Below are 57671 nucleotides of genomic sequence, written 5' to 3' on the forward strand. Positions count from 1 at the left end.
AAAGGCTCACGGTGCCCGGCGCGATAACAACATCGGCCGAAAAATCCGGAACGGCGTTGGAACTCCAGTTGCCGGCATCAAACCAATCGTTATTGCCCGCACCGCCCGTCCAGTCAGCCGCCGTCACCGAAACCGGTACCGCCGCGAAGGCCAGAACGAGCGGTGCGGTGGACAAAAGCAGGCGTTGATAGGACGGCAGAAGTTGGCGAAAGGCTTGACGCTTTGGCATGGCGACCCCGAGAAGAGAGGGTGTGATGATTGTCAAAGCATTAAAAAAGATGATTAATATCTACCTAATATTCCCGTCAAAGCAGCAAAAATCTTGAGGACACGCAGTTGGCAGCAGCCTCCTCACCGCCCGTCCATTTCCTGACATGCAGTCCATGATCAAGCCACTGCGCCAGTGATACAAAGGCTCCGACCTAGGTATTAGCGGCGCGCAGGGCCTGACGAGTTCGTTTTTGACTCGTCCTATACACCGGAATTGATATCCTTTAAGGTCTTTAACAGAATCGAACCGGCGACACTGCTTTTAACGGAGGCTCGGTTTCTAACGATATGCCGAGCATCCGCCATAATGGACATGCGGCGAAACAGCGATCATAGTGCCGAAAATGAGCAGCGCTCCATACCGACGCTCCACAGCATTGACGGCGAACCAGCGGACGGGGCCGAAATGCTTGTGACGGCCAAGCCTTTGCTGGAACGAAGGAGGAGTTCGTAAACCATACCTGCCGAAGTCGACACGGGTTCAAACCGCGTGCTGGCTTACATGAACTGTTATCCCTCTCTAGAGGATAAGGCTAATGAAAATGCGATTTCTCAGTGAGGCTGTTCTCGCCTTGATGCTTTCCACCGCAATCGCCTCCGCGCAGCAGGCGTCCGACACGGTGGCGCCCGAGAAAGCGACGGATATTGCGACTGCCAAACGTATCGAGTCAAAGAGCTTCATGGTGGCGGCGGCCAATCCGCTGGCGGCCGAAGCGGGGCGCAACGTGATCGCAGCGGGTGGCAACGCCATCGATGCAATGGTGGCGGTGCAGGCCATGCTCGGCCTCGTTGAACCGCAGAGTTCCGGCCTCGGAGGTGGGGCATTCCTGGTCTACTACGACACAAAAAGCGGCAAGCTGACAACGTTTGATGGCCGCGAGACGGCGCCGATGGAAGCCACGCCAAAGCTCTTCCTGGATGACAACGGCCAACCGCTTAAATTCATGGACGCAGTGGTCGGCGGCCGTTCCGTTGGCACACCGGGAACAGTGCGGCTTCTGGAGGAAGCCCACAAACGCTATGGAAAGGCGGACTGGGCAAGCCTCCTGAAGCCGGCGGAAACGCTGGCTACCGAGGGTTTTAAGGTGTCACCGCGCCTTGCCTCTCTGATCGCGTCCGAGGGCGACCGGTTGAAGAAATATAAAGAGGCCCGGTCATATTTCTTCGACACCTCCGGGGCCGCCCTGCAGACCGGTGCCCTGTTGAAGAACCCTGTCTATGCCGAAACGCTTGCGGTGCTCGCCAACGGCGGCGCCGATGCTTTTTATAAAGGGAGAATTGCCGAGGCGGTCGTCAACACCGTGCGTGAGGCAGCCGACAATCCCGGTGTGCTGTCGCTGACCGATCTGTCCAACTATCGCGTGATCGAGCGCGAACCGGTTTGCTTCAACTATCGTGCTCTTGATGTGTGCGGCATGGGGCCGCCCTCTTCGGGCGCCATCACCGTCGGCCAGATACTCGGCATGGCGGAGAACTTCGATTTAAAGAGCCTGGGGCCGAAAAATGGCGAAAGCTGGCGCATTATCGGTGATGCACAGCGCCTCGCCTTCGCCGACCGCGAGCGTTACGTCGCTGACACCGATTTCATGCCGCTGCCGATCAAGGGCCTGCTGGACAAGACCTATCTGGGCGAGAGGGCAAAGCTGCTCGACGGCGATAAGGCTTTGGCCAACAATGCCGTCAAGGCCGGCGAGCCGGAATGGGACCACGCGCTAGTTTTCGGCCGCGATACCGCGCTCGAGTTGCCTTCCACAAGCCATTTTGTCATCGTCGACAAGGACGGCAACGTGGTCTCAATGACGACAACGATCGAAAACGGGTTCGGCTCGCGTCTGATGACGAACGGCTTCCTGCTCAATAACGAGCTGACGGACTTTTCCTTCAAGACCCATGACGGTGGTCTGCCGGTCGCCAATCGTGTCGAGCCAGGCAAACGACCGCGCTCCTCTATGGCTCCGACGATCGTGATGAAGGATGGAAGACCACTGCTCGCCATTGGTTCACCAGGCGGCAGCCAGATCATCGGCTATGTGGCACAGGCGCTGATCGCCTACATTGACTGGGGCATGCCCGTTGAGGCGATCGTCGCCCAGCCACATCTCATCAACCGGTTCGGCACATACGATGTCGAGGCCGGCACCAGCGCAGAAGATCTGGTGGGATCGCTCAAGGCTTTGGGTTACGAGGCAAAACCGGGTGAAATGAATTCCGGTTTGCATGCCATTGAGATAACCGCCCAGGGTTTGGCCGGCAGCGCCGATCCAAGACGCGAGGGAATGGTTGTAGGGGAGTGAACGCTCAGCCTGCGGAAAGACGGCGGCCTCAAGAGACTGAGCATAGCATCGTGTGGAGGCTAGGTGACTACCCCGCATGGGGTGTACTGTTTTTAGCGAGGAAATCGTAAGGAACAGGACATTACGTCCAAAAACAACTCTTCCTGCGCCATTGAAGCCGTCAAAGCATCAGAGCATCAGAGTGCACGTCGGGCAACCGGTTGCAACCCACTCCGTTAGTTGTCTGCATGACCAATCGAGGAAGGCATGAAAAACCTCGCCCTTAATTACTGGCCAGTTCCTTTTCGAGGTCAGTTCATCCGCAGGATTCTGGCCCATTGTGGGTACTCCTGGATGAATACGGTGTCGATGCGATTGAAGGAATTATGTATTGTGGGGTGGAAAAGCAGCCGTTGACTTCATGGGGCACCGGTTCAGATGTTAAGCGCGGGAAAAATCTTTGGTGCGTGGCCATAAGCGAATCGCGACTTACCGCATCAAAAAAATGCAATATTCGATGTCTACGCAGTTCTGGAGCCACTTCTGGGCCGTCGGCCTTCAGAAGCTTGTCGCCAACAGCGAGAAAAGTCGCGACTGGGAGTCCGCAGATCCGACAGCATGCCGGCCGCGCGTTGATCCATCGTTATTTTCCATCCCGAGGCTTACACCAGAGAAAGCACACACGGACGGACGTACAAGCCGGCAGATGGTTGTAAAGGACAAGCCATTCGAGCGCATTGACAATCGAGCGATCGTCTCGACAATTTTCTTATTCACGTGTTCATTCCTGCCATGTTCAAAGCCGCAAACGCTATGCAGATCAGGTTACGATCGACGAACTCCCCCGAAGGTCCGGCACTGGGTAGTCCTTCCTCTACCCAATGGGACCTCTCGGAAAGCAGGCCACCTTAAGTTGGTGGAACTATCTTCGTCCGAAGTGAACCTCTTTAGCTGCATCACCCCACGTGTGGATCTCTATCGCGATACCGGCGAGAAGCCAAAACCGCGGATGTTTCAGGGGCAAGAAGTTCATGCTTTTCCGCAAACGCTGTGAACAGACCACGCGCAGTTTCTGCCTCTATCTCGCCACGAAGGGCTGCCTGACAGGCTTTAACGGCGACGGAATGGGCGGTGTCTCTGAGTGACACCGGCCACTCGGCCAGGTGTCGATAAGCATCCATCAAGGTACGAACTTCCGTCGGGAACCCCAAGCCGACAAGAATGGTAACTGGTTTACTGAACAGATCGGGTTTCATCTTTTTCTCCTTCCAACCCGTCATGTTGACGGGCGCCATCGCAATGGCGCCCTTGGACTTAGTGGACAAACTTAGAGATCAAGCCGCCCTTTGGGCTTCGATCTGTGCGGGAGCACCCGACGTCGTTGCAGGCGTGCTCTGAATCGAAATCTTCCGCGGTTTTAAAGCCTCTGGGATTTCGCGGACGAGCTCGATCGTAAGGAGACCGTTGCTGAGATCCGCCCCATTCACGCGGACATGATCAGCAAGTTCAAAACGGTGTTCAAACGGACGACCGGCGATGCCGCGATGCAGGTAGCCCTCCGTCGGAGATTCCTGCTTCTTGCCCGTGACGGTCAGCAAATTGGACTGGAAGGTGATGTCGAGCTCATCCTGAGCAAAGCCCGCTACCGCGATGGAGATCCGGTAGGTATCTTCGCCTGTTTTGAAGATGTCATAGGGCGGCCAGTCGTTGGACGTCCGGGTGCGCTGGGCGTTCTCCAGAAGATTGAATACCCGGTCGAAACCAACGCTCGAGCGGTAGAGAGGTGCGTAGTCGTAAGATGTTGCCATAGCCATATCCTCCTTGAAGCAACATGGGTACGGGAGTGCCAACAGCGGCGCTCCCGGCAATGCCAACCCTGTCTTAAGCGGCTGGCGGCAAACGATTTGGTTTTGGCGATTTTCCGATTCAAGATCTGCTGCGGAAAAAATTTATCGAATTCGCACTGTCCGGCTGTCAATGTACCGATCGACTGAGAATACGATGCGGATAAGCCGCCTTGAACTGCGAGATCATCGCGCAAGCTTGTTGCAATACCCGCTCGGTGGTTTCGGGAGTATCGCGTGCCAGTTCATCGGCGTTTAATCGGATGGCTTCCGCCATATTCGCAGACATCAATGCAAAACGCCCTTCACCGTAGACAAGGGCCTCCTGCGAGGCGGTCTCAAGCCATTGCGCGAAATCGACGATGATCTCTTCCCTCTCGGTGATGCTAGCGTCCTTGATGATCTTGATGTTTTCTTCCATTTGGTCTCACTCCATACAGACGTGGGAAAGCGACCGGACTCATCAAGCCCCGATCGCCGGGTGAGCTAGGAAGTGAAAATGTCCGATTCAAGCCTAGTGCAGCTTGAACTCACCATCGACACGCCGCATTCGTTGGGCCCGATCAGGCAGGCGCTGATGGCTGTAGTGGACAGAGTACAGAGGGCCATCGAGAGTCGCCTTCCAAAAGTTAAGGAACCTGTGCATCTCGGGAAATCAGGAGCCAGATCGTAGTCCTGCCAGACGTAGGTCTGGAGAACGGACTCAAAGTCCGGGATGCGGTAAAGGATATGCGCGGTGGTCAAGCCGTAGCCGCTCAATTGCCGTTCCAGATCCGATGAGAATTGCATGCTTCATCTCCGTTTCGTGACACGATAATGGTGATGAGAAACTTTGCCGCCATCAACATGTTTTCAAACGAAAATGTTATTTCCTGTTCCTTTACAACATGTTAGCATCAACCGTACCCGAGTGCTAATTTTTCGCATGCGCCCTCTTGAAATCGAAAAATCTCGAAAATAAATTTTGCCCGCGGACGCTCAAATGAGGTTCGCACCCGCCCGGACTGGTCATCCGGTCCGGCCTGGGTCTTCAACGTCATCATTTTTGCTCAACGGAGGAAAACATGTCGTTCCGACCGCTTCATGATCGCATTCTCGTCCGCCGGGTCGAATCCGAAGAAAAGACCAAAGGCGGTATCATCATCCCTGACACTGCCAAGGAAAAGCCCCAGGAAGGTGAAGTTGTCGCCGTCGGGCCTGGTGCGCGCAACGAGGCAGGCCAGATCCAGGCGCTGGACGTCAAGGCTGGCGACCGCATCCTGTTTGGCAAATGGTCAGGCACCGAAATCAAGATCAACGGCGAGGATCTATTGATCATGAAGGAAAGCGACGTTCTGGGCATTATCGAAGCCCAGGCCGAGCAGAAGCAGGCTGCTTAATCACGCGCCGCTCCCCCATCAGTCAAAAAAGCTGCCTATTGAAGGAGTGAACAAATGGCTGCAAAAGAAGTCAAATTCAACACCGATGCTCGCGAACGCATGCTGCGTGGGGTCGATGTTCTTGCCAATGCCGTGAAGGTCACGCTCGGCCCGAAGGGCCGCAATGTGGTCATCGACAAGTCGTTCGGCGCGCCGCGCATTACCAAAGACGGCGTTTCGGTCGCCAAGGAAATCGAACTCGAAGACAAGTTCGAAAACATGGGCGCCCAGATGCTGCGCGAAGTTGCGTCAAAGACCAACGATCTCGCCGGCGACGGTACTACCACCGCAACTGTTCTTGCCCAGGCGATCGTTAAAGAAGGCGCCAAGGCGGTTGCGTCGGGCATGAATCCGATGGATCTGAAGCGCGGCATCGATATCGCAGTGGATGCAGTCGTTAAAGAGCTGAAAGCGAACGCCCGCAAAATTACCAGCAATTCGGAAATCGCTCAGGTTGGAACGATTTCGGCCAATGGTGACGACGAGATTGGCAAGTATCTCGCTGAAGCGATGGAGAAGGTCGGCAATGAAGGTGTGATCACCGTCGAGGAAGCCAAGACTGCCGAGACCGAGCTGGAAGTCGTCGAAGGGATGCAGTTCGACCGGGGTTATCTGTCGCCCTACTTCGTTACCAATCAGGACAAGATGCGGGTCGAACTCGAGGAGCCTTACATTCTCATCCATGAGAAAAAGCTCTCCAATCTGCAGTCTTTGCTGCCGATACTCGAATCCGTGGTGAAGTCCGGCAAGCCGCTGCTGATCATCGCTGAAGACGTAGAAGGTGAAGCGCTCGCAACGCTCGTCGTCAACAAGTTGCGTGGTGGCCTGAAGATTGCCGCGGTTAAGGCTCCGGGCTTCGGCGATCGCCGCAAGGCGATGCTGGAAGACATCGCGATCCTAACCGGGGGCACCGTCATCTCCGAAGACGTCGGCATCAAGCTGGAGAACGTCACGTTGAACATACTCGGCCGCGCCAAGAAGGTCGCGATCGAGAAGGAAAACACGACCATCATCGATGGCGCCGGTTCCAAGGCCGAGATTGACGGCCGCGTGGCTCAGATCCGTGTTCAGATCGACGAGACGACATCCGACTACGACCGCGAAAAGCTGCAGGAGCGTCTTGCGAAGCTCGCAGGCGGTGTCGCCGTCATTCGCGTCGGCGGCTCGACCGAAGTCGAGGTGAAAGAGAAGAAGGACCGCGTCGATGACGCCCTTCATGCAACCCGCGCAGCCGTCGAGGAGGGTATCCTGCCCGGCGGGGGCGTGGCGCTCCTGCGGGCGGTGAAAGCGCTTGAGGGCCTGGCGACAGCGAACGACGATCAGCGCGTTGGTATCGAGATCGTTCGCCGGGCAATCGAGGCACCTGTGCGACAGATTGCTGAAAATGCCGGCGCCGAAGGTTCGATCGTCGTCGGAAAGCTCCGGGAAAAGACAGATCTGTCGTTTGGGTGGAACGCCCAAACGGGCGAATATGGTGATCTCTATGCCCAAGGTGTTATCGATCCGGCCAAGGTGGTTCGCACCGCCCTGCAGGATGCGGCCTCTGTCGCCGGCCTGCTGGTCACGACGGAAGCGATGATCGCCGAAAAGCCAAAGGATGCCGCTCCCGCCCTGCCCGCTGGTCCGGGCATGGACTTCTAGGTGAGCTTTGGCCTGCCCCAATTGTGGGGTAGGCTCATCCACTGTTGCCCACCCGCACCTAACAAGAGGCTCCGCTCGAATGCGGGGCTTCACTGTATTCACCGGTGCGGCGGCGCCTAAGCGAGCGTCGAACACATCTGGCGAAGCGCCATAACAGATGCGCACGGGTGAAGAGACACTTTAATGCCAAACGAGCTCCTACTGTGGAACCAATATGTGAGCTGTACATTATTGGGTGCTGCAAAATCAGGACTCCAAATGACAGATGATGCTCAGACCCGACAAGATGCCAGGGACGCAGGGAACCGTCTCGTTGCTGGTCACGCTTCTGAAGACCCGTTCGCGGCGGCATTCAAAGCCACGCGTATGCCGATGCTCATCACCGATCCGCGTCAACCTGACAATCCGATCATCTTCTGTAATACGGCTTTCTCCAAGCTGACTGGCTATTCCAACGAGGAGTTAATCGGAAAGAACTGCCGTCTCCTTCAGGGACCGAATACCGATCCGGAGGCTGTACAGAAGCTTCGCCAAGCCATTACAGCAGAGCAGGATCTGTCAATCGATATCCTCAATTACCGGAAGGATGGCTCGGAATTCTGGAACGCCCTTTTTGTCAGTCCGGTTCGCGATGCCTCGGGAACGGTGATCTATTTCTTTGCCTCGCAACTCGACTTCACAAATATCAAGAGCAAGGAAGCGGAACTCGCCCAAGCACGTCATACCGCCGAAGAGGAAGTAGCGTTGCGCACCGCGGATCTGACGGATGCCCTTCGCGCTAAAACGGCTCTGGTGCACGAGGTCGATCATAGGGTGAAAAACAACCTGCTGACGATTGCATCGATTGTGAAACTTCAAGCGCGTATGACTGAGAATGATGTCGTTGAGCGAACACTCATGTCAGTGCTCAATCGGGTCGAGGCTTTAAGCACGGTCCAGCGTAAGCTTCTTAACGACGAAGAGGTAGGGTATTTCGACGTCGCAGATTTCGCAAACACCCTGATGCTTGACAAGATAGGTGCGCTCAAGCGCTCGGATATTCAGCTGACGACGGATCTTCACGAAGTCGTCGTTCCAGCGACTAAGGCATCTCCCCTTGCCCTGATCATCAACGAACTCGTCGGCGACGCGATCCGCAGGGGTTTGAGCGATGGCGGTGGCGACATCCATCTCGAAATAAGGCGGCTTAACGGGCACTTTTTGATTCGGGTTGTCGACACTGTTTCGCCAGTGGAGGTGGACAAAGAGGAGGCTGCGTTCAGTCAGAAGATGCTGCAGGCCTGTCTCCTGCAACTTCGTGCCAAGATCGACCGCAAGATTACCGGTCACAAAACAGACGTCTGCGTCACCTTGTCCGTGAAGGACTGAAAGGATTTGCCTTGAATATTTTGATTGTCGAGGACGAAGTCCTGCTGGCGATGGAACTGGAAAGCGAAGTGGAGGACGCCGGTCATCATGTGGTCGGGACGGCTGCCGATAGCCGCGAAGCCATCGAACTTGCCGACGCGACCTCGCCGCAATTTGCTTTCGTCGATATCCAGTTGCTCGACGGCCCGACAGGTATCGATGTCGGCCGCTACCTTTCGGAAATAAAAATACCTTTCGTTTTTGTGTCCGGTAATCTCAAGCGTATCCCTGAAGACTTCGCCGGGGCACTCGGAGCCATCGAAAAGCCTTACACAATAAACGGGCTGCAGAATGCCATGCAATTTCTTCAAGGGGTTGTCGATGGAAGGCCGCCGTCGGCAGTTCCGCCGCCGAGCCTTGTCCTCTCACCCACCGTTCTTGCAGCACTTGCTGCATGATTATTCCGCGTTTGCGGTTAAGGAAACCCAGTGAGTACACCGTCAGAGCGCGTCGGCGCGGTTCGAGAGTCAGGTCTGCTTGAAGCTCCGGTTCAGTCGGAATTCCAGGACATCATCGAGGTCGTCAAAGCGGGGCTGAACTGTCCCGTGGCGCTTGTGTCGATCCTTGACGAAGATCGCCAGGTATTCATCGCTCACCTCGGTTTGCCGGAAAAATGGGCCGCGGCAGCTGAGACCCCCCTGACGCACTCGTTTTGCCAACATGTCGTGCGTGACAAACAACCTCTGATCATAGGTGACGCGACGATCCACGATCTTGTTCGGGATAATCTGGCGATTACGGATCTGGGCGTAATCTCTTACATGGGGGTTCCAGTCACATTGCCGGACGGAATGGTGATCGGGGCGCTGGCTGCGATCGATGGTGAGCCGCGCACGTGGACTCAGAGCGAGCTCGAACTGCTCAGTCGGATCGGAAAGGTGGTTTCGAACCAGATTGCCACTTTTCTCTCCGAGCGGCGATGGAGTTGGTTGTTTGAGCAGCTTGAGGAAGGCATTGTCGTTGGCTCAGTCGTTCGCGATACAGACGGCAAGATCGTCGACTGGCGATATGAAACGGTCAACCCCGCCTGGAGTAAACTGGTAGGCTATCCCGACCAACACGTTTCCGGCAGGACGATGCGTCAGATCTTTCCGAGTTTTGAGAAAGAGTGGATCTCCGACGTCGCCGATGTGTTCGGTACCGGCCAAAACAAGCGGTTTACCCGAAAAGTCGGTTCGCTTGGTCGCTGGTTTGATGGGTACGTGCAAGCGACAGGCCGCGACAAGTTTGTCATCATCTTTGTCGAGGTGACTGACCGCATGCGGGCACTGGAGGCACTTCAGGAAAGTGAGACAGAACTGCGGCTCATCGTCGAGGGCGCAAAAGACTATACAATTCTGACAGTCGATAACGAGCACCGCATCAGCAGCTGGTTTGGCGGGGCGCAGGAGACGTTTGGTTGGTCTGAAGCGGAGATGATCGGCCGGCCGTTCGCGGAGATCTTTACGGAGGAGGATCGAGCGGCAGACATTCCGGCTTTGGAAGTGCGCAAAGCCGCTACAGAAGGCGTCGCAGTTGATCGGCGATGGCATCAGACAGCGGACGGAGCTAAGGTGTTTCTCGACGGAACCCTTCGCCCGCTTCCAAGCCGCGGTGCCTCATCGATTTCAGGCTTTATCAAGGTCGCACGGAATGCGACGGCGCAAAAAGTTGCGGAAGACCGGCAACTGGCATTTCTGGAGCTGGGTGAGAAAATTCGCGAGCTACACGGTGTCACTGATGTGGCATTTGCCGCAGCCGAGATCATGGCGCGCAATCTGGCAGGCGCCACAAGGGCAGGCTACGGCGTTGTGGATCCGATTGCCGAGACCGTTGAAATGCTGCCAGACTGGCGGGCAGAAGGGGTTTCTACCGTCTCTGGCCTACACCAGTTTCGAAACTACGGGTCGTACATCGAGAATCTCAAGCTCGGCGAGACGGTTATTATCCCAGACGTGGCGAAAGATCCCCGAACGTCAGACTCGGCAAAGCTGTTTCATTCGATAGGAATATCCGTTCTCGTCAATGTCCCGATCATTGAGCACGGTGCGTTTGTTGGAGTGATGTTCGTTCACTACGACAGGCCCCATGACTTCACGACGGAAGAGCGCGATTTTGTCCGCACGATCGCTGATCGCACGCGCGAAGCCATCTCGAGGATCCGGGCCGAACAGGAACAGCAGGTTCTGAACCACGAGATCAGTCATCGCCTGAAGAACACGATGGCAATGGTCCAGGCGATTGCAACGCAGACCTTGCGGCCAGTGACAGATCGACGGCCAGTCGAGGCATTTACGAACCGTCTCCACGCGCTCTCCAAAGCGCATGAGGTTCTGCTGGGGCAGGATTGGTCTTCCGCGCGTATGGTGGCCGTCATTGATTCCGTTCTTCGTCAGCTGTCACTACCCGAGCGTTACTCGATGTCTGGTCCAGACCTGGAGCTTGGACCGCGCTCGGCTCTTTCGCTGGCTCTATTGATGCATGAACTTGGCACCAACGCCCTGAAATATGGGGCATGGTCGAACGATGCGGGCACGGTTACGGTTCGTTGGACAACGCAAGAGGGCAACGGAGACACTGCGCTTGTTCTTGACTGGAACGAGCACAATGGCCCCCCGCTTGTTGCTCCCTCGGGTAAAGGTTTTGGCTCAAAACTCATACGACTTGGATTGATGGGAACAGGCGGCGCAGAAATCAATTACTATCCGGATGGATTGCGAGTGACGATGCAAGCATTGGTTTCACAGCTGAGGCAATCATGATGATGGCTGAGATTACGAACAACGTTGCGATCATCCTGGTAGTCGAAGACGAACCGCTGTTGCGTCTGGCTGCCGTCGACCTCGTTGAAGCGGCAGGATATCAAACGCTTGCCGCGGCAGATGCGACAGAAGCCGTGGCCATTCTGGAGGAACGCGACGATATTCGCATTGTGTTTACTGACGTCGATATGCCGCGTGGCGTCGACGGCATGCGCCTTGCGGCCATCATTCGTGATAGGTGGCCGCCAATCAAGGTGATCGTGGTTTCGGGACATATCGAGGACCCTGGCTGGCGGATTCCTGCTGAAACGGTGTTTTTCGCCAAGCCGTACCGGGAAGATCAGATTGTCGAGGCTATCAGGCAGATGCTTCAATAAAAGGCATAATCCGATCAGAGGCAAGATTTGCCATTCACACAGGAGGCTAAGAGCATGTTCGTTAGCCACCCTGAAAGGGTTGTGCTGCGTGATGCACCGACACCCTGAACTGTTATGTTTGGCATCTCCGCCGTCGAAGCGATACAACTCATGCAGGTCATCGATCATTTCAATCTTCGTTCCTTCGACCTAAATCTTCTCGTCGCCTTCGATGCGATGATGGAAGAGATGAGTGTAACGCGCGCAGCACACACAACGATTGAAAATCCAGCAGCCCGCCATGAGCCATAACATAGGCACCCTTCGCACGCTGTTTCAGGATGCTGTTCATCCGTGTCGGGCAGCTGATGAAGCCGACGGCGCGGGCGCTCAATTTGTCTGGCCCGGTGCGGCAGGCTCTGCGACAGGCGCAAGCGGCGATGTTGATGGCGGATGCCTTCGATCCGGCGACCGAACGTCGAACATTCCGGCTGGGGCTTTCCAGCGAGGTGGAACTGCTATTGCTGCCCGATCTGACAGCGCGGTTGCGGGATGTCCCCCGGGTATTCGTATTCTGGCCCGAGATGGCGATGCGGCAGAAGTCGATGGGATGATGGATGCGGGCGTCATCGATCTGTCTGTAGGGTGCAGTTACCTGCCGGACTCACGGCACCATTGCGAACCGCTTTATCAATCCAGCGTATTGTGCTGTTTCAATCCGCAATTGCTAACGCTTACCAACCCGGTGAGCATGGATGACTATTTGGCCGCACAACTTGCGGTGATCTCGCAGACCGACAGCCTGCATGGCTGCGTCAAGGATGCTCTGAGCATGCGGGTGTAGAGCTGGAAGTGGTGGCGGCGGCTCCCGATTTCATGTCGATATTGGCCACGGCGCGCTCGTCTGCGGTGATTTCCACCGTATCTTCGCGCAACGCGCTTCGTTATGGGCCGCTGTTGGGACTTGAGGTCAGCCCGGTGCCACTGGCACTTTCTTTTCCGCCCGTGGCAATGGTTTGGCCGCTTCATATGGAAAGCGATCTTGGCTGCGCATGGTTGCGGCAACAAATCCGTCAGGCGATGCTAAGAACAAATGGGAGCAACGCCGCGGATATTACGGCGTGACGGGCGTGGCGATCAGCATGTGTCTGAAGTCCTAACGCCTTGATGGGATACGCACCTGTGACCCGCGATAGGTCTGGTGGCAATGGACCGCTCGTGAGGCGTGGATCATGGCACCAACTGGTGCTAGAATCGTATCAAAATTTGGGAGCCAACTATGCGATCGACTATCAGTCTTGACGACAAGCTCATGGAACGTGCCAAGTCTCTTACAGGCACGAAGGAAACGGCGGCGCTGGTGCGTCAAGCACTCGAGACTTTGGTACGAGTCGAATCCGGCAAACGGCTGATTGCTCTTGGCGGTACTATGCCCGAGGCCGAAGTAGCGCCTCGCCGCCGGAGCGAAGTGAGCATGTGATCCTTGTCGACAGCTCAATCTGGATTGATCATTTTCGACACGGCGGCTCGGAGTTGACCAAAATCATCGGAGATGATCAGTTGCTTTGCCACCCGTTCGTTGTCGGCGAGCTGGCTCTGGGCAGTCTGCGAGATCGGGATGCGGTACTAGCGTTTCTCGCAGCTCAGCGTGAGGCAGTCGTCGCGACACATGCAGAGGTGATGACCGTCATTGACCGCTATTCGGTATTCAGCATGGGAATCGGCTATACTGATGTCCATCTGTTGACCTCAACCCTCCTCGATCAACGATCAAGCTTGTGGACGAGGGATAACCGCCTCGCGGCTGCGGCTCAGAAGGTTGGCGCGGCGCTTTATCCTTCCGCGAATATTCCTCACTAGACTTCCGGCGAGGAGCTCTGGGGCGCTGATAGCTGAGCTCTTGATAGGAATCATATGTTCTGGCCATTCCTGTGCGCCATGAAGCACTTGAAGAATTCGAATGTCGTTTCAGTGATGTGGGGCGTCCCCTTGATAACGATTTCGCGTGTGCCAGCAATGCTGCCCACGCGCCCACTGGCAGGAAAATCGAGTAAACGACGGGTAGAAGCGACAATCCGCTCATCGATCAGAACGGCGGCGGCAGGATGATCTGCCTCAATGTACGTAAAGATGGCGTCGCGATCCGATGGGCGCTGTGTAACCAGTCCCGGCTGTGGCAGCCGGACTCGTCGAGGCAGGGTTTGCGGGCAGATCGGCGGCGCCTGTTTGTACCGGGGGATCGGTGGCCTCTCCCCACCATTCTCCACCGGGCCTAGGGAGAGCAAGGCTCCGAAGCGGAAAGAGCAGGGATGCGATTGATACCGCGGAGGCGGGTCAATTCTCGTTAGAAACGCCGGGTCTTTTCTTAATCCCGATCAACAGCATGTCGAAATGCCGAGGTGCCTTGGCGTTTGGGTATCTGCGTTAGGCAGACAATGGTTCTCCGTTGCGAAAGATTATCCTATGCTCGGTGAGTCGGCTGGCTAGCTCTCTAACTCTGAACTGGATTGGTCTAGTCGACGTTCCAGGCGAGATAACGCCAACTTCAATTGGTAAAGTTTGCTAGCGTTTTCTTGCGAAGTCCCTTGCTCTATGCGTGCAATCGCTCGCTCGAGTTCGCTTCGCTCGCGTAGTTCTAGGAGTCTCTTCGTAGTTTCATTCAGTCCTAACCCAAATAGCATATTGTCCCTCGTTCGCTCCGCGGACTTTGCACCTATTTTTACCTATGCGAGCGACAGGCGGAAGGCACATTCGACGTATTTCACCCGACTTTCTTTTGTCGCTGGATGCGGACAGGTCACGCCCGTACTGCCGAGGCCAAGGTGGAGCAAAGGAGTGACGACAGGCTTCCAGTATGTTGTGCTTATAAGTGACATAAGCTTGTTAAACTGGCTTTTCGAGCTTGCGCTGAAGCTCTGTTTTACACCTCGGAGATCCCAAACGTTTTCCTGATGCCGATATCCAATGCCTTTGCTGGAACAAACCGCCTCAGACGACTGAGGAGTGTTGCCTTGTTTCCAACCGGCCTGCGCATTTTATGAGGACCAGTGATTGCTAACATGATTTCGGCAGCCACAGTCTGAGGACTGCTTGCTGTCCTAATGGCGGCGAGAACGGCCTCATTGGATGTGGCTAATTGATGAGCGTAGTCGTCAATGCGCGTCTCCGTCTGCTTCGCATTGACATCGAGACTTGTTCTCGTGAACGTCGGCTCAACTAGGACAGAGCGAATGTTGAATTGCCGAACTTCGTGGTCAAGCGTTTCAGACAGTCCCTCCAGGGCATGCTTGCTGCTGGCATAAAGGCCCATATAAGGTGCGGGGAGGAAGCCGAGGACCGAGCTGACATTAACAATCAGGCCGGAATTCTGCTGACGCATCGCAGGCAATACCGCTCGTGCGCAGTGAGCCAAAGAGTTTGGTTTCAAAAAGGGCCTTCGCCTCATCGTCCGACGTGCCTTCGACCGGCCCGACAAGAGAGACGCCTGCATTGTTCACCACGACATCAATCCGACCTGAACGGGACAGATCCCCAATCGATGAATTGCCTCACCGACTCGTCATTGTCCACATCGAGACGTCCGTACTCGACACCAGGAACCGGTCCACTTTTGTCCGGATTGCGCGATCCTGCAAAGACCTTGAACCCATTCTGGGACAGCAACCTCACGGTCGCCTGCCCTATACCCGAGGATGCTCCGGTCACCACAACAATCTTGTCTCTCGACATCTACGCTCTCCAAAATTAGTGTTGGATTAGAAATCAATTTAGATTTCGCTTGCAATCTATAATTCCATTAGATTGCAAGCTAAATAAAACGCATTTGCAGAAATTGAGGAGGCGGATGGTCAGTCGACACGACATGTGGGTGAATCGCCTCGACGCGGGAAACAGCGGTCGAGTTAATGCGGCGGTTCTTGCCTGAGGAGTGACAGGTGTGAGGGATGCTTATGCCATCAAGTCACGCCGTTCGCCTGTCCACTGATGGATTGCCCAGCGCACGCTGGAACGCGGATCGTTGCTCGCCTCTTTCGACGTAGTCCTGCAAGCCCGGACTATCCAGCAGAATATCAGAGTGCTTGAGCGGCCGCAGTACGCTCACCATCATGAGATCACCGGCGCTGAACTGAGCCCCCCTCAAGCCACTCTTTCCCTCCAAGCGTATCGCCCAGTTGCTGGAGCCGCTGACTGAGATGACCAACGCTGCCGGAGGCGATACAGGGTTCGATCGTATTAACTGCTGCAAACATCCACATGATGGAACGCGAGCACGCATTCGCTTCATCGGGAAGGAGGCCGCCGAAACGCTGTGCTATGTGAAGCACGATCGCACCGGATTCGAAAAGAATGAGATCGCCCTCCTGGTAGATCGGCATCTGGCCGAACGGCTGCTTTTCCAGATATTCGGTGCGGCGCATCTCGGAAAAAGCCAGGTGCCGTAGAGTGTAAGGCTGGCCGACTTCCTCGAGAGCCCACCTGACGCGCATATCCCGGTGATATCCTCTACCCCCGTCCGGAGGATGTTTGAAAATGGATACGACGGGGTTCATGGAAAGGCTCCTCATTGGCAGGATTGAAGCGGGACGAAGACATGGCTTCCGAAAGGGTTCAGTGGGCACACAAAACACACGCCACTCTCGCCAAAGGAGTATGACCCCTCCGCAGCATCATCTGCTGCGGAGGCGCGGGTTGGCTATTCCGCAGCAAGCGAATGTTGAGCTGTTTCCGTATTCCCGTGCTACGTCGGATGCATTTCTGCCTTGGGCGGCTTGACGCGGAACCATGCAGCATAGAGTGCCGGCAGGAAGAGCAGGATGATGAGCGTGCCCACCGCCGTTCCGCCGATAAGCGTGTAGGCCATCGAACCCCAGAAAACCGAATGCGTGAGAGGAATGAAGGCGAGGACCGCGGCAAGCGCTGTCAGGATGACGGGCCTCGTTCGCTGCACCGTAGCCTCAATCACGGCATGATAGTCGTCCAGACCCGCAGCCTTGTTCTCCTTGATCTGCTCGGTGAGGATCAACGTGTTGCGCATGAGGATGCCCGCCAGGCCGATAAGACCCAGGATCGCGTTAAAACCGAAAGGCTGGTTGAACAGGATCAGGGTCGGCACGACGCCTGCAAGACCGAGCGGTGCCGTCAGCATCACCATCGTCATCGTCGACAGGCTGCGGACCTGAAGGATGATGACGATCAGGGTCGCTGCGATCATCAGTGGGAACACCTTCACCAGGGCAGTATTCGCCTTGAGTGATTCCTCTATATTGCCACCCATCTCGATCGTGTAGCCAGCGGGCATAGATGCAATGAGCGGCTGAAGAGAGGTCATCACCTGTAGCGAAACCTCCGGCGGTTGGGTCGCCTCGTTAATGTCGGATCGGACCGTCACCACAGGCGTTCTGTCACGACGCTTGAGGATCGGCTCTTCGAAGCGCACCTCCGTGTGGCCGATCTGATCGAGCGGGATCGCACGGCCGTCTCTTGTCACGAGCGAGAAGTCGGCTAGCCTTGCAGGATCGAGGCGGATTTCACCGGCACTTCTCGCCACGACAGGAACGTTTCGGATGTTCTCACGAACTTGCGTGACGGGAACACCACTCAGCAGGAGCTGTATCTGCTGGGCAGCCTCGGCGGACGACATGCCGATGAGGTTCAGGCGATCCTGATCAGGAACGAACCGGACGACGGGTGTGCGGTTACCCCAATCGCGGTTGGCATTTCTGACGTCAGGTACAGAGCTCATGAGAGCAAGTGCCTGCTCGGAGATTTTGTACAGCTCTTCCGCGTCCGGTCCTTTGATCCGAAACTCGACGGGGAATGGCGTGTACGGGCCAAAGACGAGTTGCGTGACGCGCACGAATGCCTCGGGCGCCAGCCCTTGCGCAATGGCTTCCCGCAGACGAAGTTTCAGCACCTCACGCTCGTGGGCGTCGGATGTCAGCACAACGATCTTCGCAAAGGCAGGATCGGGCAGTTCGGGCGCCATGGCGAAGAAGAAGCGGGGCGCACCCTGGCCGATGTAACTGGTCGCGATCTTCGTTTCGGGCTGCTGCTTCAACCAGGCCTCGAGCTTCTTGACCGTGGCTGTCGTCGTTTCGATGCTCGTGCCTTCTGGCATGCGGACTTCGACGAGAACCTCAGGGCGGTCCGATGTGGGGAAGAACTGCTGCTTCACCGCACCCATACCGACGACCGAGAGCGCCATGACGATGCCGACCACGGCACAGGTCAGGAACTTGTGCTTGACGGTGAATTCAATCGCACCGCGCAGGCGTCTGTAGTTCGGCGTATCGTAAATCGCATGATGACCGCCTGCCACCGGCTTGATATCGGGCAACAGCTTTACACCGAGATAGGGCGTAAAGATCACCGCCACGAACCAGGAAACAATCAGTGCGAAACCGACGATCCAGAAGATATTGCCGGCATATTCACCCGCCGCAGAGGCGGCGAAACCGACCGGCATCAAGCCGATAATGGTCACAAGCGTGCCCGACAGCATCGGTGCCGCTGTATGGCTCCAGGCATAGGCAGCCGCCTTGATGCGGTCCATGCCCTCTTCCATTTTCACGACCATCACCTCGATGGCGATGATGGCGTCATCGACAAGCAGGCCAAGTGCGAGGATCAATGCACCGAGCGTGATGCGGTCGAAGAACCGCCCCGTCTCGAGCATGATGATGAAGACCACAGCGAGCGTCAGCGGAACGGCCAGAGCCACAACGATGCCCACCCGCCAGCCGAGCGCAATGAGACTGACGAAGAGCACGACGCCGAGGGCCATGGCGAACTTCACCATGAATTCACCCACCGCCGCGTCAATGTTGACGGCCTGATCGCTGACCTTCGTCAGTGTTATGCCAAGGGGTAATGACTGTGCAATCTGGCCGGAGCGTTGCTCTAACGCCTTGCCAAGCTCCAGACCATTCCAGCCCTGCTGCATGACCACGCCAAGCATGATGGCCGGCTCGCCGTCATGACGGATGACATAGCTTGCCGGCTCCTGATAACCCCGGCGTACCTCAGCAATATCGGAAAGCTTGAACGCACGGCCGGAAGCGACGATGGGCGTATCAGCGATAGACTGAACACTGTCATAGGCACCGTCGAGACGAATGAAGACCTGCGGACCCTGCGTATCTATCGAGCCAGCGGGCGTAACGGTATTGCGCCGTTGAAGCGCTGCGGCAATGTCCTGAGGTGATATGCCGAGCGTGGCGAGCTTCTCATAGGAGAACTCTACGAATATCTGCTCCGGCTGTTCGCCGAGAATGTTGATCTTCTTCACGCCGGGAACATGAAGCATGTCCTGCCTGATCTTTTCCGCTTCCCGGACGAGATCGCGCATCGGCATGCCCTGCGCCTTGAGAGCGTAAAGGCCGAAGCTGACGTCGGAATATTCGTCGTTCACGAACGGTCCCAGAACACCCTGCGGCAGGTTTCTGGCTTCATCGCCGAGCTTCTTGCGCGCCTGATAAAATTCTTCGGCGACAGCGCGTGGCGGCGTATTGTCCTTGAGCGTGACGGTAAGATAGGCAAAGCCGGGGCGCGTCGTTGTCTCGACCCGGTCGTACCAGGCCAATTCCTGAATGCGCTTCTCCAGCGGCTCGGCGACGAGATCCTGCATCTCGCGCGCGGTTGCGCCCGGCCAGACAGTCGTGACCGTCAACGTCTTGATGGTAAAAGAGGGATCTTCAGCGCGTCCCAGCTTGACGAAGGCATAGACGCCAGCAAGCGACAGAAGGACGATAAAGAACAGCGTGACGGCGCGTTCGCGAACCGCAAGGGCGGACAGATTGAGGTTCATCAGTTTGCCGCCTCTTTTGTCCCAATGCTGTTGCGAACTTGCGCTCCATCCTTCAGAAGATGTGCGCCAAGCGCAACGACCTGCTCTCCCGGCTTGACGTTAGTCACGATCACATTCTCTTCGCCCACCCGCTCCACGTTCACATCACGAAACTTCACGACAGACGATTGCTGATCGATCACCCAGACGCCTGTCCGCGTCCCGTCATCCAACAGGGCGCCTATCGGCAGTTCGGCATGATTCTGCACATCCCTGTTCTCGATTTCGATGGTAACGGTCGCCCCCAGGGGCGCATTCGCAGCCCCCCCTTCAAGCACCCAACGCGTTTCATAGGTGCGGGTATGCTGATCGGCAGAATCGGAGATCTGGCGCAGCTCGGCCTTCTCCACATTATTTCTGCCGTACACCGATGCAGAAGCCTGAACCCCGATTTCAGGGCGCATGGTTTCAGGGAGCCAGACAATTGCTTCGCGCGGACCAGACTTCGCGAGCCGCACAACCGGCTGCCCGGCGGTTACCACCTGGCCCGGCTCCCCGAGCGTCTCGACAATGGTTCCATCTGCATCGGCAACAAGAACCGCATATTTTGCTTCGTTTTCCGCGACATCTGCGTCAGCCTGAGCGGCGGCCAACTGTGCCGTCGCCGTATCCAGCAGGGCCTTCGATCGTTCATATTGCTGCGTCGAGGCGGCAGAGGTCTTCACCAGCACGGCAAAGCGTTTCTCATCGGCTTTCGCTTGAACAAACGTCGCCTGTGCTGCGATGACAGCGTTTCGCTTGGCGGTCAGAGCAAGGCGAAGATCGGTCTCGTCAAGCCTCATCAATGGCTGGCCGGCGCTTACCTGCTCCCCGACGTCGACAAAACGTTCAACGATCTTTCCGGGAACGCGAAAGCCGAGATTGCTCTGGACCCTGGCACCAACGGTTCCGGTAAAGCTGCTGCTCGAATTACCAGGGAGCCTGGCCGTCGCGAGGTTGACCAGTGGCGCCAAGGTCCGGGGATCGGCAGCCTTTGCCTCGGGTGCCTGCGCCGGAAGCAGCAGTGCTGCGGCTCCGCCTGCGGCCAGCGCCAGCACTGCTGCTGCAGTGACAACAAGTTTCCGTTTCATTTCATCGTCCCTTCTTGACGGCCCGTTCAAAAATATTAGATTGCACTCTAACTCTAAAAGACATATAGATGTCAAATGAAATCTAATTGGAGGTCCACATGAGAGTGAGCCGCGTACAGGCAGAGGAAAACCGCGAGAGGGTGATAAACGTCGCCAGCCGGTTGTTTCGAGAGCATGGGTTCGACGGTATCGGCCTGAAAGACCTGATGAAGGGTGCAGGCCTCACCCAGGGTGGATTCTACAAACAGTTCGCATCGAAAGACGATCTTGCGGCGCTCGCATCACGGCGTGCTCTCGAGAGCGCCACGAGAAGGTGGTCTGATGCCGCAGCAGACACGTCAGATCCCCTGGAATCGATCATCAGCTTCTACCTCTCCAAAGATCATAGCGGCGAGAAGGCAGAAGGATGCCCGCTTGTTGCTCTCGGCTCCGACGCGGCGCGTCAAACCGCCGAAGTTCGGCGCCCGTTTGAAGATGGTATCCGGGCGCATTTCGAGGTGCTCGAACAACTCATCGGAGAGGGTGACGATAGAGCTCGAAGCGGAAAAGCCATGGCAATATTGTCCATGATGGTCGGTGCGGTGACGCTGTCGCGGATCATCGAGGATGAACTGCTGTCGACGAGCGTACTCGACGCGGCAGCGAGCGAGGTCCGGCGCATTGCTGGCCGCGATCGCAGCGACTAACAGACAGTTTTTGGATATTCGTCGCCGATAGCTGTCACGGCTCAGCCGAATCCGCACGCGTATCAAGCGATTATAGCGCAAACCGCATGTCCCAAGTTCACGACCGGTCATTCGGTCGGACGCCGAAGGCATGCCAAATTTTTGATCATAGACAGGTGGAATGCAAATGCGTCGTGTCGTTGTCACGGGAATGGGAGCCGTCAGCCCCCTTGGTGCGAATGTCGATATCTCCTGGTCTCGGCTCCTTGCTGGCAAAAGCGGGATCCGTCGGCTGGGTGACGACATCGTCGGGGATTTGCCGTCAAAAATCGGAGGCGTGGTCCCTTCTCTGGCAGAAGATCCTGAAGGAGGATTTGATCCTGATAGGACCCTGTCCTCGAAGGATCAACGCAAGGTCGACCGTTTCATCATCTTTGCGCTGGCAGCGGCGGAAGAGGCTCTTGCGCAGGCGAACTGGAAGCCAGCTTCCGAAGAAGAAAAACTGAGAACGGCGACAATCATCGCATCGGGCATCGGTGGCTTTCCCGCGATAACGGAGGCGGTGCGTACCGTCGACCAACGCGGCGTCCGCCGCCTCTCACCCTTTACCATTCCATCCTTTCTCGTGAATCTCGCTGCCGGACAAGTCTCTATCCGGCATGGCTTTAGAGGCCCGCTGGGAGCGCCGGTGACGGCATGTGCTGCCGGCGTTCAGGCGATTGGCGATGCAGCGCGACTGATCAGATCCAATGAAGCCGACATTGCGGTTTGTGGTGGCACTGAGGCCTGTATGAACGTTGTCAGCCTTGGTGGTTTCGCAGCAGCAAGATCACTATCGACAGGCTTTAACGAGACCCCGGCCAAAGCGTCACGTCCCTTCGACACCGCGCGCGACGGCTTCGTTATGGGCGAAGGCGCAGGCATCCTCGTCATTGAAGCGTTGAGCCACGCCCTTGCTCGTGGTGCGACGCCGATAGCAGAACTCGTTGGATATGGAACGACCGCCGACGCCCATCATATTACCTCCGGGCCGGAAGATGGAAGCGGCGCCCGCAGGGCAATGCAAATCGCTATCGCGCAGGCGGGTATCGCGCCGCACGAAATCGGCCATCTGAACGCACATGCGACTTCGACCCCGGTTGGAGATCTCGGAGAGCTCAGAGCAATCAAAAGCCTGTTCGGCCAAAGGAAGTCAATCGCTGTCAGCGGCACGAAGTCGGCGACGGGGCACCTGCTGGGGGCAGCCGGCGGCCTTGAGGCTATTTTTACGATCCTGGCGCTCCAGCACCAGATCGCGCCCCCGACCTTGAATCTCAGTTCACCGGACCTTGAAGCCAATGGCATCGACTTTGTCGCAAACGATGCCCGACCTCTCGATGTTGAATATGCGATATCCAATGGCTTCGGCTTCGGTGGCGTCAATGCCAGCGCAGTGTTTCGACGCTGGCCGAGGAGAGGCAATCGTACGCCATTAGCTGATTAACCCCGGCGCGTAATCCCCTTTCAACAAAGTCTCCACCAGGACGCTCCCACCATGCAACCAACGACTATCGTTTCACCGCCCGGCATAACGGTCCTCAAGCCAAGGATTGCCGTCATCGGCGTCGGCGGTGGCGGCGGCAATGCTGTCAACAACATGATCATGCACGATCTCGAGGGCGCGGAGTTTATCGTTGCGAACACCGATGCACAGGCTTTGTCCATGTCAAAAGCGCCACGGCTTATCCAGCTTGGCCCGACCGTCACGGAGGGACTTGGCGCCGGATCATTGGCCGATATTGGACAGGCGGCCGCCGAAGAGTCGATTCACGAGATCATGGATCACCTCCACGGAACCCATATGTGTTTCGTGACGGCGGGCATGGGGGGCGGAACGGGAACAGGTGCCGCACCGGTTATCGCCCATGCTGCGCGCAAGGCAGGCATACTGACGGTCGGCGTCGTCACCATGCCCTTCACATTCGAAGGTACCCAGCGAATGCGAACAGCGCGGCAGGGGATCGAGCGTCTCAGCGAATGCGCAGACACGGTGATCGTCATCCCCAATCAGAACCTGTTCCGGATTGCCGATGCGAAGACGACCTTCGCGGATGCATTCGAAATGGCAGATCATGTGCTGCATGCCGGGGTCAGTTCCGTCATCGATCTGATCGTCAAGGAAGGATTGATCAATCTCGACTTCGCCGATGTAAGGTCAGTCATGCGTGACATGGGCCGAGCGGTCATGGGCACGGGCGAGGCAACGGGAGACGCTCGCGCCCGACATGCCGCCGAGGCAGCGATTGCCAATCCACTGTTCGATGAAGCGTCCGTCAGGGGAGCAAAAGGCCTTCTCGTCTCGATCTCCGGCGGGCCGGACATGACCCTTTTTGATGTCGACGAAGCCGCAACACGCGTTCGCGAGGAAGTCGATGACGACGCCAATATCGTCGTCGGCGCGACATTCAATGACGCGCTTGAAGGGCGGCTGAGAGTTTCAGTCGTCGCCACAGGTTTGAGGCAACCGGCAGAGGTGATCCGCCTTTCGGAGCGAATGGCGTGATGCTCGCTCATACTGTGGGGCCTGCAAGCGCCGATTTGTAAAATTGATGCCATGGAGATTTGAAATGTTAAAGCGTTTTCGAGAAAAATGGCGATCGTGGGAAGATGCCGTCCTGGGTATCGACGATCCGCAGGGAGACTACCTCATCGCGCTGGAAAAACGGCTGGCCCGGCTGGAGACCGAAGTGGCTGGATTAAAGGCACAGCCCCACGAGGAGGTAGTGCGGGAAGACGGTGCCGAAAACAAGGGGTGATGGCTGTATCCTTGCAGTTGGCCCCGCGGGCTTTGTCAAGCGCAAGTTCTTGATAACTCGCTAAGCATCCGGGACAGACTAAGAGTATTCTGCGTCCCGCCAACTTTTCTCGCCAGCGGGTCCTCAAGTTGCTGAAGACGCTAAAATGCCACCGCCTTGAAGGCCTAGTCGGCCCGAAGCTGCGATTTTGGCCATCTCAAAGAACGGACAGAGAACGCCTGATTTACAAGGTTTCTGAGTTGGCACCTTGACCTGCCAGAGCACGGTATACGGTCATTCTGGAAACGTTCAGATCGCGAGCAACCGCTGCTTTAGTTGCGCCCGCAGATATTCGTTTGCGGATTTCAACTTCATCGACATTCTTTTTCCGCCCCTTGTACGTCCCCATGGCTTTTGCCGCGTCGATCCCGGCTCTTTGCCGGTCCTTGATGAACTTGAGCTCCATGTCGGCAACCATGCCGAGGATGGTAATGACCATTCGCCCCATGCTTCCCGCCGTCGTCACTTCGGGTTCAAGAACGCGCAGGAATGCGCCTTTTTCATCAAGCTTGTGAACAAGGTTGAGAACGTCGCGCGTTGATCGCCCCAACCGATCCAGCCGCAGCACCACCAACTCGTCGCCTGCGTGTAGAAACTGCATGATGGTTTCCAGCTCGGAACGACCTTTTCGAGAAGCGCCTGATCCGGTTTCCGCCCGAATGATTTCGCAACCGGCAGCCTTCAAGCGCTCGTTTTGAATGTCGAGGTCCTGATCTGTGGTGCTGACGCGGGCGTATCCGATGCGAGCCATGGCAAATCTGTCACTTTAGGGTGGTTTCGATTGTGTAACGTCACTTCTACCGAAAATCCACCCTTTTGTTACATATGGCATGCGTCACATTTGATTGTCTCTTATATGTGTACCCAAAAGCGACATTCATATTCAATGCCGTCGCAAAAGCTCGTCATATCTCAACTGTCGGGAAGATCTCAAGGTTCCAAAGATTCGGGGCTCCGCCAGCGGTGCGGCTGCGCATCCTTATATAGGTCGCGATGCCGTTGAAGATTTGCGGAAGAGACGATGGTTGCAGGCTTACCGTATAGGTCGATCGTTTCATGGTGCAGAAATGGATGGTGCCATCGGAATGGTACGTCACCCCAATAATACGTCGTCGGCGTTGTACTGGAATCTTGGACAAGGATGATTTCACACAACGTTTCACGAAACACGAACGCTCTTTTATGTCGGAATCGCTTTCCTGCGACTTCGGCAAACCTTTTGTGCTGGTAGCTAATTGCCATGTCTACAGGAGCGAATTCAGCGCCTCGATAAATCAAGTCGATGTCGCCATGTTGCCAAGGCTGGCGACTGCCAAGAAGCTCCTCCGCCCATCCTCCGAAGATATCACACTCGACGCTGCAATCTTTTAGTAGCTCCAAGACTGCTGCAAGCGTTTCCCTCGTGTTCGGCATCTTTCATCTCGGCTCTCTTAGGACGCGGTCAAGCAATCAGGATTTTTGCGACAGATCGGACTGTAAGCGAAAAGCCATCCAGTCCGGCTATAGCCCCGCCACAGCCTTACGACGGGCCTTTATGGCGTCAGGGTCAGCCAAATCCATAGAGGCAACATAGCGCGTATCGGATACCGAAGTGATGAGAACAGGATCACCGCCGAATTGGTCGGCGGTGATGTCAATTATGGTGTCGCCCGAAATAACGCAAGCATGGTCTTCCCATCGTGTTCCAGAATAAAAGCCACATGCGGCATCAGGTGCGCCGCTCCCTCCTGCATATGGTGTCCCGCTCATCCATTCGGCACGATGCCCCTCATGTCTCAGCACGTCCCGTAGAAACAAGCTGGTTCTGCCGCAAGTATACCAAGATGTGGGATGCGGCACGGTACGGCATCGCGATTGATGCCAGTGGTGCCATACGGGTTCGATAAATTGTCTCGCGGTCGATGCGATATTCTGAATTTCATCTAGCATCTTGTGTTCTCCGATCACAGGGCAGATCGAAGACCAGCAATCCGGCTTCGCCCAAAGGTAGTTGGGCTGCGACCCGGCCGGTCGGGTCAATAACCGCAGTAGGGCCGAACGAAACCCGCCCCTCACGCTCGCCAGTCACATCTGCTGAAACGAGCCAGAGGCCCGTTTCCCGGCATCTGTCACCCCGCACCATGTTGTGCAAATTCCTGTACGCTTCTGCTGTCTTGCGCTTGAGCATATTGTTGGCAGGACACACGATCAGAGACGCGCCAAGCGCCGCGATCTTCTGCGCCGCCTCCGGGAAATTCGTATCGTAGCAAATGCTAATTCCGAAACGCAGACCATCGACTTCAAAGACGTAGCTGTCACTTCCGGCGTCGAAGCATTGTTCGCTACGGAGTAGATGCGTCTTTCGATACCGCCCGACAATAGTTCCTCGATCCACGACAACAGCGGTATTGAACAGTCGTCCATTCTCAGATTCGATCAAACCGAAAACGAGCATTGGCCCTGCTCTCGGCATTCGGCTCAGAATGGCTTCGAACTCCGGTGATACTAGGTCAATGGCGTTGCGTCGTGCCGATTGCTCATCGGTTAGATACCCCTGAAGAAACCCTTCGGGAAAGCACAACAATGCCGCGCCTTCTGCTTCCGCGCGAGCGATGGTGGTCGTCAGGCATTCTAATGCCGCTTCGATATTCTCCAGAAATTCAAAGGTCTGTGCAGCAGCAATTCTAACGGTTCTCATGGTCGCGTTTGTAGAGCATGATAATTTGAGGCATGTCACAAAAATCCCTACTAAGGTTTGGATTTTGCGTCTGAGTTCTGCAACGTGAATTTTCGCGCCACTGTTCAAGCAGCGATTTTGCCGAAATCTATCCGGCTGTCCAGATCAAGATCGAACCTGCCATAGGGATTGACGTGTGCATAGATCAGTGGCGTGAGGCCGCGATAATCTTCCGGCATCATGCGGCCTTCCCATGCCGGTTCGGTCAGCACCGGTTGCAGCATGCGCGTGTTCACATAGACAAGCGATGCTTGTAGCAGATGCAGCGCCAGCGCCGAGATCTCCTGTTCGTCAATGCGGTTGCTCGCCATTTCGCCACCCTTCCCGAAGAAGACGAATCCGTTGGCACTGTTCCAGTTTTCGACAACGTTGAGACCTTCATGGATTTCCCGGCGGAAGGTTTCCTGCCGCAGATAACGGCATAGAAAGATCGTCTTGACCGCACGGTCGAGTTCGCTCAGCGCCTTGTAGGTCGGGTGCAACACTTCGGCCCGTGCGAAGCGGCGCAGGATCGCCTCCGGATCGGCCGTGCGTGCCTGCATGGCAGCGGCATATTTGACCATTTCGTCATATTGCTGCTCGACCTCCTCCCAATTGATCGGATTGGAAAGGATCGGAAGCAGGTTCGGCAATCTTGCCCGGAAGCCCGCGTCCGGCAGTGCAAGCTTCTGTCGGGCGATTGCCTTGAGGCGTGGGGCGAGTTCAAAGCCGAGCAAGCGGCAAAAGGCAAAACCAACGGCGCTCTGCCCATGGCTGTCGACATATTGCCGCTGTATTTCCAGATCGGTGCAATGTCGAAGATCGCCTTCGATCATCGATGCGACTTCCGATGACGAGCACCGTTTGAGCTGGGAACAGACACACGTCGCGCGTTTTTCGACATGCCAGTAGATCATCACGCCACGCCCGCCATAGCGGGCATGCCATTCGGTCATCAGGTTGCGGTCCCAGGCTCCGAACTTCGTGGAATCCGACGCGCACGCCGTTCCGGTATCACCCCAGACCGTCGCATTGCGAATTGCAAGCGTGGCATTGGCAACTCGAGCGCAGGCTTCTCGCAAAGCGCCCGCATGGATGAAGCGGCGGTGCACGTGCAGAAGCTCCTCATAGCTGGCGTCAGTAGTGGCCCCGGCGACCCGCTTCAGACCGGCATTGGTGCCAAGGCCATAGAGGCAAAGAAGCAATCTCTGATTCAGGACGGTCTTGGGCAGCGCGACGCGGGAGGCCGAGGTTTCGAAGGCGTCGAGCAGGCCGGTGTCGAGGGCTGTTTCTTTCAGAACATCAAGCAGGCCTGTCATCGGCAAGCGTTGGCCAATCTCAGTTTTGATAGCTGCCAGCCCCTTCGGTTCCGGCGCGGGCTTGAAAGGCGTGATCGAAATCCGGTTTTCCCCACGCCACAGGATACGCACCTTCTCGTTTCGCGGGATCGTTTCATTGAGCAGAAGCACCTCGTCCTCCAGCTCCTTGCGAACCAACGCCACGAACTCACGGGCATCCTGTGTCAGGTTTAACCGGGAATAGTAAGATGAGCGCCGAACCGCAAAATCGTTCGGCAGATCGTCATCTCGATTGCGATAGCGATTAGCACCAACTACCCAGATTTCCTTGGACCGGATGCATTCCCGTAATTGTGTCAGGACACAGAGTTCATGACTGATGCGGTTGACGCGGCCGTTTCCGTCGATGACCGAACTGCGCCACTTTGCCGGGATCACTCCCTCTATCGGCACATCCTGTTTCAGTGCGAACCGGCATCCATCGTCCAGCCTCGCCCTGATCCAGTCGAGGGCGGACAAGACCGGCCGCCAGACCGCGTTGTTCGACCGGAATTCCAGTACGGAAAGCAGGCTGGGCAACATCCGACGATAATGGTTGGCCCACGAATTGCGCATCACCGCATAAATGCGACGGTCGAGCGCGCCCCTGGCATTGCTTTCCTTGATGATCGCCGCCAGCTTTTCCTTACCGACAACCGGAAAGACGACATCGCAAATACGACCGTCAGGATCGTCAATCGATGCGGTGGCAATATCAACGAGCAGTCGTTCCTTGCCGTAGACCCGTTCGACATCCTTGGCGATGTCGCCCACTACCTTCCGTTTGGACCGGGTTCCGATTTTGTGGACCGTTTCAACGAGCAGTTCGACCATGGCATCGGTCATCGCTGTTTCCCGCGCCATCAAATAGACAGCATAAAGTGCAAGCTGGCGAGTCTCGGTGTGACGGCGCATCTCGGACGCCTTTTCGCCGGAAACACGACGAATGACCTGATCGACCCATGCCCGATTGATATTTGAAAGCGTATCCCGGGGAAGGTTCAGCTTCCGAATGAACGACAGCCGTCCGGTGACTTCCAGAATATTGTCCAGTGTTGCCCGACCCGCGTCGGCTTTCATCGCATTGAAGCCGGTCGGTCCATCTGCGTCGGCAAGGGAGCCTTCCATCAAGACGATGGTCTCGGCAGGCAGGGCGGCGCTCACCTCACAAAGCCAGCTATCCAGATATTCCTGGCGTTGCGAGCAGACCAGTCGCTCGAGTTCTTTGGCCGAAGGACCATAGATATTGCGATCCCGGCACCATATGAACACAGCCTCCAGCATGGCGCTGACAGATTGGCCGGATGGGCAGAGTTCATCCATAATCCAGAAAGACAAGACTTCCCGGTCCGTCCGCTTCATGCGGCAAAAACCGAGGTACTGCAAAATCTCGGCGCAATGCCGCCTAGCCGTTCGCCCACCGAAATCGTAACCGGACAGTTCATCGGCATGGACGCCGAGCTGTTCGGCCAGATAGTCGGCCGCATCATTTGGAATTGCCGCACTGCCATCGGCGAAAAAACCGCGAGCGCTGAAAAACTTCAACTGCGCGGCCAAGCCGAGCCTTGTTGCCGCCGGTTTGGAATTAATGAAATCTATGTCAGCGAAGCTCAGGCTCCATTGGCCGACAAAATCCGAACTCGCGATACCCGTACTCATCACCACGCTCCTTAAAATGGAGTGCAATGTCACGAGCAGGAACTTCCCACATCAATCCCGCAGGTTATGTTCCCACAACGTTCTTCGAGTTGGCCAAAATCACAGCTTCGGGCCGACTGGGCCAATCAACCGCATTTCCGGCCCCGCACTTCTTGGTTAATGCGAGAAACCGCTCCTTTTCAATGACTTAAGTAATTTTTAACAGGTGCGCTCGATTGGGCCGGAGTCGGGCATTTGTGTGACTAAATTGATACAGAATGAAATTAAGGCGTGAGATTACGTGGCGCAAATGCCTTCGAACCGTTGCGCCGACGTGCCGTGTTCTGCCATTTGTGATTCAGCGAGGCGCGGTTCAGGGAATTGTGATCGTGCCACGCGCTCAAAAAGCAAACTTTGACTGGAGGTCAATCATGAACATTAAGAGCCTTCTTATCGGCTCCGCTGCTGCTCTCGCAGCAGTATCTGGCGCACAGGCTGCCGACGCTATCGTTGCTGCTGAGCCTGAGCCCATGGAATACGTTCGCGTTTGCGACGCATTCGGCACTGGCTTCTTCTACATCCCTGGCACCGAAACCTGCCTGAAGTTCGGCGGTTACGTTCGTTTCCAGACCAACTTCGGTCGTGACGAGTTCAACTCGGGCCGTGGCACTTCTGATTGGGACGCCGTTACTCGCGCACAGTTCGAAGTTGACACCCGCACCGACACCGAGCTCGGCGCTCTGCGTGGCTTCATCGGCTTCCGCGGCAACGCTGACAACGGTTCTTCCACTTCGTCGGGCTTCCACGTTGACCAGGCATTCATCGAACTCGGCGGCCTGAAGGTCGGTAAGTTCTACAGCTGGTGGGACGACGGTCTCTCTGGTGAAGTTGACGAGCTGTCCTCGAACGCTCTGTTCAACTCCATCCGTTACAACTACGACGCTGGCGCGTTCACCGTTGGCCTGTCGGTTGACGAACTCGAAGACGCTGCAACCCTGTTCGAGCCGAACAACAACGTCGGTATCGCTGCTAACGTTGGCTTCAAGCTCGGCGCAATCTCCGCTGCCCTGCTCGGTGGTTACGACGTTGACAACGAAGAAGGCGCTATCCGTGGCATCTTCACCGCTGACGTAGGTCCTGGCACGCTCGGCCTGGCTGGCGTTTGGGCTTCTGGTTACAACGCTTACTACAACGAATCCGAATGGGCCGTTGCAGTTGAATACGCAATCAAGGCTACCGACAAGCTCACCATCACCCCCGGCTTCCAGTACTACGGTTCTGCTGAAGCTATCGACTTCGACCGCGACTTCGTTGGCGGCGACAAGTGGGTTGCTGGCGTTGCTACCAAGTACGAATTCACCAAGGGCCTCTACGGCATGGTTTCCGTCAACTACGAAGACACGTCTGACTTCGACGGTCCTCAGTTCGACGACAACCAGATCAAGGGTTTCGTACGTCTTCAGCGCACGTTCTAATCTGATCTGACATTCGTCAGTGACTAGAAACCCCGGCAGTTTTGCCGGGGTTTTTTTATGTCATGCGCAAACTCAAGTGTCCGTGAACAGAAAAGCCGAAATTCCGTTAGGCCATTGATACGGCGTTAGTTTTTCGATCCGAACATTTGAAAAAATTGCAAGAAAATAAGTTGCCCAATCGATTTTCCTTTAGACAACGCGCAAATTTTTGGGTAAGTTCGTACGTGAGTTGGAAAGCTCTGATCCACCCCGTTCTCGGACGGGATGAGTTACTGACTTCAGTCAAAGTTATAAACTCCTCGGTCTTCCCTGGCCGGGGAGTTTTGCTTTTCAGGTTACCTCGCGCTCAAGGAAACACGAGCTGCAGCCGTCTGGGCATCTCGTTATCTATTCAGATAAACCGGTTCGCCGTTGATGATTGCCCGAGGGTAAACTTTCCCGTTCGGGCTTGGTCCATTCCGGCCAGCTGGCGGCAGATCTCGGGGAATGTTGCGCCTCACCCGCTCTTCGCGGTTTCGGTCCCATCGACGGTCATCACGATATCGGCGATCGTCCCGGTAGCGACGGTCGTAATATCGATCGTAGCGATCTCGGTCATATGACCGGTACTGCACGCTTGACGCGTAGTAACCGCCCGATCGATAGCCGCTATCATCGACGCATCCAGAGAGGATGCCGACCGACAACACGCATATTGCTGCTGTGAAAAATTTCATGATTTCAACTCCCAAAGATCGATTTTAACGCTCGCGAAGCATTCACAGTTCCATATTGGAAAATTGCAGCTTGGTAGCTTAACCAGGCCTGAACGGAACGAGCGGAAGGCTCGTTGAAATTCAAGGGTGGGGGAAACGAATGGTAGTGAGTAAGGTAAAAATGGGTACGTCGCTCAAGCGCCCAGAAGGGTGAATTACGAAGTCGACGGGATAAAGCTGACTGGCGTGTTTGTACAGCACACAATCTACAGGCCGCCCGTTCAGCATACGGTTGAGTTGCACTATCCAGGGGCCGGGTTAGAGATTGGGATGTTCCACTTACCGAGTGGTCCTGGTTTTCTTCGGGATATTGCGAAGGCAATTGTAAAAGTGGCCGACGATATCGACGCTTACAAAAAAAACACGAGCCGACGATATTCAACTAGGACCATCGCACTGCGACCGTGCTCTATGGCTTCGCCACGGAGCCGCGCCTCTCGGCCCGTCTCCGCCGTTCCGGTTACGATCACTTGTCCTGAAGGATAAAGTGACCGCGCACGCGGTCTCATTCGCAATGAGCATACGCTTCGCTTGATGCCATTCTCTGCTGTTTGATTTCCCGCTCTACGATAGTCCGCAGGTCTCGCCAATGGGCAAGCAGGCTATCGCCTGTCCGTCTGTCAGAAAAACGGCTTTCACCGCCAGGGCGGCGAACCTTCCGTTTTTCAGCCAGCCGGACCCATGACTAGCCCCGCGCACCAACGGGGAGCGGGCTTCGCCCTTCCCCCCTTCGTTCCGGTGGATGTGAGGGCACATCCACCGGAACGAAGGGTGAAAGGCTTCGCCCACTGCGGGGCTTGCTTCTCGGATTTCGGGAACCGTTGGAGAACACATTATGACCGCTCAAATCGCAGCTACCGTTAAAGTCGCCGTATCGAAGCTTGCTATCGACCCTTTGAATGCCCGTAAAACGTTCAACGCTGCCAAGCTGGCCGAGTTGGCGGAGAACATCGCGCATGAAGGTGTCCTGCAGAACATTGTTGTGCTTCCTGCAGATAAGAAGGGTCACTACTTCATTACGGCGGGAAGCCGTCGTTTCCGGGCCGTAAATCTCCTGATCGAAGCCGGTCGCCTGCCGAACACCTTTGAGTTCGATTGCATGGTGAAGCAGATCGATGAGGCCGGAGCGATTGCCCTCTCTATTGCTGAAAACGTCATGCGCGACGATATGGACCCGATTGAACAGTATCACGCTTTTGCGCACCTTGCCGACGCTGGCTTGCCCATTGCGGATATAGCGGCGCGTTTCTCTACGACAGAAATCATCGTTCAGCGCCGGTTGAAGCTTTCCAAAGTCCACCCCGATCTCCACGCGGAGTTTTCCGCTGGAAAAATGATTTCGAACAGCTCTCTGCCTTCACGATCACCGATGACCAAGAAGCGCAAAAATATGTCTGGGAGACACTGCCCTATTACAATCGTTCTGCGTCGCAGATTAAAGGCGCGCTCGTGACGGATGGTATTTCCGCTACAGACAAACGACTGGTCTTCATCGGTGGACTGACGGCATATGAGCAAGCGGGTGGCGCTGTAACGCGTGACCTTTTGCCGCCGATGGTGGATTTGCAAACGATCCGGCGCTTGTCGAAAGTCTTGTCGCTCAAAAACTGGAAGAAACCATTTCCGCACTGAAAGCGGAAGGATGGGCTTGGATCGAAAACCTGACTGAATGGTCTTATCCATCTGTCGCGGAGTTTGATCGGCACTATTCGGAGGCGGTAGCGCTTTCAGAAGATGAGCAGGCTCAGCATGACGCGCTCACCAGTGAACACGACGAGCTGTCCGCGCAGATTGAAGAGGGGGTTGCGCCCGACAATGCCGAAGACCGACTGGCGGCTATCACCGAACGCCTCAATGCGTTGGAGAGAGAAGCCTACGATCCGGAGGTCATTGCGAAAGGTGGCGTTTTCATCGCTCTCAGCTACAACGGCCAACGAGGACAAGGCCGCGAAACTTTCCGCTCCATTTGTCGACGACCTTACAGCGCAGAAGACCGCCGCGCTCCGTTCGGAACTGGCGAACAACCGTGATGTTGCACTCGTTGCCGTTGTCCACTCGATGTTGCTTTCGGCGTTTTATCGCTATGCAACCGATCATTCTTGCCTTGAGATTTCGACCAAGAGTTTTGGCCTCGAAGGCAGCTTGAAAGAACCGCAGAACTCCAAGGCGCTTGCGGAGCTGGATGTAGCCCTCGAAGATATCAAGAGCCGCCTTCCTACAAATCCGGACGCCCTTTGGGACTGGTGCATGGATTTGAAGCCGAACGCATTGCTTGAGCTTCTGGCCTTTGTAGCCGCTGCCACGGTCAATGTTGTCGAAGGCAAGTCAACCTATCGTAACGCCAAGCACTTCAACCATTCCAAGCAACTGGCCGCAGCACTTGGAACCGACATGCGCAATCATTTCGAACCGACCGTCGATAACTGCTTTGCCCACATGAACCTCGCAACCATTCAGGCGTCAGTGGCCGAGGCGAAGGGCGAAGAGTTCGCCAAGGGCATCATCGACATGAAAAAGAGCGAGGCGGCGGCATTCGCTGCCAAGGCCATCAAAGGCACAGGTTGGCTCCCTGCACCTCTCGTATTCGAGGTCTCGTCCGAAAAGCGGGGCGATGTAGAGGTCTTCGAGACTGAGGCGACCGCTGAGATAACTGAGTCCGCAGATATCATCCAGTTCCCCGAAGCGGCTGCTTAATGCTGTCGCACCGGTCGCAGTCTCCTCCCGGCTGCGACCGGTTTCCCGTCTTTTGACAAGATCGATTGACGATCAATACCAAGAGGATAATCATGAAATCGTTCGGCGCGGTCTGCTGCAATAGACCGTGCCGAATTCATCTATTGCAAGATCACGATGATGATCTGCAGGACGATGACGATGGCCTGCTTCCAGGTCCACGGGTTACTTGGGCACATTTTCAACTCCTGTCCCATGTTGAGCCTGCTCAGGCGACTATAATCGACCGCAATTGCTTGCGATTGCCTGGAGCTAGAACGAAGGGGAACGTCTTTGACATCCCCTTCCTTTGCATAATCCGCGAATGATTGAGTTCACCAATTCAGGACAGCCTGATCAGAAGATGGGTGATGACAACGCTGGTAATGAAAACCAGAGTTGCGAGGGAGAGGACGAGAGCGGCAAACGACAGGCTCGACAGGCGCTCCATCCATGATTTGCGCTTCAAGTCTTCGGCTAAGACCTTTAGTTTTGGGCTTGGGTCGCCCCATTTTCCAGCCCCACCCTTTTTGTAAGGAGGCACATTACCGCTATGCCAAAAGCTGTATCTTCGGCGATGGGTAATGATGCTTTCACGGACAGGTTTGCTTTGGCAGCATGGACCGCCCTTTCCCAAGTGGAGTAACCAGACAGCCTAGCAAACGTGTCGGCCCACTCTCGCTCGTTTTCCCGCAATTTGGTCAAGCGGTCACACTCCCTTTGCTCCCCAAGAAGTATGAACGATGGAAAGGAGTTGTAAAAGCTTCATGCTATGATGGGCGTATGAAGAAGCCCAAAACCGCACAGCCTCTTCTGAGGCATGATGAACCGCTGCGCTCAAAGGTACGGCGCAAGCGCGATCCTGCGCAGCCGAACCTTCATCTTGACCCGATGCTAGCGCGGATCGAGCCATCGCTTGCCCTGCTCAAATCAAAACCGCCCAAGGGCGATGAGTGGGATTTTGAGGTGAAATGGGACGGCTACCGGATCGCCGTTCACATCGAGAACGCCGGCATCCGTATCCTCACCAAGAACGGTCACGACTGGACACATCGGTTTCCAAGGCTGCGGCCGAGAAGCTGCCGATCGCCAGCGCCATCATCGATGGCGAGGCTGTTGTCCTTGATGAACAGGGTCGATCTGATTTCGGTCTTTTGCAAAAATCCCTTGGTGGGGCTTCAGGAAAGGCAAAATCGTCTGACGCCATTTTCGTTGCCTTCGACCTGCTCTATTTCGACGGCCACGATCTACGGAATGTTGAGCTAACCTCACGCAGACACATACTCGAGGATCTTATTCCCCCCGAAACACCTGGCATCATGTTCTCCGAGACCATCGAAGCGGAAGGCGATGCGCTGCTCGCATCCGCCTGCAATTTTGGTCTTGAGGGGATTATCGCGAAACATCGCGACAGCCCCTACCGATCTGGACGACATGGCGACTGGCTCAAAATCAAATGCATCAAAAGCGAAAGCTTCTTTGTCGTCGGCTACGAACCCGCTTCCAGCGGGTATGGAGGGATCGGAGCGCTTTTACTAGCTGCTTACAAAGGCGAGGAGCTTTTATGTTGGGTCAGTTGGAACCGGTTTTAAGCAAAAACAGGCGCTCGATCTGCGCAAAATGTTGAAGCGGTTGGAAACAAAGCGAGCGCCGCTGCTTTACACGGCTACGCGGACAAGCGTTGTATGGGCTGAACCCACCATCATTGCAGAGATCAATTTTCGAGGGTGGACGACTGCCGGTAAGTTGCGTCAGGCCTCGTTCAAGGGTATCCGAGAAATCCAGGACAACGCAGACGTATTCCGTGTAGACCATTTGTCGCCGGACGATCTAGCGGGCTAACGGACCGATAAAGCCGAAAGCTATTGCCCCAACAAAACCAACAACAATTACGTTAAGAAGAACCAGCGCGACGACGAGAATGGTTTCGGTGCTCATCCCCGTTCCTCTCTCTGCTGTGATGGTTTCCAACGTCGAGGCCGAACTCTTCCAGCGCGATTGAACGCATTATTTCGAATACGGGTCGTTCGACGTCTTCTTCATCTGTCATGTTTGGGACAGCATCAATCGACTTCGCGATAGTCAAATCTATCAGTTTACGCTGGATCTCGGGTGACGATGAAAACAGGGAAGCCCAATCTTCGAGTGGGTCCTGAAACGGCGGAACGTCAATTTCTGATGGGTTAGACATGAAGCGCAGCCCCCTCCATTTAGCAGGCGGGAGCACATACTAACCCTCAGTTGCCACCGCCTACACAATCGATTGGTGCCAATGATTGTTGTGTACCACTTTCTAACACGAATGGGAATTGTGCGTTAACACCGACGACTTGTGAGAGTAAGTGGCCATCGCTTCGCGACCGCGCTCTATGGCTGCGCCACGGCGGCCGTCTCCGCCGTTCCGGTGACGATCACTTGTCCTGAAAGGATAAAGTGACCGCGCAAGCGGTCTCATTCGCAATGAGCATACGCTCCGCTCAATGCCCTTTTCCATGACTAGCCCCGCCCACCAACGGGGAGCGGGCTTCGCCCACTGCGGGGCTTGCTTCTCGGATTTCGGGAACCGTTGGAGAGTTTATCATGTCCGTTTACACAAGCACTGCACGTTTCGACACAGGCCGCGCCTTGACCGAGGACGAAATGCGCGTGATCGCGCCGTCTATATTTGCAACGTGAGCACATGAAAGCCGCTCCGAACGTTTTCAGCCAATCCCGACAATTGAGATCCTGCGGGCGTTGACCACTGAAGGCTTCGTACCGGTTGGCGCAAAGCAATCTGCCACCCGTACTGAAGGCAAGGCAGACTTCACAAAGCACCTTATCCGCCTTCGCCGCGTCGATGACGGCAAAAACTACCATGTCCGCGATACTGTTTGCGAAATCCTCCTGAAGAACGCCAACGACGGCACCAGCGCCTATGAATTGATGGCCGGATTGTTCCGCATCCGTTGCCTCAACTCGCTTGTCACGCAGACCGGCACGATTGAAGAGACCAAAGTCCGCCATTCTGGCGACGTACAGAGCAACATCAGGCCCTTGCGCCGCGAAGTTTTTCGCTTAGGTGAGAGGCAGTGGAACTGCAGGAGATACGGCGGGACCACCGGCCGGGTTTACGAGGAACCCGGCCACCTTCGAAGGGCTCCCCTAAGGCCCCGCCCCTCGAACTCCCCACCCGCCCGCTTTGTTGAATATCCATAATGTTCAGTTTGCATGATGACCGCTATATGATGCATCGATTCACGGGAGGGCAGCTGAATGGAATTTGAGCTTTGGGCATATCAGATCACGCCAGGTTCTGACGAAAGCCTCTATTTCGCAGATACGGAAGAAGCATGCCGGCAAGCCGCCTTGGACCAACGTGCTGAGGTCAAGCGCCTCGAGGCCGACGACCAACCAGAAATGACGGCTATGGCACTTTACCGCTATAATTTTCGTGCGCTGACGGCAGCGGAAATGGTTGGAGTTCTGAACGGCGAGCTCACCATCATCGAAGCTTGCGCCCTGGACCGCAAACTCATCGGCCTGGTGGTCGACTAGTTCTGTCAGAGAGCATCTGAATTTCATTGATCATCGTTTTCTCTCCATGCCCTTGGTTTGAGCCGGAGAGAACGCGCTCACCATAGCGCCGAAGTGACGGCGGAGGCTCCGGCCGCGACCGCGGCCGAACTGAGGGGGCGGGGCATAGCCCCGCTCGCGACGCGAATTTCTTGTAGACTGGGGAGAAGCGCGCTACGAGTGCGCTGCGAAGGAACGAAAGCGTCCCCCGAAAGTAGCAATCTTACACAAACTGCTCCCAGTTTTCTTTCCTTCGCACCATTTCAGCATCAAAGTTGACGACGTCGCGGGCAAAAGTAGCGGCCAAGGATGAAGCTTCTTTCCGCGTGGGGGCTTCATCAGGGTTTTTCGAAATCCCGGTCTATCACTCTGAAGTCGTCGCCGGCTTCCTGATCTAGTGTTTTGAGTTGTTTCCTGATCCAGCCGAAGCACAAAGTGATGTTGTCGGTGATGTCACGTTGTCGTGGGCTTAATGGTTGCAAGATAATCGGTCGGTATGACCACGCCGACCGTCAGCTATAAGAACCATCGTTTTCCACCGTCGATCATCGCCCATGCTGTTTGGCTCTATTTCAGGTTTCCGTTGAGCCTTCGCCTGGTCGAGGAGATGCTGCAGGAACGCGGTATCATTGTCTCGTACGAAACGATCCGGCGATGGGGTCGAAAATTCGGACCGACTTACGCGAAGCACCTCCGTCGCAGGCGCCCTTCGCGTGAGGATGTCTGGCATCTGGACGAGGTGGTGATTTCCATCGCCGGCCGAAAGCATTGGCTTTGGCGTGCCGTGGATCAGAACGGCTACATTCTCGACGAGATCGTCCAAAGCCGACGCGATACCAAGGCTGCCAGGCGATTGCTGATCAGACTGCTGAAGAAACAAGGCCAACCACCCAAGCGGATCATTACCGACAAACTCCGCTCTTATGGTGCGGCAAGGCGGGAAGTCATGCCAGCGGTCGAGCACCGCTCCCACAAAGGTCTCAACAATCGCGCAGAAGATTCTCATCTGCCACTGCGAAAACGCGAACGCCAGATGCAAGGGTTCCGATCAGTCGGGGGGTTGCAGCGTTTCATATCCGTTTTCTCCGCCGTCCGAAATCTCTTCGTCGCACCGCATCGGAAACGCTCAGCCCTTGCCATCCACATCCATCGTGTCCGCGCCCTGGCCCATTGGAAAGCCGCGACCGGCACGCTGGCTTGATTTCACAGAGCCACGCCCTCTTCGGTCATTGATGAAACAACGTGACATCGCCGTGTCGTAAGCTGCCGCGCAGCCCCATTGTTAATGACTTCTCGTATCCAAGTGCTTACTCAGTCGTACTAACTGCCAGAAAAATCGAGGATGCGACTAACCGCGGAGACGAGCACAGCCTCTGTTAGTCCGAACGAGAGCTAGCTGGCAGCATTTTCCGGAAATCCCAAAGGCTGGTTAGTCGCACTCTGACAAACGCCGCCATCGCATGTGGCAATTGTTTACTCCCGCGATATCCTGCTACATGCAGAAGAGCTTAGGATTCATCGGGTAATCGGCATGTCGGAAACTAGCCACGTAGCGGGGAAGATTCGTTCCCGGGTCACACTTCATCAGGAGGTAGTGGCGGCCATCAGAGAGATGATTGTCGATGGACAGCTCGAACCAGGCCAGAAAGTGCCTGAAGCAAGCCTTTGTGAAACATTGCAGGTTTCAAGGACGCCCCTTCGCGAGGCGCTGAAGGTATTGGCGGCCGAGGGGATGCTCGAGCTTCTTCCGCAGAGAGGCGCACGGGTTGCGACCGTAACGGAACAGGAAGTCGAGGAACTTTTCCCCATTCTCGCAAGTATGGAAGCGCTCGCGGCCGAGCTCGCATGCGTATCAATGACGGATGGCCAATTCGCCGAGATCGAAGCGCTTCATCACGAGATGATCTCAGCATACCAAAAACGCGACCGACAGGAATACGCCCGCCTGAACCGGGCGATCCATTTCTCGATATTCCGGGCGGCAGGCAATGCATCCTTGCTGGCCCTTTATCAGACTTTGGAACTGAAAATCCGCAACATTCGGCACACTGCCAGAAAGAACTCGAGGAACTGGCAGACTGCTATCGACGATCACGAGAAGATACTAGAATCGTTGCAGAAACGGGACGTGCGGCTCGCGTCCGCGGTAATGAGACAGCATATCATGAACACGGCACGTTCTGTCCAAGCCTCTCTCAAAGAACTTCCTGAGCTTTCTTCAGCTTCCTGACACATAATCGAACATATCTTCTTCGGGGCACTGACAGAGCTCAAGAAAGCTAGAAATCAAAAAATGAATTCATTATTCATTTTTTGATTGACCTCGGCTTTCAGAAATTGGAGGTGTGGCGCGATGAAGCAGAGCCAAGATGTCGCACCCGCGCGACCTCCGGCTTAGCAAAGAGGAGCACCACAGCATGGGTACGAAGAGACCCGATACCCCCAGCCCATCCCGCCGATCACTCTTGAAAGGCTTTTCCCTTCTCCCACTCTCGGCAGCGCCGCTGGCAGCCGGCACAGCCGTTGCACAAGCGCAGGGCACGGATGAAGGCTACCGACCCACTTTCTTCAATCCGGCCGAATGGGCTTTTCTGATCGCCGCCTGCGATCGTCTTATCCCGCATGACGAGGTAGGACCGGGCGCGGTCGAGCTTGGTGTTCCGGAATTCCTGGATCGCCACATGCAAACGCCCTATGCCAACGGCTCTATCTGGTACATGCAAGGCCCGTTCCTTGAGGCATCAACTGAGTTCGGTTATCAGGGACGCCTTCCGCTGCGCGACATCATCCGCGTCGGCATCAGGGAGACAGATGAGCACTGTCGCACCAATCTTGGCGGAAAATCTTTCGCCGAACTCGCGCAGGCCGAGCAGGAAACACTGCTCAAGGCACTGGAAAAGGGCGAGGTCAAGTTTGAGGCCATCTCTTCAAAAACCTTCTTCAGCTACCTGCTGAACGAAGTCCGCTACGGCTATTTCGCCGACCCGTCGCATGGCGGCAACAAGGGCATGGGGTCCTGGAAGATGATCGGTTACCCGGGCATGCGGGCAGACTATCTCGACTGGGTCGAAGTACGCGAAAAACCCTATCCCATCGGACCCGTTGATCTCGCCGGACGCAGAGGCTGAACACCATCATGGCAATTGTAAAAAATGAAGTCGATGCCGTCATCGTCGGCATGGGCTGGACCGGCGCGATCCTGGCCAAGGAACTCACTGAAGCAGGCATGAGCGTCGTGGCGCTCGAGCGCGGCGGCGACCGCGATACCCAGCCGGATTTCGCCTATCCCCGCGTCGTCGATGAACTGGAAGGTTCCGTTCATCGCCGCTACCTCCAGAGCCTGTCGCAGGAAACCGTCACGATCCGTCACGGCATTTCCGACACGGCAGTACCGATGCGCCAGATGGGTTCGTTCAAGCCCGGAACAGGCGTCGGCGGTGCCGGCTCGCACTGGTCGGGCTGTCAGTTCCGGGCACTTCCCGAGGACCTATATCTCCGCTCCAACATCGAGCAGCGTTACGGCAAGGATTTCATCCCTGAAGGCATGACGATCCAGGATTTTCCAGTCACCTATGAAGAACTGGAAGAGCATTTCGACAAGTTCGAATATGTCTGTGGCACATCCGGCAAGGCAGGCGTTCTCAACGGCCAGCGCATCGAAGGCGGCAACCCGTTCGAGGGTTCCCGTTCGCGCGAATTCCCGCTTGGGCCGATGAAGAACTATCTCGGTGCTGAGATGTTCTACAAGGCGGCGGCCGAATCCGGCTATCATGCCTATCCGATCCCGTCGGCAAACACCTCGGCTTCCTACGTCAACCCTTACGGTTGTCAGATGGGACCCTGCAATTTCTGCGGCTTCTGTTCCGACTACGGCTGTCTGAACTATTCCAAATCCAGCCCGAACACCAACATCCTGCCCGCGCTGCGCAAGGACAAGAATTTCGAACTGCGCGTCAACGCCCAGGTCCTCAAGGTGAACCTTGACAGCACCCGCAAGAAGGCTACGGGCGTCACCTATCTCGATGCCAATGGCACCGAATGCGAACAGCCTGCATCGATTGTGCTGCTCTGTGCCTTCCAGCTCTACAACGTCCACCTGATGCTGGTATCGGGCATCGGCACGCCTTACGATCCTGTCACGGGCAAGGGCACGGTCGGCAGGAACTACTCGTACCAGAACCTCAACCGCATCAACCTGTTCTTCGACAAGGACGTGCAGGCAAACGCGTTCATCGGCACGGGCGGCGGCGGCGCGGTCTTCGACGACCTCAACGGCAACCAGCTCGACAATGCCGCGGCCGGCTTCATCGGTGGCGGCGTCATCTGGGCGCGTCAGCCGGGCAATGGACCGGTGCGCGGCATTCCCACGCCTCCGGGCACACCGCAATGGGGCACACAGTGGAAGCAGGCCGTCACGGATTCCTTCCGTCACAATTTCTACTACGAGGTCCAGGGCTCCTGCATGTCCTACCAGGACAGCTATCTCGATCTCGACCCCAACTACAAGGATGCCTTCGGCCGTCCGGCACTGCGCATGACCTTCAACTGGCATGACAACGAGATCAAGGGATCGCAGTTCCTGGTCGAAAAGGGCTTTGAAATGGTCAAGGCGCTCAACCCGAAGGCCGTCGCCGGTGACGCGAAAAAGCCGGGTGCGAAGTACAACGCGACGGCCTACCAGAGCACACATACCTGCGGCGGAGCCATCATGGGCAGCAATCCTGCCGATTCAGCTCTTAACCGCTACCTGCAGTCCTGGGACGTGCCGAACGTCTTCGTACCGGGCGCCAACGCTTTCCCGCAGAACAATGGCTACAACCCGACGGGCATGGTCGGTGCGCTTGCCTATTGGGCTGCCAAGGCGATCACAGAAAAATACATCAAGAGCCCTGGCGCTCTGATCGACGCATAAGGGGAACGATAGATGAAAAAGATCCTTCTTTCCCTCGTCGGCTTCGGTGCGGTTGTCGGTGCCGGCATCCTTGGTTTCGCCTATTGGCCGACTTCGACGCGCGACATCGTCGCCATGCCCGACCTCAACGATGCCCAGACGATCGAGCGCGGCCGATATGTCGCGACCGCCTCCGATTGCGTCGCCTGCCACACGACCAAGGACAGCAAGCCATTTGTCGGCGGAGTGCCGTTCCACACGCCGATCGGCACGGTGTTTTCAACCAACATCACACCCGATCCGAAGACAGGCATCGGCGAGTACACGCTCGCAGACTTCGACCGGGCTGTGCGCCACGGTATCCGTAAGGATGGCGTTTCAGTCTTTCCGGCAATGCCATACCCATCCTACGCCTACCTGACGGACCAGGACGTGGCCGACATGTATGCCTACTTCATGAAGGGCGTGGAGCCGGTCGAGCACGCCAACCTCGACAACGACATCCCCTTCCCGCTGTCGATGCGTTTTCCGCTTGCGATCTGGCGCAAGGCGTTTGGTGCGGATCCGGATGCCGTGGTATTCGACACCAAGCGATATCCGAACGAGGAGATCGCCCGCGGTGCGTATCTCGTGCAGGGTCCGGGACATTGCGGCGCATGCCACACGCCGCGCACCGCGACGATGGCCGAAAAGGGTCTCGATGAAAAATCCCCGGACTACCTTGCAGGTGGGCAGGTCATTGACGGCTGGTTCGCAATCAACCTGCGCGGTAACAATGCCGAGGGTCTCGGTCGCTGGAGCAAGGAAGACATCGTCGAAACCCTGTCCGGCAGCCGTAATGCACACTTCGGCGTCGTCGGAGCACCGATGAACGAGGTTGTAACGCACAGCATGCAGAAGATGACGCCGTCTGACCTGCAGGCCATCGCCAGTTACCTCAAGACGCTCCCTGCGAGCGCCGGAGAGAAGGCAACCTATGCGGAAAAGCAGGAAACCGTCTTCGACAAGTCGGGACGCGGCGCCGAGATCTACATGGACAGCTGCAACGCCTGCCATCTGAGCAACGGTCGTGGTAGCATAAATGCCGTCCCGGCCCTTGCTGGAAACCCGACTGTTCTCGCACCGCATGCTGTATCGACCATCCGTGTCGTGCTCGATGGCGCAGTGCTCACATCGACGGACAGGCGGCCTGCCGATCTCGGCATGCCCGGCTTTGCGTGGCGCTACTCAGATCAAGAGGTCGCTGAACTTGTTACATTCCTGCGCTCCACATGGGGTAATGGGGCGAGCGCCGTGACTTCAGAGCAGGTCAAAACAGTACGCGCAGCCCTTGCAAAGGAGAAACAGTCAAAAGCTCCTGCCAAGCATTAAGTCGCGGGTCGCTCGATCACAGGGTCGGGCGACCCGCAAATCGCGCTGCAGAGATGACTTGCTATTGAACTAACCGAACCTGTGACCAGTGGCTTACAATCCGCAAATAAATGAAAATTCCGACTTTTCACCTCCCAAGATACCAATATGAAGATCGGCGTGTACATATCCCGCGAAACAACCGGCTTCGGCCCGCCGCCGCGTGCAAACTCATCCCCTCTCCCAGTCGGCAGCTTGAATTCGGCATCCGTCAACCAGTCCAATGAGATCGTCCGACAGCTCGTACAGTTGCTGTGCAGCCAGATGCGCGATCACGGGCAATATTTTCTATAAATCAAGTAGAATAAGAACGACCTGTCTTTCTTTTCGGATTTGATCCGAGCTAAGACTGCAGCGGCATCATTGTGTTGTACGCCGCATTGCTCGCAGCATACAAAATAACAATGCGGCCTATTTTATCGATACCCTCGATCACGATTGTCGGGGACGATGGACAGATCAGATCTGTGTCCAGGCCTGATCTGTCCATCGTAGAAAAGTTCTGGAGCAGAACGTATGAGGCGTTACGTAATAATCGGTGCAGGCGCAGTCGGTGCCAGCCTCGCCGCACAGTTCGAACTCAGCGGCATCAGCTATGCGATGGTCGGTCGCGGCAGCCAGATCGCGCATATCAGGACGGAAGGCCTGAGCTTTCAACGACCATTCGGGACACGACAGATTAACCTGAATGCGTTTGGTCTGGACAATCCTCCCGAACTCACTACCGATGACATTCTGCTTCTGACGGTCAAATCTCAGGATGCGGCAGGCGCGCTTTCCTTCTGGTCCTGGCGCGTGGTCGACGGTGAGGAAAATGGCGTTGCTGCAAACCTTCCGATTGTCACCTTTCAGAACGGTCTGGCCACCGAGGTTGCAGCACTCAGAACATTTGCCAATGTCTATGGCGCAAGCATCCTCACACCGGCGCGATTCACGGAGACCGGCAAGGTGACGGTGGGCGGCGATCCGCAACTCGGTGTGGTGACCGTCGGCCGCTTTCCATCAGGGCATGATTCAACAAGCGAACAGATTGCCGCGGATCTGAACCGCGCCGGGTACCTTGCCGAAAGCAGCGCGGATATCCGTCGTTGGAAATCGGCTAAGCTGCTGCACAACGTCAAAAACGCACTCGAACTGTTTGACGGAGCGGCGGACCTCAAGGCTTCAATCGGCGAAGCCCTGGTGGCTGAGGCGCAGAATGTCTTTCGGGCTGCGGGTTATACGCTTGCCGCACCGTCCGAGAGAACCATCGACATTTCCAACTGGAAAATAGCGCCAAACAGCGGCATCCTGCCCGGGCAGCAATCAACGTGGCAGAGCTTCACGCGCGGCGCTTCTAGTGAAGTCGATTATCTCAATGGTGAAATCGTTCTTCTTGGCCGCCTCAACGGGGTCCCGACGCCCTATAACCACGCCGTTCAGGTGCTGACGGGAAAGCTGGAACATAGCGGCGGTTTTTCCGGCGCGCTTTCAATCAAGGCTTTGCAGGCATTCGCAGAAACCTCAGCTCCGACAAGCCACCCAGCTCGCGCCACCGCAGTGTGACCGCATTTCCCCAGAAGTAAATCAAAGCGTTCCCATGAGAGAAACCATTTCCGACCAGATCCTTAACACCGCCAGCGCACTGTTTTATCGCGAAGGCATCAGAGCCGTCGGCATCGATCGCATTATCGAAGAGGCAAACGTCGCCAAAGCCACGCTCTATCGGCACTTTCCCTCCAAGGATCATCTTGTCGCGGCCTATTTGCAGGCCCGTCATAACCGGGTCATCCGCTCGCTCGAAGAGGTACGAGACGTGGCGGGTACGCAGCGTGAACAGATCAGGGTCATTTTCGAAAGACTCTACGAAAAGGCCGACAGCCCCGAATTTCGCGGTTGCGCGTTTGCGCTGGCCGTAGCCGAACACGGTGATTCCGAACGCGTGGTTTCAGTTGCACGCACCCACAAGACCAAGGTCCGGGAAATCTTTGGTACCATCATGGCAAGGGTGGCCAACCGGCCTGAACAGGCGGCAGCCCATCTCGCCCTTCTCTACGAGGGCGCTCTTGCAACCGTCGCTGTCGGACGCGATCCACAGGCTGTGCTCATCGCCCGGGACTGTGCGTTGCACGTGTTCGACATGGAAACATCTTCCCAACAGCCATCCTGAAAGCAGCAGCAATGACGAAGACAATCGACTACTTCTTTAGCGTCGGCTCCCCGTGGGCCTATATCGGCCTCGAAGCATTTGCGGCTCTTGCCCGCGAGCAGGGCGCCACGATCCGCCCGCACGTCATCCCGCTGATTGAAGACAATGGCGGGATTTATTCGCGCAACCGGCCTGAAGCCCGCCGCGCCTATTGGACAAAAGACCTGAAGCGGTGGGCCGCGGTGCGCGGCAAGGAATTGAGCCTGGACAACCGCGCCGATCTTTCCGATCCGACCCCGGCCGGTCTGATGGTGCTTGCCGCTATCCAATCCGGCCAGGACTGGCTGAAACTCACCGCGGTACTCCAGCAAGCCTTCTGGGGACGTGGAGACGATATCGGCAATGCAGGTGTGCGCCGTTCAATCGCCGATGCAGCAGGGTTTGACGGAGCGGCACTGGACGAACTCGCCGAGAGCGACGCGATCCAGACGATCCGTGACGCTGATTTCGAGATCGCCAAGACATCGGGCGTGTTCGGCCTCCCAACCTATGGCTACGAAGGTGAGCTCTATTGGGGGCAGGACAGCCTGCCGTTCCTTGAACGTCACCTCAAGGGTGAAAAGCTGGTCGCCTGACCTTCTCTTACTTTGTGCGCCGCAAGACGCGGCGCATCATTCTTCTGCGACCTTTGCCGAATACCGTCTTTTCGGAGTTTTCCATGTCTCTCACCCTGCCCGGCCCTCTCGTCTCTACCGAATGGCTGGCGACGCATCTTGATCATCCTGATCTCGTCATCCTCGATGGTTCATTCAAGCTTCCGGGTGTGACGCCTGCCGCTGCTGAGGATTTCGCCGCGCGGCATATTCCAAAAGCGCGTTTCTTCGATATCGATGCCATCGCCGATCATGATGCATCGCTGCCGCATATGCTGCCGTCCGCTGAAGATTTCGAGCGCCATGCGCGTGCGCTCGGAATTTCAAACGATAGCCTCGTGGTCGTCTACGACACGCCGGGTCTGATGTCGGCAGGCCGTGTCTGGTGGACATTGCGCACCTTCAGTCATGAGAAAGTCGCCATTCTCGATGGAGGGTTCCGCAAATGGACGTCGGAAGGACGCCCGGTCAGCGATACCATCGCGCCCTTTGAAGAAGGACATTTTCAGGCCCGTTTCAATGCCGATGCCGTCCGTTCAAAGGCGCAGGTGCTTGCCAATCTCGATAGCCATGACGAACAGGTGATCGACGCACGGTCCGCCGGACGCTTCACGGCAGAAGAAAAGGAAGCCCGACCCGGATTGCGGTCCGGCCATATTCCCGGCAGTTTCAACCTGCCTTTCACCACGCTGACAAATGCGCAGACCGGCGAATTGCTGGATGCTGCGGCCATCGCCACAGCATTTGAAGCCGCGGGGTTGGATCTGTCCCGCCCCGTGATTGCAAGCTGCGGTTCGGGTGTGACGGCAGGGGCACTTGCCTTCGGCCTTCATCTTGTAGGAAAAAACGATGTCGCGGTTTACGACGGCTCGTGGACCGAGTGGGGCCAGCCGGGTGACACGCCGGTCGAAACCGGAGAGCGCGCATGAGCGCGCTGCCAGCTTCTCTGGCTGAAGCGCTCAGCAAACGCTTCGCCGACCGCTTTTCAGTGTCTCAGACACTGCGTGAACAGCACGGGCGTGGTGAATCCCACCACACTGCGGCCATTCCGGACGCCGTGGTCTTTGCAGATACGACGGATGAGGTTTCCGAAATCGTCCGCCTTTGCGCAGCCGAAAACGTGCCGGTCATTGCTTTTGGTGCCGGCACGTCTCTGGAAGGACATCTGACTGCGGTGCGTGGCGGGGTTTCCATCGACCTGTCGCGCCTGTCGCGGATTTCCCGCGTCAGCCCGGAGGATCTCGACTGCACGGTCGAAGCGGGTGTGACGCGAGAGCAGCTCAACAGTTACCTTCGCGATCTAGGCCTGTTCTTCCCCATCGATCCCGGCGCCAACGCCTCGATTGGCGGCATGGCCTCGACGCGCGCATCAGGCACCAATGCCGTGCGTTACGGAACCATGCGCGAAAACGTCTTGGGTCTGACCGTTGTATTGCCGGATGGAAAGATCATCCGGACCGGCGGCCGAGCACGAAAATCCTCGGCAGGTTATGACCTGACGCGGCTGTTTGTCGGCTCTGAAGGCACGCTCGGGATCATCACCGAGGTGACACTGCGCCTTTACGGAATTCCGGAAACCATTTCGGCAGCGCTTTGCTCGTTTGAAAATGTCGAACAGGCCGTGTCGGCCGCGATCCAGGTCGTCCAGCTCGGTATTCCGGTTGCCCGTATGGAGCTGATGGATCGCGGTTTGATCCAGGCCGTCAACACCTACTCCAACCTCTCACTGAAACTTGAAGACACGCTCGCCTTCGAATTTCATGGCGCACCGGCAAGCGTGCAGGAACAGGTTGAAACGGTTGCCGAAATCGTCAGGGAGAATGGAGGCCGCGATTTCGAGTGGGCCAATGCTCCCGAAGATCGCAACCGGCTGTGGAAGGCGCGACACAACGCGTTTTATGCCGTGGTGTCGCAGCGTGCCAACGCCAAGGGCTGGTCGTCCGATGTCTGCGTGCCTGTGTCGGAACTCAGCGGCTGCATTCTGAAAACCCGAGAACTGCTGGCCGGCTGCAGCGTGCCCGCTGCCATTCTCGGCCACGTCGGTGATGGCAACTACCACGTCGTTTTTGCTGTGGACCCGACCAGCCAGTTCGAGCTCGATGAGGTCGCGGCAATCAACAAGAAGATGGTGCAACACGCGATTTCGGTGGGCGGTACATCAACAGGCGAACATGGTGTCGGCACGGGCAAGATTGCCTATCTTCGCCAGGAACATGGCGATGCGGTGGAACTCATGGCAATTATCAAGAACGCAATTGACCCCACCGGTATCATGAACCCGGGCAAAATCATTCCGCAATAGACAGTGTTTGCGGAAGCCGTCATGCGAGGGAGCCTGCCATGAATTCATTTAAACCCCACAGCTCCCATTGGGGTGCATTCTCCGGTCGCTTTGAAAACGGCCAACTCGAGATAAAACCGCACCCGGATGATCCGCATCCCTCGCCGTTACTCGGCAATCTTGCAGCGGTCGCGGACAGTCCGGTGCGAATAAAACGTCCGGCCGTCCGGCGCGGCTGGCTGGAGGGCAAACCTGGTCACGAGCAAAATCGTGGTGCAGATGATTTTGTTGAAGTCAGCTGGTCCGAAGCGACGCCCCTCGTCGCGAACGAGCTTCAGCGGATCTATCGCGATTTCGGCCCACAGGCCGTGTTTGGTGGATCTTACGGATGGTCAAGCGCTGGTCGCTTTCATCACGCGCAAAGCCAGATCCATCGATTTCTGAATGTGCTGGGCGGTTATGTAAGGTCCGTCAACACATATAGTTCAGGCGCGGCAATGGTCATCATTCCGCATGTTCTTGGACCCTACGATCATGTCGATCGCAAGAGTGTGACCTGGGATGCCATCGAACGCAGTACCGAACTGGTGCTGGCATTTGGCGGCATGGCGATCAAGAACGCAGACGTGCATGGGGGCGGCATCAGCAAACATGTCGTCAGACAAAAGTTGGCCGGTGCAAGCGCACGCGGCGCCAGATTCATATCGATCAGCCCGCTCAGAGACGACTTTCCGGCCGATGTGAATGCGCAATGGCTGCCGATCACACCTGGCACCGATGTCGCACTGATGCTGGGGCTGGCGCATGAGCTCGTCACGGAAGAGCTACACGATCGGGAGTTTCTTGACCGATACACTGTCGGTTACGCGCGGTTTGAAGACTATCTGCTCGGCCGGACAGATAATCTCCCAAAGAGTGCCGAATGGGCAGCGGGCATCTGCGGTATCAGTGCCGATACCATCAAGGAAATAGCGGTCAAGATAGCGCGTTCCAGAACGCTGATTACCGTCAGCCACTCCCTGCAGCGAGCCGATTTTGGCGAACAGCCGGTCTGGATGGGCATCGTTCTGGCGGCAATGCTTGGGCAAATCGGCTTGGATGGCGGAGGCTATTCCTACTCGCTTGGAGCGCTTGGCAATATCGGCAAGAACCTGCTGGCCGTTCCGCTGCCAACGCTCAACCAGTTCAAAAATCCAGTGCCGGATTACATTCCCGTTGCCCGTATTGCCGACATGCTCCTCAATCCGGGAGATGAGTTTCACTATAACGGCAAAGCCCTGAGCTATCCGGATATCCGCCTCGTCTACTGGGCGGGTGGAAATCCTTTCCACCATCATCAGGACATCAACAGGTTGCGTGCAGCGTTCCGAAGGCCGCAGACAATCATCGTTCATGAAAGCGCCTGGACCTCAACCGCCCGCCACGCCGACATTGTGCTGCCCGCGACAACCACGCTCGAACGTGATGATATCGGTGCGGCAGACCGGGACGATCTGATGATTGCCATGAAGAAGCTGATCGAACCGGTGGGTGAGGCTCGGGACGATTACGCTATTTTCTCGGAAATCGCACGCCACCTCGGGCACGCCGACGCTTTTACGGAAGGAAGAACCAGCCGCGAATGGCTCGCCTTTCTCTATGAAGCGACCCAACAGGCGCTTGTCGCTGGTGGCCACGAAGCACCCGATTTCGAATCCTTCTGGGTAAAGGGAGAATTGAGACTCCCGCTCAAGCCCGACGATGGCGGACCGGCCAATGCCTTCCGGGCAGATCCATCCGCGCATCGGTTGAAAACCCCATCCGGCAAAATCGAAATCTTCTCCGAAACTATAGAGGGTTTTGGTTACGACGATTGTGGCGGGCATCCCCGGTGGTACGCGAACAGGGATGAGGCAGCCGAAGACATCACCCATTATCCGCTGCACCTTGTCTGCAACCAGCCGCATCAAAGGCTTCACAGCCAGCTCGATTACGGTGGTTTCAGCCGCTCCACGAAAATCGAAGGTAGAGAGCCGGTCCGGATCAACCCCGTCGACGCTGAAGCACGCGGCATTTCAGACGGTGATATCGTCAGGCTGTTCAACAGCCGGGGCAGTTGCCTGGCGGCAGCCGTTTTGAGCAGTTCGGTGCACAACGGGGTTATGCAACTCGCGACTGGCGCGTGGTTTGAGCCGGACGATGCGGCAGCCGACAACGCCATGTGTGTTCATGGCAATCCGAATGTTCTTACGCGGGACATCGGCACGTCGCGACTTGCGCAGGGTTGCACAGGGCAGATCACCAGAGTTGAGGTAGAACGCTTTACCGGGACATTGCCGCCGGTGCGCATCTTCGAGCAAATGAGGTTCGCGAACAGGGCTCCGAAAGACTGATACCACCTGCTCGCCACTTTATGCTCAAAACCGCGACACGTTAGGCGGACGAGTAGTCTCCGGGTTCAGCAGCACTCGGAAACGCTGATCCTAACACCTCTGGAAACGGCAATAAAATAATCCATAATTTCTCTAGAAAAAGAATAACTAGTCTTTCTCCTTTGACCCACCCTGCTAGGCTACAGGTCATGATCAGAATGCTGAAACAAAGGGATTGTTTGATGGCAGGACAGCTTACCGGCATACCAATTTCCCGATGTATGCAACCGCTGACGGTTAAGCGGTAACACCGAGGTCATGGCTCAACTGGCCGCTTCGACACCTTAAAACACACCATATCGACCATCTGGCAGGCACTTCACCCGCTCGGCATGAGCTGTAGCGGACGCGGTTTTACGCGCGCTGTTTTGCGGCAACCGGTGGTCAAAAACATAAAACACGAACCCGTACATTCAGGACAACTTCATGACCGAACGTTCTTCTCTGTTTTCTCTTTCCCGGCGCCATCTGCTGGCATCTGCGGCGGCCGCGGCCGCTTTCATCGCAACCACCGGGTTCAATCCAGCCCTTGCCGCCGACACCCCGCGCGACGGCGGTGATGTTACGTTCCTCATCGATTCGCTTGGCGACACATGGATCCCCAACAACAGTGCCATCTCCAGCTTCCAAGGGCACATCTGGGGCCACGTCACGGATAAGCTGGTCTATGTCGACGCCGAAGGCAAGGCGAGCCCATGGCTCGCCGAACGCTGGGAGCAGAACGACCAGGCAACCGAATTCACGCTCCATCTGAAGAGCGGCGTGACCTTCTCCGACGGCTCTCCGCTCGATGCTTCTGCGGTCGTCGCCAATCTCGACATCTGGTACGCCGGCCGCAAAAACGAAGGCATCAACCCGATCGGTTTGTTCCCGAAAACCTATGACCGTGCCGAAGCTGTCGATGCCACCACGGTCAAGGTTTTCTTCAAGAAACCGACCCTCGGCTTCATTCCGACGCTCGGCTATCACGGGTCGATCCTGATATCACCAAAGAGCCTTGCACAGCCCGCATCACAACAGGCCGATCTCAACAACACCTCAGGCAGCGGGCCTTATGTGGTGGAATCCTGGAAGGAAGGCGACCACGTTACCCTCGTCAAGCGCAAGGACTACAACTGGGGTCCCGCGGCAGTCGGCCATACCGGCCCGGCGTTCCTCGATTCCATCACCTACAAGCTGGTGTCCGAACCATCGCTGCGCGTTGCATCCGTCCAGTCCGGCCAGGCGGATATCGCCTACAACGCCTCACCTCAGGAATTGAAGTCACTCAAGGAAGAAGGCTTCACGGTTGCGACGCCGCGCTATCTCGGTTTCGTCAACGGCTGGGCCGTCAATACCAAACATGCCCCCTATGACGACGTCAGAGTCCGTCAGGCTCTGCAATCCGGTATCAATCGCCAGGAAATCATCGACACAGTCTACACCTCTGACTGGAAGCTGCCGACATCTTTTATCCAGAGCAACGTTCCGGGCGCGGCTGATGAAAGCGCACTTCTCGCATATGATCCGGCCAAGGCGGAAAAGCTTCTTGACGAGGCGGGCTGGGTCAAGAGCGCCGATGGCATCCGCACCAAGGACGGCAAACAGCTGGAGCTGACGCTTCACTCCAACCCCTATCTTGCCACCTCCAAATCGGTGGATGAGCTGATTTCCCAGCAACTTGGCAAGCTTGGCTGGAAGGCCAACATCCGCGCTTACGACGTCGTGACCTTCGGTGAGAAGGTCAAGTACGGCGGTCCGGCCATTCCCACCTATGAGGTAACGCGCAGCTTCATCGACGCCGGCACCGTTGCCAGCATTCTGACCAACGCCAACAATGGCGAGAACTGGTTCGCGCTCGATGATCGCGATGCGACGTTGAACGGACTGCGCGACAAGATCGCCGGTGCGGCTTCCCTTGATGAACGCAATCCGCTTCTCAGGGAGCTTCAGGAGCATGTGCTCGGACAGGGTTACTTCATTCCGAGGACGCAGATCGTGCAGCGCATCTACGTCCAGTCCCCGAAGCTGAAGGGTGAAGTGTATAACGGCGTTGCTTACGCCAGCTACTACACGGCCTTCCTCGCCGACTGATAGCTATCGCAACACTCAATCCGAGAGGGTCGCCTGCGTGAGAAATGCCTACCTGACCTACGCTGCCAAACGGCTCGGCCAAGCGGTCATCGTCATACTGCTGGCATACGTCTTCACCTTCGTGGTCGTCAGCATCCTGCCTGGCGATCCCATCACCAGTGTTCTGCGCAATCCCCAAAACGGGTTCACCGAAGAGGAGATTGCGGAGATCATCGCGGCGCAGGGCCTCGACAAGCCCATTGTCGTCCAGCTCTGGAATTCCCTGTCCGGATTTTTGACCGGCGATCTCGGCGTGTCGATGCGGTCCAACCGGCCCGTCTCGACGCTGATCGCCGAAGTTCTTCCCTCGACACTGATCCTGGCGGGGGCGGGACTTGCGGTAGCTCTGATCCTGGCCATGGCGGTGGCTTACGGCACCCGCTTCGTTCCTAAACAATATGGTCAGGGATTGCTGCGCGGATTTCCGTCGCTTTTCCTGTCCGTGCCGAATTTCGTGATCGGCCTTATACTTATTCATGTCTTCGGCTTCCAGATCGGCCTCTTTCGGGTGATCAATCCGGACAGTTTCTGGGCGACACTGTTTGCGGCAATCGCCCTCGGCATACCCGTTTCCGCGCAGATTGCCGAAGTCCTGATTGCAAATCTCGACAAGGAGGCCGAGCAGGAATATGCGACCGTCGCCCGTAGTCGCGGGATCGGCCAGGCTCGGCTTTTCGCCAAACATCTGCTGAAGCCCGCATCGTTGCCCGTCGTGACGGTGATTGCCCTTACCGTTGGCGAATTGCTTGGTGGATCGCTGATCACCGAAACGGTTTTCGGGCGCACCGGCGTTGGAAGCCTGGTGCAGCGCTCGGTCAGCACTCAGGATCTTCCCGTCCTGCAGGCCGTCGTATCCCTCGGAGCCGTGGTCTTCGTTCTTGTCAACCTGACGGCCGACCTCCTCTATCCGCTGCTCGACCCTCGCGTCAAAATCCTGGGCGGGGCGAAACGGCGCGTGACCACATCGGATGAAACCTCCCTCGACGCCACCAAGGCGGTGACACCATGACCTTCGTCTCCAACTCATCCTTAACGGGTGCCGGTCTGGCCGGCCGGATTGCCGCCATCCGGATGCCCGCGACCGTGGCGCTTTCATTCCTGATCGTTGCCCTCGTCATCACATGGTCGCTGCTCCCCGGTCTCTTCACCAGCTACAGTCCGGTCATCGGCGTTCCTGCGGACAAGCTGCTTGGACCGAGCCTCAGCCATTGGTTCGGCACCGATCATCTCGGGCGCGATGTTTATACCCGCGTCGTCTACGGCACGGCCTCTTCCGTATCGAGTGCGCTTGTCGCCGTTGTCATCGGCGTTGTCGTTGGCGGCATAATTGGCCTGCTGTCAGGCTTTTTCGGTGGCTGGGTCGATGTCGTCTTCGCCCGGCTCGTCGACGTTCTGCTGGCGATACCGAAGTTCCTCCTCGCCGTCATCGTCGTTACCGCAATCGGCTTTGAAACCATCAACGCCGCCATCGCCACCGGCGTGTCTGCCGTCGCGATCTTCGCACGTGTCGCCCGTGCGGAAGTCATCAAGACACGGCAGGCAACTTTCGTGGAATCGGCATTTCTGCTCGGAGGTTCGCGCTGGTTCATTCTCTGGCGCCACATCTTGCCCAATGCCTCGCGCTCGATATTGCCGCTCGCAGTGCTGCAGTTCGGCGAGTCCATCCTGGTGATCGCCAGTTTGGCCTTCCTTGGTTATGGCGACCCACCTCCCGCATCCGATTGGGGTCTGCTGATCTCGATCGGCAAAGACTACCTGAAATGGCCGTGGCTCGTTTACGCCCCTGCCTTCATCACCATCTTAACAGTCCTCTCCGTGAACAGGATCAGCCGATGGCTCCGCAAAACAGACTGACCGGATCTTTCCTTCGCGACGCAACGACCGCACCGGCACCCCAGGCCGAATCCCCTCTTCTGCGCGTCAACGATCTGTCGGTTGCCTATGGAAAGCAGGCAGTCGTCCACAATGTCGATTTCGAACTCGGTCGCGGCAAGAGCCTTGCCCTGATCGGCGAGTCCGGGTCCGGCAAATCCACCATCGCACGGGCCGTTTTGCGGTTGCTGCCCAACGGAGCACAGGCCAGCGGCCAGGTCCGCTTCGAAAAGCAGGAGCTGCTGGCGCTTCCCGAGCGTCGGTTCCGTCCGCTCCGCGGACGCGCCATCGGTTTCGTGCCGCAGGATCCCGGCAATGCGCTCAACCCGGTGCGCACCATCGGCGCACAGGCCTTGGAAGCGGCTGCCCTGACCGACGAACCGAATGCAGCGATCCGCAAGACGCTTATCCTCGAAACATTCGCTCAGGTCGGTCTCGACAACCCTCAACGGGTCTATGATTCCTATCCGCATCAACTGTCCGGCGGCATGCTGCAACGGGTGTTGATCGGGCTTGCCGTCCTGCCGCGCCCGGCACTTCTGGTGGCAGACGAACCGACATCTGCTCTGGACGTAACGATCCAGAAGCGAATTCTCGACCTGCTGTCGCGCCTGCAGCACGAGCTGGATATAAGCCTGCTTCTGATTACCCACGATCTGGCGATTGCGGCAGAACGCACGGATTCCCTCGTCGTCCTCAAGAACGGCCATGTGCAGGAAGCCGGCAAGACATCGAATATCTTTTCGTCCCCGGCGTCGGCCTATGCGCGGAAGCTGCATGCCGATGTGCCTGCCCTCAATCCCGACCGTTACGCCAGGCTGCGCGATCCGGGCCTGCATCGAAGCAAGGCCGGAGATGCGCCGAAGATTGACGTCAGTGCTGTCACGAAGAAGTTCACTGTCGACGGAAATGTCCTGACAGCCGTCAACGACGTATCCTTCAGCGTCGCAGCCGGCACGACCCATGCGTTGGTGGGCGAGTCCGGCTCCGGTAAAACCACGACGATCCGCCTGCTGCTCGGGCTTGAGCAACCGGATAAGGGAGAGATTTCCGTGGCTGGCGAACGCCTCGCCGGGCGCTCAACCGCATCGCTCAGATCGGTCTGGCGTCATCTTCAGCTCGTCTACCAGAACCCGTTTACCTCTCTCGACCCGACCTGGACCGTGGAGCATCTGGTACGAGAACCTCTCGACCGGTTCAAGATCGGCACATCTGCGGAACGCGACCAACAGGTCTGGGAGGCTCTGGCCAATGTCGGACTTGCCGAACATCTTCTCACGCGCAAGCCGGGCGCACTTTCGGGCGGCCAGCGGCAGCGCGTGGCTATCGCACGGTCGCTGGTTCTCAAACCGGACGTCATCGTTCTCGATGAGCCAACCTC

The 57671-nt window shown here is 56.7% G+C and carries 41 protein-coding genes and 7 pseudogenes (2 of these 48 only partly in view); 35 read left to right on the forward strand and 13 right to left on the reverse strand.

Going from position 1 to position 57671, the window contains the following annotated elements; translation table 11 throughout:
• Window positions 1–229, reverse strand: partial view of an autotransporter outer membrane beta-barrel domain-containing protein gene (locus FY156_28165; protein ID UXS05430.1) — the 5' end (the start) only. 2777 nt of this gene lie to the left of the window's left edge; 229 of the gene's 3006 nt are visible here — the first part of the coding sequence; its start codon is at window positions 227–229; the stop codon falls past the left edge of the window.
• Between the two features lie 577 nt (window positions 230–806).
• Between FY156_28165 and ggt the strand changes: the two genes are divergently transcribed.
• Window positions 807–2564: a gamma-glutamyltransferase gene (gene ggt / locus FY156_28170; GenBank protein UXS05431.1), complete on the forward strand. Its 1758-nt coding sequence runs from the start codon at window positions 807–809 to the stop codon at window positions 2562–2564.
• 935 nt (window positions 2565–3499) lie between these two features.
• On the opposite strand, the gene FY156_28175 is transcribed toward ggt, so the two are convergent.
• From FY156_28175 to FY156_28190, 4 genes and pseudogenes are all read right to left on the reverse strand, one after another.
• The gene (locus FY156_28175; protein ID UXS05432.1) at window positions 3500–3799 is read right to left on the reverse strand and encodes a DUF982 domain-containing protein; all 300 of its coding nucleotides are present in this window, start codon (window positions 3797–3799) and stop codon (window positions 3500–3502) included.
• Between the two features lie 78 nt (window positions 3800–3877).
• Window positions 3878–4351 (reverse strand): Hsp20 family protein, encoded by a 474-nt coding sequence (locus FY156_28180; GenBank protein UXS05433.1) that lies wholly within the window; start codon window positions 4349–4351, stop codon window positions 3878–3880.
• 166 nt (window positions 4352–4517) lie between these two features.
• Entirely contained in the window at window positions 4518–4808 is a 291-nt protein-coding gene (locus FY156_28185) for a hypothetical protein (protein ID UXS05434.1), read from the reverse strand.
• 93 nt (window positions 4809–4901) lie between these two features.
• Window positions 4902–5176: pseudogene (locus FY156_28190) on the reverse strand (aspartate-semialdehyde dehydrogenase).
• Between the two features lie 275 nt (window positions 5177–5451).
• Here FY156_28190 and FY156_28195 point away from each other — a divergent pair.
• The 9 genes and pseudogenes from FY156_28195 to FY156_28235 all read left to right on the forward strand — a co-directional run bounded on the left by FY156_28195 (window position 5452) and on the right by FY156_28235 (window position 13810).
• Window positions 5452–5766 carry a co-chaperone GroES gene (locus tag FY156_28195; protein ID UXS05435.1) on the forward strand — a complete coding sequence of 105 codons (315 nt, stop codon included), beginning with the start codon at window positions 5452–5454 and terminating at the stop codon, window positions 5764–5766.
• A gap of 54 nt (window positions 5767–5820) precedes the next feature.
• The gene (gene groL, locus FY156_28200) at window positions 5821–7446 is read left to right on the forward strand and encodes a chaperonin GroEL (GenBank protein UXS05436.1); all 1626 of its coding nucleotides are present in this window, start codon (window positions 5821–5823) and stop codon (window positions 7444–7446) included.
• Between the two features lie 258 nt (window positions 7447–7704).
• Window positions 7705–8814: a PAS domain-containing protein gene (locus FY156_28205; GenBank protein ID UXS05614.1), complete on the forward strand. Its 1110-nt coding sequence runs from the start codon at window positions 7705–7707 to the stop codon at window positions 8812–8814.
• An 11-nt stretch (window positions 8815–8825) separates the two neighbouring features.
• Window positions 8826–9251: a response regulator gene (locus tag FY156_28210; protein UXS05437.1), complete on the forward strand. Its 426-nt coding sequence runs from the start codon at window positions 8826–8828 to the stop codon at window positions 9249–9251.
• A 30-nt stretch (window positions 9252–9281) separates the two neighbouring features.
• Complete coding sequence (locus FY156_28215; GenBank protein ID UXS05438.1) at window positions 9282–11594, forward strand: GAF domain-containing protein; 2313 nt, start codon at window positions 9282–9284, stop codon at window positions 11592–11594.
• Window positions 11595–11596: 2 nt separating this feature from the next.
• Window positions 11597–11971 (forward strand): response regulator, encoded by a 375-nt coding sequence (locus tag FY156_28220; protein ID UXS05439.1) that lies wholly within the window; start codon window positions 11597–11599, stop codon window positions 11969–11971.
• A 150-nt stretch (window positions 11972–12121) separates the two neighbouring features.
• Window positions 12122–13075, forward strand: a pseudogene (locus FY156_28225) (LysR family transcriptional regulator).
• Window positions 13076–13229: 154 nt separating this feature from the next.
• Window positions 13230–13430 carry a type II toxin-antitoxin system VapB family antitoxin gene (locus FY156_28230; protein ID UXS05440.1) on the forward strand — a complete coding sequence of 67 codons (201 nt, stop codon included), beginning with the start codon at window positions 13230–13232 and terminating at the stop codon, window positions 13428–13430.
• Window positions 13427–13810, forward strand: coding sequence for a type II toxin-antitoxin system VapC family toxin (locus tag FY156_28235; GenBank protein ID UXS05441.1), 384 nt, complete (start codon window positions 13427–13429; stop codon window positions 13808–13810). The genes FY156_28230 and FY156_28235 overlap by 4 nt, the downstream gene beginning before the upstream one ends.
• Window positions 13811–14870: 1060 nt before the next feature.
• Here FY156_28235 and FY156_28240 read toward each other — a convergent pair.
• The 4 genes and pseudogenes from FY156_28240 to FY156_28255 all read right to left on the reverse strand — a co-directional run bounded on the left by FY156_28240 (window position 14871) and on the right by FY156_28255 (window position 20866).
• Window positions 14871–15679 (reverse strand): annotated as a pseudogene (locus tag FY156_28240) (SDR family NAD(P)-dependent oxidoreductase).
• A gap of 232 nt (window positions 15680–15911) precedes the next feature.
• A pseudogene (locus tag FY156_28245) lies at window positions 15912–16500 on the reverse strand (glutathione S-transferase family protein).
• A 188-nt stretch (window positions 16501–16688) separates the two neighbouring features.
• The gene (locus tag FY156_28250) at window positions 16689–19757 is read right to left on the reverse strand and encodes an efflux RND transporter permease subunit (GenBank protein UXS05442.1); all 3069 of its coding nucleotides are present in this window, start codon (window positions 19755–19757) and stop codon (window positions 16689–16691) included.
• The gene (locus FY156_28255; GenBank protein ID UXS05443.1) at window positions 19757–20866 is read right to left on the reverse strand and encodes an efflux RND transporter periplasmic adaptor subunit; all 1110 of its coding nucleotides are present in this window, start codon (window positions 20864–20866) and stop codon (window positions 19757–19759) included. The genes FY156_28250 and FY156_28255 overlap by 1 nt, the downstream gene beginning before the upstream one ends.
• A gap of 98 nt (window positions 20867–20964) precedes the next feature.
• Here FY156_28255 and FY156_28260 point away from each other — a divergent pair, with 98 nt between their 5' ends.
• From FY156_28260 to FY156_28275, 4 genes are all read left to right on the forward strand, one after another.
• Window positions 20965–21552: a TetR/AcrR family transcriptional regulator gene (locus FY156_28260; GenBank protein UXS05444.1), complete on the forward strand. Its 588-nt coding sequence runs from the start codon at window positions 20965–20967 to the stop codon at window positions 21550–21552.
• 166 nt (window positions 21553–21718) lie between these two features.
• Window positions 21719–23014, forward strand: a complete 1296-nt coding sequence (gene fabF / locus FY156_28265; protein UXS05445.1) for a beta-ketoacyl-ACP synthase II — start codon at window positions 21719–21721, stop codon at window positions 23012–23014.
• Between the two features lie 51 nt (window positions 23015–23065).
• Window positions 23066–24073, forward strand: coding sequence for a cell division protein FtsZ (gene ftsZ / locus FY156_28270; protein ID UXS05446.1), 1008 nt, complete (start codon window positions 23066–23068; stop codon window positions 24071–24073).
• Between the two features lie 64 nt (window positions 24074–24137).
• On the forward strand, window positions 24138–24326 hold the full coding sequence (locus FY156_28275; protein UXS05447.1) for a hypothetical protein: 189 nt from the start codon (window positions 24138–24140) through the stop codon (window positions 24324–24326).
• A 223-nt stretch (window positions 24327–24549) separates the two neighbouring features.
• Here FY156_28275 and FY156_28280 read toward each other — a convergent pair whose 3' ends face one another.
• From FY156_28280 to FY156_28295, 4 genes are all read right to left on the reverse strand, one after another.
• The gene (locus tag FY156_28280) at window positions 24550–25116 is read right to left on the reverse strand and encodes a recombinase family protein (GenBank protein ID UXS05448.1); all 567 of its coding nucleotides are present in this window, start codon (window positions 25114–25116) and stop codon (window positions 24550–24552) included.
• A gap of 179 nt (window positions 25117–25295) precedes the next feature.
• Complete coding sequence (locus FY156_28285; protein ID UXS05449.1) at window positions 25296–25778, reverse strand: hypothetical protein; 483 nt, start codon at window positions 25776–25778, stop codon at window positions 25296–25298.
• Window positions 25779–26283: 505 nt separating this feature from the next.
• Complete coding sequence (locus tag FY156_28290; GenBank protein ID UXS05615.1) at window positions 26284–27042, reverse strand: carbon-nitrogen hydrolase family protein; 759 nt, start codon at window positions 27040–27042, stop codon at window positions 26284–26286.
• Between the two features lie 104 nt (window positions 27043–27146).
• Complete coding sequence (locus tag FY156_28295) at window positions 27147–30056, reverse strand: Tn3 family transposase (GenBank protein ID UXS05450.1); 2910 nt, start codon at window positions 30054–30056, stop codon at window positions 27147–27149.
• A gap of 410 nt (window positions 30057–30466) precedes the next feature.
• On the opposite strand from FY156_28295, the gene FY156_28300 reads away from it, so the two are divergent.
• From FY156_28300 to FY156_28400, 21 genes and pseudogenes are all read left to right on the forward strand, one after another.
• On the forward strand, window positions 30467–31510 hold the full coding sequence (locus FY156_28300; GenBank protein ID UXS05451.1) for a porin: 1044 nt from the start codon (window positions 30467–30469) through the stop codon (window positions 31508–31510).
• Between the two features lie 1602 nt (window positions 31511–33112).
• Window positions 33113–33897, forward strand: a pseudogene (locus tag FY156_28305) (ParB/RepB/Spo0J family partition protein).
• A 267-nt stretch (window positions 33898–34164) separates the two neighbouring features.
• The gene (locus FY156_28310; GenBank protein ID UXS05452.1) at window positions 34165–34959 is read left to right on the forward strand and encodes a hypothetical protein; all 795 of its coding nucleotides are present in this window, start codon (window positions 34165–34167) and stop codon (window positions 34957–34959) included.
• An 801-nt stretch (window positions 34960–35760) separates the two neighbouring features.
• Window positions 35761–36819: pseudogene (locus FY156_28315) on the forward strand (ATP-dependent DNA ligase).
• 738 nt (window positions 36820–37557) lie between these two features.
• Window positions 37558–37998 (forward strand): annotated as a pseudogene (locus FY156_28320) (DUF945 domain-containing protein).
• A gap of 234 nt (window positions 37999–38232) precedes the next feature.
• Window positions 38233–38514 (forward strand): hypothetical protein, encoded by a 282-nt coding sequence (locus tag FY156_28325; protein ID UXS05453.1) that lies wholly within the window; start codon window positions 38233–38235, stop codon window positions 38512–38514.
• Window positions 38515–39028: 514 nt separating this feature from the next.
• A complete protein-coding gene (locus FY156_28330; GenBank protein UXS05454.1) occupies window positions 39029–39733 on the forward strand; it encodes an IS6 family transposase in 705 nt (234 codons plus the stop codon).
• A gap of 330 nt (window positions 39734–40063) precedes the next feature.
• On the forward strand, window positions 40064–40762 hold the full coding sequence (locus FY156_28335) for a GntR family transcriptional regulator (GenBank protein UXS05455.1): 699 nt from the start codon (window positions 40064–40066) through the stop codon (window positions 40760–40762).
• 187 nt (window positions 40763–40949) lie between these two features.
• Window positions 40950–41660 carry a gluconate 2-dehydrogenase subunit 3 family protein gene (locus FY156_28340; protein UXS05456.1) on the forward strand — a complete coding sequence of 237 codons (711 nt, stop codon included), beginning with the start codon at window positions 40950–40952 and terminating at the stop codon, window positions 41658–41660.
• An 8-nt stretch (window positions 41661–41668) separates the two neighbouring features.
• Complete coding sequence (locus FY156_28345) at window positions 41669–43444, forward strand: GMC family oxidoreductase (GenBank protein ID UXS05457.1); 1776 nt, start codon at window positions 41669–41671, stop codon at window positions 43442–43444.
• A gap of 12 nt (window positions 43445–43456) precedes the next feature.
• Window positions 43457–44794: a c-type cytochrome gene (locus FY156_28350; protein ID UXS05458.1), complete on the forward strand. Its 1338-nt coding sequence runs from the start codon at window positions 43457–43459 to the stop codon at window positions 44792–44794.
• Window positions 44795–45349: 555 nt separating this feature from the next.
• Complete coding sequence (locus tag FY156_28355; protein ID UXS05459.1) at window positions 45350–46378, forward strand: ketopantoate reductase family protein; 1029 nt, start codon at window positions 45350–45352, stop codon at window positions 46376–46378.
• A gap of 34 nt (window positions 46379–46412) precedes the next feature.
• Window positions 46413–46982 (forward strand): TetR/AcrR family transcriptional regulator, encoded by a 570-nt coding sequence (locus FY156_28360; protein ID UXS05460.1) that lies wholly within the window; start codon window positions 46413–46415, stop codon window positions 46980–46982.
• An 11-nt stretch (window positions 46983–46993) separates the two neighbouring features.
• Window positions 46994–47596 (forward strand): 2-hydroxychromene-2-carboxylate isomerase, encoded by a 603-nt coding sequence (locus FY156_28365; protein UXS05461.1) that lies wholly within the window; start codon window positions 46994–46996, stop codon window positions 47594–47596.
• Window positions 47597–47679: 83 nt separating this feature from the next.
• Window positions 47680–48543 carry a 3-mercaptopyruvate sulfurtransferase gene (gene sseA, locus FY156_28370; GenBank protein UXS05462.1) on the forward strand — a complete coding sequence of 288 codons (864 nt, stop codon included), beginning with the start codon at window positions 47680–47682 and terminating at the stop codon, window positions 48541–48543.
• Window positions 48540–49916 carry an FAD-binding protein gene (locus FY156_28375; GenBank protein ID UXS05463.1) on the forward strand — a complete coding sequence of 459 codons (1377 nt, stop codon included), beginning with the start codon at window positions 48540–48542 and terminating at the stop codon, window positions 49914–49916. The genes sseA and FY156_28375 overlap by 4 nt, the downstream gene beginning before the upstream one ends.
• A 38-nt stretch (window positions 49917–49954) precedes the next feature.
• Window positions 49955–52267, forward strand: coding sequence for a molybdopterin-dependent oxidoreductase (locus FY156_28380; protein UXS05464.1), 2313 nt, complete (start codon window positions 49955–49957; stop codon window positions 52265–52267).
• Window positions 52268–52732: 465 nt separating this feature from the next.
• Window positions 52733–54379 (forward strand): ABC transporter substrate-binding protein, encoded by a 1647-nt coding sequence (locus FY156_28385; protein ID UXS05465.1) that lies wholly within the window; start codon window positions 52733–52735, stop codon window positions 54377–54379.
• 37 nt (window positions 54380–54416) lie between these two features.
• Window positions 54417–55427 (forward strand): ABC transporter permease, encoded by a 1011-nt coding sequence (locus tag FY156_28390; GenBank protein UXS05466.1) that lies wholly within the window; start codon window positions 54417–54419, stop codon window positions 55425–55427.
• Window positions 55424–56272, forward strand: a complete 849-nt coding sequence (locus FY156_28395; GenBank protein UXS05467.1) for an ABC transporter permease — start codon at window positions 55424–55426, stop codon at window positions 56270–56272. The genes FY156_28390 and FY156_28395 overlap by 4 nt, the downstream gene beginning before the upstream one ends.
• On the forward strand, window positions 56251–57671 hold the 5' portion of the coding sequence (locus FY156_28400; protein ID UXS05468.1) for an ABC transporter ATP-binding protein. It continues 304 nt past the right edge of the window; only the first 1421 of its 1725 coding nucleotides appear in the window; its start codon is at window positions 56251–56253; the stop codon falls past the right edge of the window. Before FY156_28395 ends, FY156_28400 begins: the two co-directional genes overlap by 22 nt.

This window comes from Agrobacterium tumefaciens, assembly GCA_025559845.1.
In the GTDB taxonomy this organism is placed as follows: Bacteria; Pseudomonadota; Alphaproteobacteria; order Rhizobiales; family Rhizobiaceae; genus Agrobacterium.

Bases quoted from the DNA above. Each gene is read 5' to 3' on its own strand.
- ggt (UXS05431.1), top strand. From the start codon at position 807: ATGAAAATGCGATTTCTCAGTGAGGCTGTTCTCGCCTTGATGCTTTCC.
- FY156_28175 (UXS05432.1), bottom strand. From the start codon at position 3,799: ATGAAACCCGATCTGTTCAGTAAACCAGTTACCATTCTTGTCGGCTTG.
- FY156_28180 (UXS05433.1), bottom strand. From the start codon at position 4,351: ATGGCAACATCTTACGACTACGCACCTCTCTACCGCTCGAGCGTTGGT.
- FY156_28185 (UXS05434.1), bottom strand. From the start codon at position 4,808: ATGGAAGAAAACATCAAGATCATCAAGGACGCTAGCATCACCGAGAGG.
- FY156_28195 (UXS05435.1), top strand. From the start codon at position 5,452: ATGTCGTTCCGACCGCTTCATGATCGCATTCTCGTCCGCCGGGTCGAA.
- groL (UXS05436.1), top strand. From the start codon at position 5,821: ATGGCTGCAAAAGAAGTCAAATTCAACACCGATGCTCGCGAACGCATG.
- FY156_28205 (UXS05614.1), top strand. From the start codon at position 7,705: ATGACAGATGATGCTCAGACCCGACAAGATGCCAGGGACGCAGGGAAC.
- FY156_28220 (UXS05439.1), top strand. From the start codon at position 11,597: ATGGCTGAGATTACGAACAACGTTGCGATCATCCTGGTAGTCGAAGAC.
- FY156_28230 (UXS05440.1), top strand. From the start codon at position 13,230: ATGCGATCGACTATCAGTCTTGACGACAAGCTCATGGAACGTGCCAAG.
- FY156_28250 (UXS05442.1), bottom strand. From the start codon at position 19,757: ATGAACCTCAATCTGTCCGCCCTTGCGGTTCGCGAACGCGCCGTCACG.
- FY156_28255 (UXS05443.1), bottom strand. From the start codon at position 20,866: ATGAAACGGAAACTTGTTGTCACTGCAGCAGCAGTGCTGGCGCTGGCC.
- FY156_28260 (UXS05444.1), top strand. From the start codon at position 20,965: ATGAGAGTGAGCCGCGTACAGGCAGAGGAAAACCGCGAGAGGGTGATA.
- fabF (UXS05445.1), top strand. From the start codon at position 21,719: ATGCGTCGTGTCGTTGTCACGGGAATGGGAGCCGTCAGCCCCCTTGGT.
- ftsZ (UXS05446.1), top strand. From the start codon at position 23,066: ATGCAACCAACGACTATCGTTTCACCGCCCGGCATAACGGTCCTCAAG.
- FY156_28275 (UXS05447.1), top strand. From the start codon at position 24,138: ATGTTAAAGCGTTTTCGAGAAAAATGGCGATCGTGGGAAGATGCCGTC.
- FY156_28280 (UXS05448.1), bottom strand. From the start codon at position 25,116: ATGGCTCGCATCGGATACGCCCGCGTCAGCACCACAGATCAGGACCTC.
- FY156_28285 (UXS05449.1), bottom strand. From the start codon at position 25,778: ATGCCGAACACGAGGGAAACGCTTGCAGCAGTCTTGGAGCTACTAAAA.
- FY156_28290 (UXS05615.1), bottom strand. From the start codon at position 27,042: ATGAGAACCGTTAGAATTGCTGCTGCACAGACCTTTGAATTTCTGGAG.
- FY156_28295 (UXS05450.1), bottom strand. From the start codon at position 30,056: ATGAGTACGGGTATCGCGAGTTCGGATTTTGTCGGCCAATGGAGCCTG.
- FY156_28300 (UXS05451.1), top strand. From the start codon at position 30,467: ATGAACATTAAGAGCCTTCTTATCGGCTCCGCTGCTGCTCTCGCAGCA.
- FY156_28325 (UXS05453.1), top strand. From the start codon at position 38,233: ATGGAATTTGAGCTTTGGGCATATCAGATCACGCCAGGTTCTGACGAA.
- FY156_28330 (UXS05454.1), top strand. From the start codon at position 39,029: ATGACCACGCCGACCGTCAGCTATAAGAACCATCGTTTTCCACCGTCG.
- FY156_28335 (UXS05455.1), top strand. From the start codon at position 40,064: ATGTCGGAAACTAGCCACGTAGCGGGGAAGATTCGTTCCCGGGTCACA.
- FY156_28340 (UXS05456.1), top strand. From the start codon at position 40,950: ATGGGTACGAAGAGACCCGATACCCCCAGCCCATCCCGCCGATCACTC.
- FY156_28345 (UXS05457.1), top strand. From the start codon at position 41,669: ATGGCAATTGTAAAAAATGAAGTCGATGCCGTCATCGTCGGCATGGGC.
- FY156_28350 (UXS05458.1), top strand. From the start codon at position 43,457: ATGAAAAAGATCCTTCTTTCCCTCGTCGGCTTCGGTGCGGTTGTCGGT.
- FY156_28355 (UXS05459.1), top strand. From the start codon at position 45,350: ATGAGGCGTTACGTAATAATCGGTGCAGGCGCAGTCGGTGCCAGCCTC.
- FY156_28360 (UXS05460.1), top strand. From the start codon at position 46,413: ATGAGAGAAACCATTTCCGACCAGATCCTTAACACCGCCAGCGCACTG.
- FY156_28365 (UXS05461.1), top strand. From the start codon at position 46,994: ATGACGAAGACAATCGACTACTTCTTTAGCGTCGGCTCCCCGTGGGCC.
- sseA (UXS05462.1), top strand. From the start codon at position 47,680: ATGTCTCTCACCCTGCCCGGCCCTCTCGTCTCTACCGAATGGCTGGCG.
- FY156_28375 (UXS05463.1), top strand. From the start codon at position 48,540: ATGAGCGCGCTGCCAGCTTCTCTGGCTGAAGCGCTCAGCAAACGCTTC.
- FY156_28380 (UXS05464.1), top strand. From the start codon at position 49,955: ATGAATTCATTTAAACCCCACAGCTCCCATTGGGGTGCATTCTCCGGT.
- FY156_28385 (UXS05465.1), top strand. From the start codon at position 52,733: ATGACCGAACGTTCTTCTCTGTTTTCTCTTTCCCGGCGCCATCTGCTG.
- FY156_28395 (UXS05467.1), top strand. From the start codon at position 55,424: ATGACCTTCGTCTCCAACTCATCCTTAACGGGTGCCGGTCTGGCCGGC.